Here is a 44,101-nt window from a genome sequence, read left to right as displayed (position 1 = left end):
ATGGTTAATCAACAGGCGTGTTAACACATATAACCTCTCATTTACTGATGTTGAAGAAATAGAGCATGAGAAAAACAAACTTATTGTAGGGAATATAACAAAGTCAAAACACGCGCCTCAAAAAGTTCGCATTGGTTCCACCACAGGTGTAGTGAGATCAGAATATGAACTGGCTCGTACATCATTCTTTGTTTACCATCCTCAAAATGAGATAATCGTTTATGAAGTGAATAGCTCCATAAAAGATACAGATTTTAGAGTTTTCTTTACGAAGTTCTTGAGCAAAGATCACTTGATTGGGGAAGTGAAAATAAAACCTGTGCCTGAGCCTTATCAGATTAGAACGGAACTTGAGTCAATTCAAACGATCACTTCAGTACACTTCCAACTTATACATCCAAATCCGGGGAAAAAAGACTTTAATTTATACAATCAGATTATTCATGAAAATAAGTTAAAAGAGCTTGATATTAAAATGGTTAATAATCAAGGTCTTCAACTCAAGGCTCTCCCTAAAGTAGAGCAATTAACTGAAAGGGACAACTTTGAGCCAATAATTTTATCGACTTATATCGAACTTGATGAGATTGAAGAGAGGAAGCAAGAAACCGTTTCCACTGAGGAGAGTAAGGATGAAGAGTATACACAATCCATTGAAAATGGGATACATTTGGTAGAATCAGGTTATGGCTCAGTGGAAATTAAGGGTTTTGATATCGTAACCCTCCCGGGTAAGGGGAAAAAGTCCAAGAAAAGAAAGAAGAAACGAACCTTTTCTTCTAATAGGTCTGTACGAAAAATTACTACGAATGAATACTCGCAGAACGGGTTAATAACAAGGATTTTAAATTTTATCATTGATGTTAGAGAAAAGGCTTCTGCGAAAGGGGAGGCAGATGACAACACAAGGACATTCAAACAATAATGGAATGCTGAGCTACGACGAAACAACTTTTAGAGGATTGCTTAAAATTGTAAAACTAGAACCATTAAAGAATTGGTCTTCTTTTTGGGCAGTGGTACTTACGCTATTAATGATAGCTTATGTTTTGTTTGAGAAGGATTTTGAGAAGCTTAGTGTTGTTGCTGATAAGACAGCAACAACTTTGCTCAGTGCATCTGCTGCGATATTTGGAATTGTTATCGCATCTTTAACACTAACGATAACCTTATTTCATCAAAAATTACTTCCAGTGATGCTTAAGCATAACCTTCTTCATAGATATTTGTTTCCTTTTTGGTTTGTAGTATTGCTCTGGTCTATTAATATTGTAATGTGTTTATTTATTGTATTTATCCAAGTTTTTGGATCGCCTTTTGGGATAGCTGCAGTATTCTCTTTAGAAATATTCTTATTTCTTTTTGCGACTTTTTATACAGTGAATTTAACCGGATTAGTTATACAACTTGCATTGCAAAGAGCCCAAATAGAAACGTGAAATATTATTTTAAATCGACCTAACTTTCTGTTTTCAAAGGGGGATTGTGGATTTACCGTAGATAACACACTTTTCCCCTTGACATCAAATGTAGGCCAAATAAATGATGTTAATGCATTTTTTTAGTGAGATATGCCATGCTGGAAAACGGAAGGGTTGCCCATATGATTACTCCGCAGTTAGTTATTTAAACTCCTTGTTCATTTATCTATGCGCTGTACGAGCTTCATCTACTGAAGCTCTTTATATTAGTTGCCCTAAAACGAAAAGAAAAGTGCGTAGTAAGTAGTGATGTCTTAATAATGAGGTGTTGAGAGATGCATTCAAAAAATTATTTGGAGAAAATAATTTTCCAGATCAATCAGGCAAGTCCTTTTTTCTTGACATCCAAGATTTGGTCATTGCCAATTCAGGGGTTTTCCTATAATCAATCTAGAAGTATTAAATTCATGGAAGCGCTTATGAAAAAGTCCTTGATTCAAGAACGGCGCTCTGATGTAATTTGTATATTAGGCGATTGGGGAAATGTAGCGGAGGGTATCTTTTTTTCGGACAAGGCACTCTATGTGAATTCCCCGAAAAACAAAAGCAAGACATTTAGGGTTAGCTATAACGAAATTAGGGAGTTGAATTACAATACTTACTCTGTTGAATTAAAAATTACTACTCACAATAACAGTGTATATTACATTGATACACCTATCTGGAGTAAAAGAAACATCAAGATATTCTTAGAGATTGCGACCGGGCTGATGGATTTTGATGATAAAGACTTGAGTCGGATAAAAGGTGTAGAATTACCAGAAAAAGCAAATAAATCTACCGCTGACCTAACTGCTGGAATGGTTTATGGGAACGTAAGTAATGCCAGTACACTCTATGGACAGGACAAATTTAGAACGCCAAGAGGCCACGGTTTCGCCGCAGAACGAGCCAATCATTTGTACGATAAGCTTTCTGGTAATGATGCGAAAATCATTGGAGATAGCAATGTCAAGAACGGGGCTGATCGAGTTGTAAATGGTCTAAATATACAATCTAAATATTGTAATAGTGGTTCAAAATGTATTCAGGAATGTTTTGAGAACGGAAGGCTGAAGTATATCAATTCTGACGGCTCACCGATGCAAATCGAAGTTCCATTGGATAAATACGATGCTGCCGTTCAAGCAATGGAAAACCGCATTAAAAACGGGGAAGTGCCAGGAGTAACCGATCTGAGGGAAGCTAAAAATATTATTAGAAAAGGTCACTTTACTTATGAACAAGCAAAGAACATCACGAGATTTGGAACAGTAGAGTCCATAGTTTATGATGCTCTTAACGGCGCCATTGTATCTGCTTCTGCATTTGGTATTAGCACGGTGCTTTCCTTTGCAGTTTGTGTATGGAATGGTGAGGATTTTAAAAGTGCAATTAAAAAGGCATCGTATTCAGGTTTGAATGTAGGCGGCATGACTTTTGTCACTGCAGTGATATCGAGTCAGTTGTCAAAATCCGGGCTAAACAGTTTGTTAGTTGGTGGTTCAGAAGTAATTGTCAATGCAATTGGGCCGAAAGCATCTGCTATGCTCGTAAATGCTTTTAGAAGTGGTACGAATATTTACGGCGCTGCAGCAATGAAGAGTGCGGCTAAGCTCCTGCGATCGAATGCTATCACTGCTGGTGTGTCGATTGTCGTATTATCCTCTGTTGATGTGGTAAACATTTTTAGAGGACGTATATCAGGAACACAGTTGTTCAAAAATATTACGAATACGGCAGTTTCTGTAGGTGGCGGCACTGCAGGATGGATTGGAGGTGCGGCTGCTGGAGCTGCGATCGGTTCGGCAGTTCCAATCATAGGAACAGCAATAGGTGGCTTCGTGGGCGGTTTAGCTGGAGCTTTTGCTGGTGGGAGTCTCGCTGGCAAAGCCTCTGATTCATTGATGGGTATGTTTATTGAAGATGATGCGAATCAGATGGTCCAAATCATTGAAGATGTATTCAAGAATTTGGCTAATGATTATTTACTAAATAAAATTGAAGCTGAAAAAGTTATCGAAGCCCTTAAAAAAGTGCTAACGGGAGCTACGCTTAAAGATATGTTTGCAAGTACCGATAGAACCGAGTTCGCGCATAACTTAATAGTGCCAGACATCGAGAATGAAGTTCGCAAACGTCAACAGATTCGCTTGCCAAGCGAAGAACATATGATACAAGGTCTTCGCGACGCTTTAGAAGAGATGGCAGATCTGGATAATGCATCAGAAGCAGATAAATAACGGAATGTTTGAAAGTAGCTTTATAAGAGCACTTAAGACCGGCTGCCAGTGGAACCCTTCAGAAATTAAGGCTTGGTCGTTTGTCGTTTATGCAACAAGACCAAACATCCTGAACATCGCAACACGCCGAATTGTGGATTTACCGTGCCACGGTTCGCCTCCATCTAAAAAACCCGCTCACTGAGCGGGTTTTTGCTTTTTATGGAGTTAAAATGTAGACCAAATGTAAACATGAAATGATTAAGGGCCAAATTGTACTGGGACTTGTAGACATCAAGTCTACAAACTTGGATTATAAAAATGTTATGGACTGGACACAAATCATTGGTATGGACCTTTCATTTGTACAAGCTAAATTTGAAGGGGAATAGAGCAGGTAGAAAGAATGTTTGGCAAGCAGGTTGATATGGAATTTGCTCCATTTCTATAGAAAAATAGCGACGGTACCGACATTGGCGTAGAATGACGCTTTCGTCGGTACCGTCGTTGTTTGAGGTTCAAAGGGGGTGATGATTTGCCCTTAAAAAGAAAAGGAACATCATCCTCTTTTCCATATTAATTTCAGAAAAATACATTGAAAATAACACATGGGATGGTTCTTTCTGTAAACATAATCTCTATTCTGGCCGATACATACATAAGATGGGCTATTGTTAAATATCCCCTCCTACTTTCGTATTTTGAAGTGAATTCTCATCTTTTAAGAAGAAGGGACTACCTCTATGAATTATATGGACGAGCATATCCTAAGTCTCCAAAATAAGCTTAACCACGATGTAGCATCTAATAACGAAAATACGAATCGATCTCAACTTGCTGTATCCGATCAGGATAACTCTGTTGCTGAACAAAACAGGGCGCTGCGGATGGGTGATGAACTGATCCCGTTGGAATGGAAACCGATTTTGGATGGACAACTGGCGTTTAGCATCCCAAAATCTTTTAGCTTAATGCCACTGGAGCAAGCCCGATTTAAATATCCTTCGGATCATCGTCCACAGATCATTTATACCTCTTTGGACGGCGAGGTAAACATCACCTTTAATCTGACAGAATCGGTTTTGGAGGTGGACGAGCTTCCCGTGTTTGTAGAACAAATGGCGGATGTTTTGCGCTCTGTACAACCCGTTCGTAACTGGATCGGTACCGAAATGATTGTGAATCGTTCCGGGTTGTCCATCGGGCTGGTCCGTTTTGTGGCAGCAGGTGTGGATATGAATTTGTACAATGAAATACTGCTGTTTGTCCATGAGGGACAGGTGACGATGGGTACGTTTAACTGTATGGAATCGGACATGGAAGTGTGGTTGCCTGTGGCAGAAAATACAGTGCAGTCCCTCCATAGGCTGCCGATTCCCTCACATCCCACACATGAGAAAGGAGCGGATTCACTATGAGTCTGGGCTACGATAATATTCAAATTCACCCCTATGTGCTGGTTGATCTGGAGCAGCTTACCCTGATAAAAAAAATCAACGAGCATACCCGGCTTTATTTTACAGGCATCATCCCCGAGGATATGCAGGACAGCTATGTGGAAACGACGGAAAAGAACACCGTCATCGAGGTGAGCCAGCGTGATGAAACGGGCGAAAGCAAGCCGCTGTTCAGCGGGATTGCCCTGTCGGTCGAAGTGAAGGTCGTGCGGGACGTGTACTATCTGGAGGTGGAGGCGATTTCTCATACCTACCGGATGGATATCCAGCAGCGCACCCGTTCTTTTCAATATACGAAAATGACCATTCCCCAGATGCTGGAGCAGATCGGCAAGGACTACGAAGGGCTGGATATGATTGATGGAGCGACAGGTGGAGAGCAGATTGGAAGGCTTGCCATCCAGTATCAGGAGACCGACTGGGCGTTCTTGAGACGCATGGCCTCCCGGTATCATACGAGCCTGATGCCTGTGGCTCGTTTTGACAGTCCAAAATTTTATTTTGGCATTGAGGATAGCCCTGCACAGGTGGTGCTGGATCATACCCGTTATACCGTGCGCAAGCAAATGCTGCCTTTCCGTTATTTTCAAGAAAATGAGCAGGCGAAGGTGACGGAAAATGATTTTATTTTCTATGAGGTAGAAACGGACGAGGTACTGGATTTGGGAGCTCAGATGACCTTTCAGGGACACAGCTTGTACGTCATTGAGGCGTATACCGAAATGAGGCAAGGACTGCTGCGACATCAATATGTGCTTGCCTCGTACAAAGGCTTACGGCAAAAAAGCTACTACCAGGAAAAGCTGGCGGGAGCCTCGTTAAGCGGTGTGGTTGTGGACGTGCGTCAGGATCAGGTGCGCATCCATCTGGATTGTGATGAGAAGCAGGATAAAGATAAGGCGCATTGGTTCAACTATTCGACGGTGTATAGTGGCGGAGGGCATACAGGCTGGTACGTCATGCCAGAAAAAGGAGACTCCGTATCGCTGTATTTTCCAGGCAGTCGTGAAGAAGATGGGATTGCGGGGAGTGCGATTAGGCGTGCAGGCAGAGGGAGCGGACACAACAATTTCTCCAATCCGCAGATGAAAATATGGCGAACGCCTCATGGCAAGGAGATTCGTTTGGGGCCGGATGAGCTAGTCGTGACGGGCAAGGACGGCGCTATTTTTATCAAGCTGGATGACAAGGAAGGTATTCATATCGTAAGCAGCAAGCAGGTAAGTATCTCGGCGGGTGGCAATCTGAGCCTGTCGGCAGGGAAAACGATGAGTCTGTCCGCAGGAAGTGAGCTGCGCATGGATTGCAACGGTAGTCATATTCAATTGAGCGGATCAGCGGATATGAAGGGCAGTGAAGTGAAGTCGAATTAGGCTGTGGTGCGGCGGTTGAATGTCGGCAGCATGCTGATATGAAATAGGAGCTTTAGGTGGTGGATGAAAGCAAATGGAGAAGTCTATAGGTGAGCTAAACCCGCAGCAGCGGCAAGTCATTTTGAATCAGGCGTGGTTTCTGATTCGCAGAGACTGGGCGCTGAAGTTCAAGGCGATGCAAGAACAACGGATTCAAGATTGTGTCGAAGAGTTCCGAGGATACTGTCAGAAGGTTCGGCAGGAGCAGCTTCAAGGACAAAAAGGAAAGATCGGTTATATCACGTATTCCATGCTACGTACCTCATGGCTGGAGGAGCAGCCTGCTTATCTTGTGGAGGCTTCAGATGCTTTATGGATGCTTGATCCTGAACCGATCCGATTCGAATATGATGCAGAGTGGACGTTCTCTTACTGGAGCGATTTGCAGCGGCAATTGCGAACGGAGGTAGAAAAGCAGCAGGTTTCTCTATCGGAGCTTGAATGGGAGCAAATCATGCTGGAAGCAGCGATACATATTCATGAGCTAGTGGTGAATATGATGCGTCTGGCGATGAAACAGGGGGTACGCTTACCGGAGTTTCAAGAACTGGATCGGGAAGAGATGTTTGAGATACGCGTGGGGGAATATATGGACCACACTGTATCGGTGTATAAAGAAGATCGCAGAGCGATGGAGGCGAACGAAATCCGGTCGTGGCTGGAGGAAAAAGAAGAACAAGCCTACAGCTATCAGGCGTTGGAGGGCATCCAGCTATCGGAAGGCGATTATAGCCAGTTGGATTTTCGCTATACGGCCTTTCGTCAGATCGAGATGGGACATAGTCGCTTGCATAGCTGTGTCTTGGTTGGAACAATATGGGAAGAAAGTCAACTCGATGGGATCGACTTCACGTACAGCTTGCTTCATGGAGCCGATTTTAGCGGTTGTTCCATGAGAGGGGCGATATTGGATGCCGTTACAGGCAACGCCGGATACGGTTCGGATGCTTCTTTAGACTGGGAGCCATTGGGGTTTGCAGGTGTAGACTTCACAGGGACAAGCTTGCAAGGAGCTCGGTTTCAAGATGCACGGCTACGAGGAGCTGTATTTCAAGATGCCCTGCTGCAAAGAGCGTCCTTGAATGGAGCGGATCTAACAGATGCTTATTTTGTGGGAGCGAATGTGTCAGGTGCTTCCTTTGAGGGAGCTTGTTTGATCCGGGCCGATTTTACAGGCGCAAATGTGCAAGGAGTCATGTTTACCGATGAACAGCGCAGGGAGGCCATTGGATTGGAATGTGTATCCCCTGAGGTATTCCATTCGTGGGAAGAGCCTTCTACATCTTCACAGGCGAGGGATGGCGTTAGGAAAAGGGAGTGGTTGCATTGAGATATTTCCGACTGATGATGGATGAGCGGGTAAAACATCGGGTAGAACCTGCTGCGCTCTCTCCCTTGCAAGTAGAAGACATCCTGACAGGGACCCAGGGACAGAAACAGCAGGATGATCCTCTTTTTCTGGCTGTACATACTGATCAACGAACGATATACCCCGATTTTTTGGAATTTCCTATGCCACTGGTGTCGGATCGTCTGAAAGCAATATTGGAGAAATATATGCCAGGAATGGAATGGGAAGCGGCCATCCTTACCGATTTCCAGCAGGCCAGACAGGATGTGTATTGGGTGCTTCGACCGCCGATAGTGGATTGCCTGTCCGCACAAACGGAATGGTACCCTAATGATACATTGAAGCGTTTGGTACTGAGACAGGGGGTGATGGAGTCGCCTGTTTTTCGGATTGGGGGACTGATCGAACCCCATATCTATATCCATCTGGCTGTGGCGGAAAGTCTGCTGCGCCGATCTTTTACAGGCATTCGAGTACAACGAATCGAGATGGAGCAATAAGGAGGATGGAGCAAGTGGAAGAAGCGCAAGTGAAACCGGGAACCGGTGCGAAAAAGAGCTATGTCGTGGCAGGAGCGATTTTAAGCTGTAGTAATGGCACACAGCCTACCCGTTTGAAACGGCCTTTTAGCCATGGGGTCTACGTGAAAAACAAGGCACAAATGAACATTGGAGATTATGTACCGGGTGTGAACATTCAGTCTTTTGGGAATTGCTCCAGTCCTCTAAATCCAGCCGTGCAGGCCAGTGAGATGGTGGACATCTATGGCGTAAAAAAGGCTCCGTGTGTTCCAGTCCTGACCATGCCGTGGCTGAACGGAAAAAGCGACATGAGGATTGAGGGCCAACCTGCCTTGACACAGAACTGTACCCATCAGTGTCTGTATTGTGGTCATATCCGAATTGAAAATGATGGGCAGGAGCTGGATTAATCCAACAATTGGATGATCAGGGACAGTCGCTACAACGATGGTACGCAAGTACATGCACGGCGATGCGATTGATACAGTCACGAACTATGCTAAACTGGACACTTTTGTTTTACAACATGAGGAGAGACAAGAAGTGGATTACGGAAAACGGAGGGCAATCCTTGCTGGAGCGTCTAGGAGTGTGGGAGCAACTCACAGTTGTGCCTGTCAGTGATCCCTTGATGTTGGCAGTCAATCCTTCCATCGGATTTGACAGCAAGAACTTTATTATTTTGGTGATCTCGACTTTGGAGGGCATTACCGTGAAGTCTTCGGCATGTCATCTTAAACTTTTGATCTTTTATTGCCATGAAAAATGCACTGGTTAATGTCAAATCTTTATACGTAGGAATATTTATCAAATTAATTTAAAGTAAAAAAAATACAGGAAATATTTTGTATCACATGCTATAATTTAGAATATTAAAAGGAAGGGGATATTGACGAATTAGTTCGAAATTATTGATAGACTCTGTATTTGAATGTAAGTCTCATTCGTTTTACTCATCATAGTAATTTTTTTCTCATTATAAAATTTGTATAGATGTTTCATTGATTTGTATTACTTTGTTGCACGTACAGAATGGACGAATGCAATTTTGGGTTTGAGCTTCGATACATCATCAAATGTAGGAAAGAGCAGGTCTAGCATCATGCTTATGAATCGAAGCCATACCATGCACCATTAATATGATTACATAGGGGAGGTGAATCGAGAAACTTGACGGCATTTTGATAACGCTTCAATGGTGTATGCAACAAATCAAACTTGGGAGGATTAGAAATGAAAAAGAGGATTACAAATGTAATGGGCATTGTTTTATTGTTTTCACTTGCAATATCTTTAATAACAGGAGGATTGCAAAATACCACAGCTTATGCAGCCGGTCTTTCGATCATCGACGATGGAGGCTGGAATGAAACTGCGTATGTAGAATGGTCACCTGAAAGCAATGCAGAGGGGTATAATGTATATGTTAAACCTGTAAGTGCACCAGATTCTTACTACCAACAAATTGATAGCGAATTGATTCGAAAATACCCTTCCTATTGGAGAGCTGATGCCGTAGGTCTTGCAGCTGGAGATTATGAAATGAAAGTTGAAGCTAGGCTATCAGACGGTTCAACGGTAAGTGCCGTTTCAAATAAGCTATCCGTAGCGTCATATGATAGATCTGGATTTGCTTTCTCATCAAAATCGCTATATGGCACAGGCTCGGGTGCTTATAATGAAGACGGAACACTTAAGAATGGCGCCCAAGTTCTTTATGTAACATCCGAGACTGCCCAAACAGTGACCCTCGATGTGAAAATCAATAGCTCAGGTCGTGTTCAAACAGGTGTTGGTCTAGGCGAGATTTTGGCATTAAGACAAAAAGGCTATGATACAGCACCACTTGCAATCAGATTTATTGGAAAAGTTACAGCAGATGATATGAGAGGACAACTTAATAGCAGTGGATATCTTCAAGTAAAAGGCAAAAAAAATTATTCGGAAATGAATATGACGGTTGAAGGTATCGGAGATGATGCTTATGCTTACGGATGGGGAATACTTCTTAGATATGTCGGAAATATGGAAGTGAGAAACCTGGGTCTGATGTTGTTCCCCGATGACGGTATTTCAATGGATACAGGAAATGCAAATGTTTGGGTGCATAATAATGATATATTCTATGGATCTGCAGGAGGAGATGCTGACCAAGCAAAGGGCGATGGTTCCTCAGACGTTAAAAATGGATCGACGTATATTACAATCTCTTATAATCACTACTGGGATTCAGGAAAATCGGCTCTGGTCGGCTTAAGTGAATCGTCAGAATTCTTTGTCACCTTCCACCATAACTGGTTTGATCATTCAGACTCCCGTCATCCACGTATAAGAGTGGCATCTGTTCATGTATATAATAACTTCTTTGATGGAATCTCAAAATATGGTGTCGGTGCTACAATGGGAGCTTCAGCTTTTGTAGAATCTAATTATTTTAGACATGCTAAATATCCAATGTTGAGTTCCTTGCAAGGTACGGATGCTTTAGGGGAAGGTACATTTTCAGGCGAAAACGGAGGTGTGATTAAGGCCTACAACAATAGTATAGTTGATGCGGCCAGTCTGATTTATGCAAACTCCAATAGCGGCACAGTTCTGGCAAATGAAAACTCTTTTGATGCATATTTAGCTTCGTCGAGAAATGAAATCGTACCAAGCTCATACAAAGCATTAAAAGGAGGAACAGCTTATAACAACTTTGATACAAGCATCGATACTGGAGTAAATGGTGCTGACATTGATAACGTAAGCGATGTTGAACAAATTGTTACTGCAAAAGCTGGACGCCTGAATAACGGAGACTTTACATGGAAATTTGATAATTCCGTTGATGACACGTCGTATGCACTCAATTCGGCTCTAATGGCTAAAATAAAAAGCTACACAACTCAACTTGTATCTGTAGGGGGTAATTCAATCTCACCGGAGCCAACCCCAGAACCAACACCAGGGCCAACGCCGGAGCCAACCCCAGAACCAACACCAGGGCCAACCCCGGAACCAACCCCAGAACCAACACCGACTCCTGTTCCGGTACCAACACCCGGAGAACAAGTTCATAACTTTACCATAGCTGGAATCAACAGCGACTTCTTTGATATTAAAGGGAGTCTTTCGGCAAATAAGGGAACTGTGGAGTATAATGGTGTGACTCTAACTCAATGCTTAAAAATCGAGAATTCAACCAGTATTGGGTTTACTACTACGGAAGCTTCAACATTAACATTAGTGTTTGATTCAGCAGACGGAACAAAAATCAAGGTTGATGGAACCGATTATCCAATGACTGATGGTATTGTCAGCGTATCACTTGCTCCTGGCGCACATACCATTACAAAAGATAATCCTACAAATCTTTATTACATGGAATTGGAATAGATTATCTGATGAGTTTTGGCTTGTTATGATAAAAAAAGATAGCCAACTGTACTTCAGGACTACCCCTCATTGATGAGACAGGGATCAAAACACATTCAAGTTTAAGTGACCAGTTGCCGGAATTGAACCGGCAACTGGTTTATTTAGTTTTGTTTGAATGTGAATTGTATAATTCTATTTTGCATGCTCATCTGGCTGATGAATACCAAAAATATTCCCTTCTGTGTCCATGTAATACCCTTGCCATGCCATTCCAGGCAGTGCATGCTTTGGCAGTGCAAGTTTGCCTCCAAGATTAAGAATTTGTGCTTCAGTAGAATCGTAATCTTCCACTCCCATAGTACATGCATAACCATTCATAACCTGGCCGGGTTGGGGGGAAGCACCTAGACGTTGCATCAAAGCTCCGTTGATTCCGGGTTCATTTGCATCGCCTGTCACAGCTCCAAAATAAGGCGTTCCAGCATAATCACTCCAATCCTCAAATGTCCATCCAAATACCTCGCCATAAAACTTCTTAGCACGTTTCATGTCATCTACATGAATTTCGAAATGAACTAGTCGGCCCATGATTTCCTCCTATGTTTTGACTTCCTACATATTTCTATTACTATACTTTCCCATTTCTATAAATATATAAAAGTTAATTGAAAAGTTTTTTGTGACTCAGGTGAGATGAAAAGTGTGACTACTTGTAGCTTAAAGATGACTTCTACGATTTCCTTGTAGACGATCACCTTTTCTAGATAGCTGCCGATGAAATTCTTGATCTCATCAAAGATCTGTTCTTTGATCGTCACAATCATAACCTGCATGTACATGGTTACCGTGAGAACGGCGACATTACGACACCATTTGATATGCGTGTATTGAATCAAATGGATCGTTTTGACTTAGTGAAGGAAGCTGTTCTAAACTTACCTGACGCTGAGAAGTACACCAACATTGTGGATGAAATGGATGCTACGGTTAAGAAACATCATCAATTCATTCGTGAAGAAGGCATCGACTTACCAGAGGTAGAAAACTGGGTATGGAAAAGCTTGAAATAAAAAACAAAGTCCACTTCAACATTGTATAGAACAAGCAAGCATGAATTGGAATATATGATTGGTTACTGCGGTACAAGTGCCTGCCCCCGTGTCTTAACGTATGATTTCCACGGGGATCAGGCACTTTTTTTGATTTGGAAAGGAAATGAACCCTTTTTTCCAGATTTGATGTATTATATGGTGGAATGTAATCTTTTCGAAGGGAGACCATGATGGGGATTCTATCGAGATTTAGGGATATTATGAAAATGAATGTTAACGCCTTATTAGACAAGGTGGAAGATCCGGAGAAGACAATTGACGATTACATGCAGAACCTGAACATCGACCTGGGCAGAGTTAAAGCGGAAACCGCTTCGGTGTTGGCGGATGAGAAGAGAACGAAGAGAGCTTTGGATGAATGCAGAGCAGAGATCAAAAAGCTTCAGCATTACGCTATGAAGGCAGTGGAGGCTGGCAATGATGAGGAAGCTCGAAAGTTTCTGGAGAGAAAAGTAAAGCAGGCGGAGAAGCTGGAACAATTACAAGCCTTCTATGACGTGGCTTCTTCAAACGCCGAAAATATGCAACAAATGCAGGATAAACTGGCGTCCGATATGGACCAATTGGAAGTACGTCGCATCAAGCTAAAAGGGAAAATAGCGGCTGCCAAGGTACAGCAATCCTTGAATGCTATGGGCGGCCAGGATTCCATGTTCGAAGCTATGGAAGAGAAGGTTAACAGGGCTTATGATGAAGCAATGGCTATAGCCGAGCTTCGGGCAGGGACGAAGGACGATCTGGATGATTTATTCGCACAGGTTGAGAAAGAGCACGAATACAGAAGATGAATTGGCTAGGATCAAAGAAAAACTGAAAGATCAGAAATAACAGTTCTTTATGATAGAGGTGAGCAGATGCCGGTTATCGAATACAAATGCCCAAACTGCGGCAGTGGCATGGTCTTTGACAGTGAAACAGGAATGTTTTCTTGTCATAGTTGCGGAAGAAAGGACAATATTGAGTATTTTCCAGATCCTCTGACGAATCATGTTTTTATAGAAGACGAGGCTCAGGAGTACCATTGTACCAGCTGCGGAGCAGTCATTATGACTGAAGTAGAGACAAGTGCGACGGTTTGCAGCTTTTGCGGTTCAGCCGTGGTTCTTGGCGATCGACTGACTGGGGAACTGGCTCCCGCTCAGGTCATTCCTTTTTCGATCAGTAAGGAAGAAGCCATGCAAGCCTTCCGAAAATGGTGCAAGAATGGTCGTCTGACGCCGAGCCGGTTCATGACAGCAGATCGAATCAAGGGAATCACCGGGATGTATGTGCCTTTTTGGTTATATGAATTACATAATAAAATTGAGGTTCAGGGTCAGGGCAAAAAAGTGAGAACCTATACGAGCGGGGACTACGAGTATACGGAAACGCAGCATTTTGATGTATACCGGAAAATCCGTCTGAATTATGTGAAGGTTCCCATTGATGCCGCGGAGAAAATGAACGACGAGCTGATGGATAAATTAGAGCCTTTTCCTTACGATCAGCTAAAAAGCTTTAAAACCCCGTATCTTGCCGGCTACATTGCGGAGAAATACAGTTATAACGACGAGGAGCTTTTCCCGCGAGTGAAAGAAAAAGTGAAGGAATATATTGATGCTTATATTCAGTCTGCGGTGTCAGAGTACACGGCCGTGAACTACACGGAAAAGCAAATTGATACTACATTAAAACAAGCGGATATAAATTTGTTTAATACTGAATAAGTGGTTAGTCCCAAGGAGTGAATATTGACTAAATCTTTGGGGCAAAAAAATTGTTTCCAATAGAGAATTAAAGCAGTTCATCAATGGAGTGAACAATTTACCCTAACAAGGATGGCCCCTCTGAAAAACCGCTCATTGAGCGGTTTTTTTGTCACTATAAAGGATTGAAAAATGTGCGTAGGATAAGGTACTATAGTTATATAGTATATATTTATATTAATATTAATAATTAGTTATTACATTAACAAAATATATGTATAGGAGCAACGAAGATGACCAAATTCCAAGATCAAATCATTGCGCAGTACAAGTTTGAGGATGCGGGGAACGTCGGCAAAGATAGCTCAGGGCAAGGTAATGACGGGGTTGCTTCTGGCACAGTAGCACCCACAATCTCCAATGTCAGCGGCAGAACGGCTTTGACGCTTGCGGGAGGTCCTAACGGTACATCATATATACAGCTTCCTTCCAATCTGCTTAAAGATGTAAGCGATAACACGGGTGTCACAGTGACTGCTTGGGTCAACTTCGGTAGATTCACGGATATGTGGGAACGTGTTTTTGACTTTGGCAAAGCCCATACAGGACCCTATATGTTCATGACACGGAATCTGCGCGGGACTCTTTTCGCCGAGGCAGATCTGGCTGTAGATCCGGGGAGAGGTTTTGTCCGGGATGAGTGGATGCACATAGCCATGTCCGTGATTGGCACAAAAGGCGGCACATTAAGTAGTGCGGGTCCGATTGTGTATGTGAACGGCGAAGTCGTAGCGGACGGCTCCATCAGCCAAACCTCCAGCGGCAGCTATGCCAAGCTGCGCAAATGGTTTGAAACGTTTACAGACTCGTCCAACTACAGCAACAATTTTATTGGTCGTTCCCAGCATGCAGCGGATGTGGATTTTTCCGGTTTACTATCCGACTTTTGTGTATACAAAGCGGGTTTGTCAGCAAACGAAGTCATTGAAGTCATGTGCGATTCGTTGACAGACGAAGAGGTTGTGAAGCTCGCTCGCGATAAGTATTTGTCCTTCCCAACGACGATTGTAACCAAGGACTTGTCCCTGCCAACGGTCCTTATGGGCGGTAGAGTAGAAGTGACCTGGAAATCCAGCCACCCTGAGATACTCTCTGACAACGGTCAGGTTCAGACAATTACCTCCTCACAGGGGGTAACCGTGACAGCCTTTTTGACGAAGGGCCAAAGCTGTATTGAAAAAAGTTTTGAAGTATCCGTCCTTCCAGAACAGCTACCTCCTTACACTTTGACCATTCATGGAAACAGGGAAGTCATGGATATTAGCGAAGTGATGTACGGCTTGTTCTACGAAGATATCAATAACGCAGCGGATGGCGGAATTTATGCGGAGCTTGTTCAGAATCGTTCCTTCGAGTCCTTCGTGTTCGATACTTATTCCCATGCTTCCGGCGAATGCGGCTGCTCTACGGGGCGTAACCGTAACCCTTTGTTTGCCTGGTCCGGTGATACGGACAAGATGACTCCGCAAAATAGCGGCGGATTAAATGAATTTTTAGGTGCTAAAGACAAAGATGTGAACTCTTATTATGTGACGGTAGCGGATGGTGCGACTATTCGAAATAAGGGCTTTTCGGATTCTAACCAGAATTGCGCCATGTCTATCCAAGCGGGTGACAAGTATGATTTCACCATCTGGGTGAAGGCTGAGTCGGCGGGCACAATCACGCTACAACTGCAAGATGCGAATGAGAAGGGGATTAGTGAGTCAGTAACCGTACAGGTGGAAGGCAGCAACACGTGGAAAAAGTACGGTATAGATTCCAAACTGGTGCTGACAGGATCGGCTACGGTTCTGGGGCAACTGGCGCTGACGTTTGACGGTGAGATTTCAATAGATATGGTTTCCTTGTTCCCACAGGATGTGTGGGGTGCAGGGGAGGAGACGCGATCCCCATCGGCACACGCCAACTTCCAAGGGAATCCCAACTATAGACTGAGAAAAGATCTGGTGAACGCGCTGGTCGATATGCATCCAAAGTTCCTGCGTTTTCCGGGCGGTTGTATCTCTGAAGGTTCGTTTATTTGGGAAAACGTATACGACTGGAAGGAATCTATTGGTGATATCGAGCTGCGCAAGGAAAACTTTAATGTATGGGGCTATATGATGTCCATGGGCCTTGGTTATATGGAGTATTTCCAGTTGGCCGAAGATCTGAATGCAGCTCCGCTTCCGGTTATGGCCTGCGGCGTTCTCTGCCAAGCTCGTTCCGATTATGCTCATCCGGCTGGAGGCGCATTAAGAGAGTACTATATCAAGAACTTCACAGACCTGATCGACTTTGCGATTAATGTGGATTTCGAGAACAATGAATGGGCCGCCATGCGTAAAAAAATGGGCCATGCAGCTCCGTTCGATCTGCACTATCTGGGTGTAGGGAACGAAAATTGGGGCGTCGAGTTCTTTGCCAACTTTGAAGTGTTCAAAACGTCTATTGATGCGTATATGGAGGAAAACTATCCAGGCTATGAGCTGCATATCATCTCCACGGTTGGCGCTCAAGCAGATGACGATGCATATCAGCAGGGCTGGAAGTTCCTGAGTGGTAATATAACCGGTTCGGCTAAGGTCGCTTTTGCAGATGGTGCCCAAGTAACCGAGGAAACCGTGACATGGTATGAGAAGCAAAAAAATTACATGGACACCATTGCAGATGAGCACTACTACCGTTCCAACGAGTACCTGCTTCATAACGCGGACCGATATAATTATTACTATAGAGCGTATAACGCAGACGGCAGCGTAGACTGGAAGGAAACATCCAAGGTGTTCGTGGGCGAGTATGCGTCTACGGATAAAAATACATTGGCAGGCGCAGTAGCAGAGGCAGCGGTGATGACAGGCTTTGAAAATAACGCCGATGTCGTTCTGTTGGCTGCCTATGCGCCGCTGTTCAACAAGGTGCTGACGGACGGAACCTACAGATGGACGCCGGATTGCATCTGGTTCGATGACGAAACCGTGTGGTTCACACCGAACTACTATGTACAGCAGATGTATGCCAAATATTTGGGCAATAAAGTACTGGCGACCTCTTTTTCCACTTACAAAAACGGCAAGCCAATAGACCTCATTCCGCAGGGTGGAATCGAAATTGCGACAGGCAACGCCGAGGTGATCGTTAAGCGTGTGACAGTCACGTCCAACAAGGATGGCTGCGTGCTGCTGGATCAGGACTTTTCCCAAGAGTTGAATCCAGCTTGGCAGGTCATTCCGGGCTCCGTGGGATCTACGGTGGAGGCAGGCAAGGGGCTTGTCCTCCAAGTTCAAGCCAGCGGTCTGAACGGCCTGTACATTTTGGACGACCAATGGACGGATTATAAGGTGGAGGTTGTGGCTTCCCGCATTTCTGGCACGGACGGTTTTTATGTGGGTGCGGGTCTTACGGATATTTCCGCAGAGAAAAAGGACGTGGTCGAATATGCCGTTGGCTATGGCGGCAAGGCAACGGGCGTGAAGGTGTACAAGCAAGGGGTGGAAGGCTATACCTTAGGTGACTACTCTTCTAGCACTGCGGCAGGCAACCTGAGAGCGGCCAGCTATGAAGAGCTTGCTGACAACACGGATTACACCATCACGGTGAATTACGGCGGTGAAACGGGCAACAGCCTGATCTGCTCTTACACCGACGGAGTGACAAGCAGCAAAGTGCTGGACTACAAGCTGGAGGCTTACAACAGAGATGTGTTCAACTCGGTGACCAAAGATGCGAAGCATGTATATGTGAAGCTTGTGAATGCCGATAACGTGGATAAGGCAATGCAGTTGAACCTTCAGAAATTGAGTGTGGAGTCCAGCGCCAAGCTGGTTACATTAACTGGCGATGCTTCTCTGGTTCATGTACCTAATGTGAATAAAAAGAATGATGAGAAGGTAGTGCCTACCGAGCAGCAGGTTTCGCTCAGTAATAACGCGATCCTTCTGCAATTACCCGCTAATTCGGTGAATGTACTGATGCTGGATCTTAAAGCATAGGTAAACTGGGGCACGTAATCATGTGTGTAAAATTTGAAAAACCCGCTCACTGAGCGGGTTTTCTTTGGATGAAACCAGTGTTGAAAAAGTCCTAGACTCCCGTAGTTTTAACGATGTAATCGAACGAGTTCATTATTCTAACAGACGCTATATCCAAATATCATTGGCTGCTGTTAATTCGGACTCAGTCCCGTCAGTGTTAACTAAACCTCTAGGCTCACCAATGATCGTTGAACTTAGATAATTTCTCATACAGATAGGATGTTGAACACAACTCTTTCTGACGGGTATTACTGCGTGCTTCTGTTCACCAATTCACGTGGGTTGATGCCATCGTCTATCGTTAGCGGGATGCGTGCGCCCTTGGCGATCTGCTCCCAAGGTACCATTTTAAAATTCTGATTCAGCTTTTTGCCATTTTGAAGATTTTCATCATCTTGTACAACGAAGATACCGTGCGGGAAGTTCTTGCCTAATCCATAGCCAAGAACATCAATACCGTCTGTAACAGAGGTGCCGTCGACTGTAGGGCTGGCGCTGATCGTAAAGTTGCTTATATAAGCATTGTCGCCTTGTCGTTCATAGATCGCATAGCTGCTGTTTCCTTGGCTGGAGGCGATGAGATACCCCTTGCCGTCTTTGCCGTAATACAATGTAAGTCCCTCTATATCATCCTGAAGTCTGCGCCCGTCTGCAACATCCACACGTCGTAGCGGCTCGGAGGAACCGTCTGGCTCGGCATCATATTTCCAAATGGCGTGATCCTCTTCGGCAATGTAAACCGTGCCATATTCATCATCAGCCACCATGCCCTCGGATTGCGTATCGAGCTTGAACTGGCGGACCAGCTTACCAGCTATTTTGCCATTTCCGTTGTCCTTCAGCTCATATTGTTCAAATTCACCCTCTTTGCCCAAAACGAGTGCGTAAAACTTGTCTGTCTTGAGGCTATGGTACAGGCTGAATCCATACACTTCCTTCATAGATGATTTAATAGGCTGGTCAACTACGTTTGTTAACGTTCCTGATACTCCGTCAATGGCAAAGATATCAACGGTGTTGTTGGTGCGATTGGTTGCTCCTGCAATATCAATCTTTTTGCCGCCCAGTGTAAAACCGTACCGGATATCCACATTGTTCATTTTGCCGACTTTATAGTTTTGTAATTGCTTGCCTTGCAGATCATAAACCAAAATTCCGCCGCCTTTATTGGTCGCTACAAGTCTGCTTTTCTCCGGGTCGGTCGGATTGAGCCAGATCGCAGGGTCGTCGGCCGCGTCATCTCCATCCTCCACTGCTTCTGTCTCAGCAGTAGGAACAACTTTGTAGGTAGGAACTGCGTCTTTGGGATCAGCATATTTGCTGTTTTCTGCTTCAAGCGTGACAAGCAGCTTTGTAGGAAGATAAATATTTCCACCGACCATCTTAATTTCACGATCCGCTTCCCCCGTTTGGCCAGCTAGGCGATATTGCTTCTCACCGACGGTAAAGGTTCCGACGATGCCATTTTTTAGCTTGACCAAAGCAGATTTGTCGTCACTGTCCCAGGTAATGACCGCTCCCATTTTGTCTGCCTGTGTTCGTAGCGGTGCATACCCGGATGGCTGCATGTCTGCCGCCTTGGTTATTTCAGCAGGTGATACCAAAGCCCCGGCCAAGACTGTCAACAGGGCTAGTTTAGTTGTCTTCATATGTATACCCCTTTTCACGATGTAAAATCTGTAGCAGACTCAGTATAAAGGAACAATATAACGGGAGTATGTTAAAAATGTAAAGGAGATGTAATGCCTATATATTTTACGATTCAATTAGCCGGCTTCCAGTATTGTTGTCTATAGTTTTTCGGGGACATCCCGAATTTTTGTTTAAAGCATTTGGAGAAATAGCTGGCTTGGGAGAACCCTGTTTCTTCTGTGATTTGTTGGACGGACCAGTCGGTTTGCAGCAAAAGACTGCGCCCCTGATCCAGACGATAATCCATTAAATATTCAAGCGGCGTACGGTGGAAAGCGGTCTTCATGCATCTGGCGAGATAGTTTTGATGTACGTGAAAATGAGCCTCCAGGTCTTTGTTGGTGATCGCATTTTTGTAATTCTGTTTTAAGTAGATTTCGATTTGTTCTGCTAACTTGGAGGAACTGCTTTTATGATTATCATCATATTCCAAACTATGAAAAATATTCACAAATATCTGTTGGGCCTCCCATAGGGCCAGCTTTCTAGGTTTTAAGGTAGAGGCTAGTAAGTAGTCTAATTTAGAAAACAGTTCATGGGGATTGATTAGTTTTTGAAATTTGGGTAAATGGATTGTTGTGTGCTCGGAATGAAAATGCAACTCGGGTATGGGTGAGCTTGGTGTGATCAGATTGGGTGAAGCTTGGGCGCACCACATACTACTGGCTTGAAAATGAAACCAGTAAAAGGAGGTTAGTTCTGTACATGCCTCAATGGGAAAATGGTGTTTATCCGGTTCAAGAATCAGTGCGTAATTTCCAGCCACCTTCCATACTTCATCTTCCTCTCCTATGTGCAGCAGTCCTTCTTTGATGATAATAACGTCAAAATAGCCCAAGTTATAACGATTCGGGTGCCAATCCCCTTTTTGGTATGTAGTAACATTCCCCTCAATGAAATAAGGCAATGGAGGGACAAGGAAGGATAGAAAGTTTGTTTTGCTCATGGAAGTCAGCTCCTTTATGTGTGTGAAATCGTATAACTTTTAGTTAAAGATTGCGATTTTTTTTATAAGTTCAGGTTGATAAAATAAGGACTGTAGCAAGGGAAACCCAGGTTTGTTAGGTCGGGCATGTATCATTACTTTATCCTTATTTTTTCAAAAATGAAAGCGTTCTATTTCCAGGAAGGGATGTGTATCCAATGAAAACAGCTAAGCCAGTAAAACATGTCGCCGTTGAGGATTCATTTTGGAAAAAGTATAAGCAGGTTGTGGCAGAAGAGGTCATTCCTTATCAGTGGAAAGCATTAAATGATGAGTTACCAGATACAGAACCCAGTCATGCGATTGAAAACTTTAAAATTGCGGCTGGTGAGTCCAGCGGGGAGTATTATGGAACCGTTTTCCAAGATAGTGATATTGCAAAATGGCTGGAAACGGTGGCCTTTAGTTTAAGGGATCATCCGAACCCTGCGCTTGAAGAACGGGCGGATGAAGTGATTGCTTTGCTGGGAAGAGCTCAAGCTGAAGATGGATATTTGAATACGTATTATTTGCTGAAAGAGCCCAACAATCGTTGGACCAACTTACGTGATAACCATGAGCTATATTGTGCGGGACATTTTATAGAAGCGGCGGTTGCTTATTACGAAACGACAGGCAAAACGGAATTTCTCCACATTATGGAGAAATACGTGGACCTGATTCAGCAGGTTTTTGGTACGGAAGCGGGGAAACGAAAAGGCTACCCTGGGCATGAAGAAATCGAGCTGGCTTTGATCAAATTATATGATGTGACTGAAAAGGATCAATATCTCAAATTAGCACAATATTTTATTGAACAGCGGGGGCAGCACCCGATTTACTTTGAAGAGGAACGGGAAAATAGAAAACAAATTCAAACAGAGCCTACCTGGAATGATGATAACAACATTAATTTTGGCTTAGGCTTCGAATATCAGCAGGCACACCAACCTGTCCGGGAACAAACGGAGGCTGTGGGTCATGCCGTAAGAGCGGTGTATCTGTATATTGCAATGGCAGACTTGGCTGCGAAGACAGGAGATGCCTCCCTTTTAAAAGCCTGTGAAGCCCTGTGGGATGATGTGACGAACCGAAAAATGTATATTACCGCTGGCATCGGATCTTCTGTAAACGCGGAAGCGTTCACTTGCAGTCATGATCTTCCGAATGACAGCATGTACTGTGAAACCTGTGCTTCTGTAGGGCTGGCCTTTTGGGCCAATCGTATGCTGCGCTTAGCACCAGACCGCAAATATGCCGATGTGCTGGAGCGTGCGCTGTACAATGGAAGCATTAGTGGGATGGATCTGGATGGAAAACGATTTTTTTACGTCAATCCACTGGAAGTGAATGCTTTTCAAAAATCCAGAAAAGATCAGAAGCACGTAAAAATAGAACGGCAAAAATGGTTCTTCTGTGCGTGCTGTCCGCCCAATTTGGCCCGCATGATCGCATCGGTCGAAGATAATATGTACACCCAGACCGAGGATACGTTGTATACACATCTGTATATTGCAAGCAGGGTAAACATGGTTCTGTCTGGTCAAGAGGTGGAAATTACACAGACTCATCATTATCCATGGGATGCGGATCTGACCTTTTCCATTCATGCAGCAGAGCCGACTTCGTTTACATGGGTTTTGCGGATTCCGGGGTGGTGCAAGCAGGCAGAGGTGAAGGTGAATGGCGAAACCATTTCATTACACCATCTGAAAAAAGGCTATGTAGAGATTCAGCGCACCTGGAATGATGGTGATGTGGTAACCCTGCATTTGGCTATGCCGGTGGAACGGATTCGGAGCAACGCTCTTGTTTCCATGAATCAGCAGCAGGTCGCTCTCCAACGTGGTCCAATCGTGTTTTGTCTGGAAGAAGTGGATAACGGGGAGAACCTGGCGGGATTAAGATTGCCCAAGGACAGTCTCATTACGGAAGAGTTTAGCGAAAACCTGCTTGGTGGCATTGTAAAGCTGACAACAGAGGGTTATCGGGTGAAAAGCTCCACTGCATTATATAGCTCGGAGCCCCCTGAATTGGTTTCTCAACAAATCACTGCAATTCCTTACTACGCCTGGTGCAACCGGGATAAAGGAGAAATGCGTGTGTGGGTTTATGAATCATAATTCATTCTTATGGGGAGAGAAGAGATCATGAGCACGAGAATTGTGAGTACGGAACCACCCGAGAAAGCAGACAGTACCGTTCCTTTTCATCGTAAAATCAGCTATTCATTAACGGATACAGCGGGCAATCTTTTATACTGTGTCATTTCCAGCTATTTATTGTATTTTTATACGGATGTATTTGGTCTTTCTATTGGAATTGCCGGGACGCTGCTTTTTATCACCCGCTTTATTGATGCCATTGATGCCCCGATCTGGGGCATCCTGATTGACCGGACCAAGTCAAAATACGGGCAGAGTAGACCTTATTTTCTATGGTTATGTATCCCGTTTGCGGTGTTCATGGTTCTTACGTTCACAACACCCAACTGGAGTGAGTCTGGAAAAATTGCATACGCGGCGGTCACTTATATCATAGCCGGTATCCTGTATACAGGAATCAGTACGCCCATTACGTCCATTCTGCCTAACCTGAGTACGAACTCTAACGAGCGCGTCGTGCTGAACTCCTTCCGTATGGTCGGGGGGAATGTGGGCTTCTTCATAGCTACGACGTTTACATTGCCTCTGGTGGCCTTCTTTGGACAGGGGAATGATCAAAAAGGTTTTTCGTTAACGCTCGTTTTATTTGGAATCATGGCCATTATCATGTTTTTGATAGCGTTTGCCGATTTGCGTGAAAATGCAGCGGTTAAAACGAAATCCGTTCCGATTGCTAAAAGTTTTACAGCCATCAAACGAAATTGGCCCTGGATGCTCGTCGTAGCTGCTAATTTGTGCTACTGGATTGGCTTGAATATCCGTTCAGCGACGCTTATCTTTTATCTGCAATACAATCTGGATAGCAAGGACTTGGTACCTTTAATCAACGGACTGACCTCTTTACAATTGATCTCGATGGTTCTGATTCCGTTGTTCGCCAGAAAATTAAGTAAAAACAGCATCATGATTATTGGATTGATTTTGGCTGCATTGGGTCAGGTTGTAATTTTAATGGGAAGTACGGACTTAACCCTCATTATTATCGGTTGGATTATTGGTGCGTTAGGATCAGGCTTTGCATGTTCTATGCCGTTTGCGATGTTATCAGATACAGTCGATTACGGGGAATGGAAAAATGGTATTCGGGCAAGTGGATTCCTGACCTCCATTGGAAGCGCATTCTGTATTAAAGCGGGTAGCGGAATCGGCGGATTATTGCCGGCATGGATCATGGGCAGCACCGGTTATATCGCCGGGAAGGTCCAAACGCCTACTGCGTTGTCCGGAATTCAGTTCAGCTTTATCTGGCTACCGTTTATCGTCTTCCTGATCGGCATCATTCCTATGTTCTTGTATAAAAAATTCGAAAAGAACGAAGCTTCCATTCAACAGGATTTAATTGCGAGAAGATAATATAAATGCATGTAACAAGGTTTTAATAACCTTATAAAAGGGATTTAATTTCACTTCAAAACCTGTTCACTGAGCTGAGCAGGTTTTTGTGTTTTTTCTATTTTAAATGTGAGTAAAACTATTGACAGGATTTTCTTTTGGAGTGATACTTCTATGAAAGCTCTTCTGTTGAAGGGTTTTTTTTAATTTGATAAAAAGAATGTGATGATATGAGTCAACTGAGTGTAAGAATGAGAACCCATGGCTTTCTGAATCGGCATTTTTCGGGAGCGTCTATTGATTATCGACAGATTATTGCTCTCTTTATTCCACTGCTGATTGATCAGGCTTTTATTGTGGGTCTTAATTTGGTAAATACGGCAATGATCAGCTCATCGGGTATGGCGGCGGTCAGCGCGGTGAATATGATTGATTCCCTGAATATTTTTCTGATAAATGTGTTTGTTGCTGTGTCCACGGGGGGGACGGTTGTGGTTGCGCAGTATAAGGGGAGCGGTAACGACCTCATGGTCTCTAAGGCTGCATCCGGCACTATTTCCTCCGTTTCCTTGCTGGCGCTGGCTATCAGTCTGTTTATGATCGTGTTGTACAATCCGATTTTAAGTATTCTGTTTGGCTCCGCCTCGCCGGATGTATTAGCTAACGGCAAGGTGTATCTGCTGGGAAGCTGTATGTCCTTCGTGGGGATTGCGATCGTTGAGGCGGTGTGTGGAGCGCTGAGGGGGATCGGGAAGACAAGGGCATCGCTGGCTCTTTCTCTCATCATGCACCTCTCGTACGTGTTTCTAAATGTAGTATTCATTAATGTATTGGATATGGGTGTGCTGGGCATGACGATTGCCGTAAACGTGTCCAGATACGCAGGGGCAGTCTGCGCGTTGATCTATTTGGTCAGGGTAGATGACGACTTGCGTGTTCAGCTTAGAGATATGCTTTATTTTAATCTAGCTATGCTTAAAAAGATTCTGTTCATCGGGCTTCCATTTGCAGCAGAGCAGATGTTTTTTAATGGGGGTAAAATTTTAACCCAAATCTTCATTGTGAGCCTGGGAACCAATGCGTTGGCGACGAATGCCATTTGCTCATCCCTGGCTAACGTGTTCCAAATTCCTGCGAATGCCCTGGCTCTGACGATTGTGACTGTAGTCGGTCAATGTATCGGTCGTCGAAATGTCGAGGATGCCAGAAAGTTTACCAAATCCTTTATCTGGCTGTCGTCTTTTTCTTTTATTGTTATGGGTCTCATTCTTATGCCCTTGTTCAAGCCGATGGTGGGTCTGTTTCATCCACCTGCTGAAATCGTAGATGACATTTTCATTGTGATACTGATTAATACGTTGGCCCAGATCCCGCTCTGGTCCATCGCCTTTATCGTACCCTCTGCGCTTAGAGCAGCAGGTGATTCGAAATTTACGTCCCTCACCTCGATGCTGTCCATGTGGTTGTGCCGGGTGGTGCTCGGGTATATTTTGGGCATCGTCTTCAATCTGGGGATTGTTGGGGTCTGGCTGGCTATGGATATTGAATGGGGCGTGCGGGGGATTGTTTTCCTTTGGCGCTTCCGCGGTAACAAATGGGTCCAGCATCGTTTGATCGACTGAATAGGTCCACTACCATAAAATTGACTTCTGGATGAAGGCATTTTATAGTAGTGGATTTTTTTATATAGTGAGTTGTGTCTTTTTTTAATGTTTTCCAGTAGTTATCGCACGTCATATTAGAATCTGTAAGATATAATGTTGTTAGAACCAAAGAATGAAGTATCCGAGGTTTTATTGATATCAAGTGAGAGATTACATTTTAAAAAGGAGGACTGTATGTCGATTTATGAGTGGTATAAATGGAGAAATTGGAAACTACAGTATAAGTTAATGATCATCTATATACCTCTTATTATCTTGCCCTCTGTGGTAGGTCTTACCATTTTAACAAACAGTTATAATCAAACTTCACAAGAAGTGATTAGTCATTATTCTAAAACAATAATCAGTTTAACCAGAGATAAAATTGATACACAAATAACCGATTATAATGACATAAGTTTAAAACTGTTTACAAAATATGAAATTATTAGATTATTTAAAGTTATACCCGAAAATCAATTTGAAATGCTGGGAATTCAAAGGAAATTGGAAGGGGATATTCGTCCTGCGATTGGGGAGATTGATATAAATAATATTATATCATGCGTTTTTGTAACGAAATCCGGACGTTTTGTGGTAGGTAATGATAGTACTGATTATTACAATGATAACGAACAGACATTTATTGATAATGTTGAAAAAAGTAATGGTGCGCCAGTATGGTCCAACCCTCGTGAATTTCATATTGGGAATCGAGAGGTGCAAGCTTTTCGCTTAGGCCGGGTCATAAAAGATGATAACTTTCAGCCGATTGGGATTGCTTATTTGGTTATAAATTCACGTTGGCTTCAGAATACTTTAACGTCATCCCAAGTTGGTTCAGGGGTAGAATTAGCTGTGAGAGATTCGAGGGATCAAGTAATCATTAAAAAAGAGATGCAGCTGGCCAAAACATCAGATAATACTCTCGATATCGTAGCTCAAATAAAGCAGAACGACTGGAGTGTTTTTGCTTCATTCTCGTTGGCTGAGCTTTATGGAACTGTACACCGTGTGAGCGGTTTTGCGGTAGGGCTTATTGCGCTCTGTACTGTGATAGGGTTAGTAGCAACCTATATTGTTGTAACTGATTTAGTTATACCTATAAAACGACTTAGAGGAAATATGTACCAAGGCATAAAGGGAGTCCGACCTCAATTGATGATAAAATTCAAGGGCGCAAGGGAAATTTGCGAGTTGAACGATTTGTTTATCTCATTCTTATACGAAATTTATAATTTGGTTGATGATGTGAAAAAAAATGAGGAGAAAAAACGAAAAGCAGAGCTAAAGCTGCTCCAGAATCAGCTCTCTCCACATTTCCTCTATAACACATTGAACTCCATACGATGGATGGCCCTTATTCGGAAACAGGATCATATCCGTGAAATGGTTGATGCTTTAACTCATTTATTGACCTATTCACTGCATAATGCTGAAGAACTGGTATTGCTAAAGGATGAATTGTCTGTTATGCAAGACTATGTGAAAATTCAAAAGGTCCGTTATCAAAATTTTCAATTTATAACTCATATAGAAGCCAAGCTGGAAAATGTAAAAATTCTAAAGTTTTTATTACAGCCGTTAATTGAGAATGCCTTGATTCATGGTTTATCTAGTATTGACAGACCTGGTGAAATTAAATTGTCCATCAAGGAGAATAATAATCAACTCATCATGCAGGTCATTGATAATGGAACGGGTATATCGAATGAACGTTTATCATCTATTCATGAAATATTGGCCGGAAAGAACGAGAATAATCACATCGGATTAAGAAGCGTGCAAGAGCGTATTCAGATGTATTATGGTTCTCAATACGGTTTGCAGATATTGAGTATGGAAGGCAGCGGAACTACCATGGAAATAACTATGCCGTTAATAACAGATGTGGGGGTAGACTCATGAGGAAAGTGATGATTGTTGATGATGAATCACTTGTTCGTATAGGATTTCAAACCGTCATCGACTGGGAGAATCACGGCTACCATGTATCCGGTGTTTACCGAAATGGTCTGGAGGCTTGGGAGGCGATAGAGCGAGAAGGTCCGCCTGATGTATTGTTGACAGATATTCGGATGCCTGAAATGGACGGACTGGAACTTATACGTCGAATTCGAGAGAACAACATTGTTATGAACATTTTAATCCTTAGTAGTCATGAGGAATTCCAATACTTAAGAACCTCTATACAACTAGGAGTCCAAGATTATATCCTGAAGCATTTGTTTGATCCTGATGAGTTAATTCAGACCCTCGACCAGTTGAATTATTCCAATGTGACAGAAGCATCTATAGAAGAACAAATCGTTGTTGCTGATTTGGATTTAGAAAGACAATTGCTGCTGCGCGAAACGAGAACTTTATCGGGAATTACAATGAAGGGAACGGGTATAGAAGTTGCTCGTTATCCGAATTTGCTGAAAAAATGGAATAGTAACGGGATTCACGGGTGTTGGGTTGCTATTAGAACACTGCCTAGTCCAAACGGTTATTTAGATTCAGAATGTAAAGCCCTGGGTTATTTATTGCAGGAATTGATTGAACGGTTTTGTAAGAACGTTTACATCGGAATGGATCAAGATCTGTTCCATGTCCAATGTTTCCTTGAATCAGAAGCTGATATTTTGGACGATAAAATTTTTTCAGAAGTTTCAGATACGGTTCAACAAAACTTAAATATCCCTATTGTAATAGGTATGAGTGAAAGAGGAGCATTTTTAACAGAAATGATAAAGATGCGCAAGCAGGCTGAAGACGCTGTGTGTAAGTCCTTTTATTGGGGTGCGGGAATATATCAATACGATTCTACACGTCCGATGATGAATATAGTGGCTTCAGAATGGGTGGATTTGAAAAAGAGGGCTTTGGAACTCTTGAAGGATAAACAACGGGATAGCATTTATACGTGGATGAGTGAAGTGGGAAAGCTGTTTGCAGAGAGGTATACACCAGAGGAGGCAGTCAGATTTCTTCAGATGGTGTATAGACAGTTTATTAAAATTAGAACGGAAACATTTTTAGTAGATCAGGATACTTTAAATCAGGAAATGAATCCTCTTGTACTTACTTTTGAAATATCCGAATCTGTTTCTTCCTGGTCTGAGTTGTTTCGGATTACACGCACTATGATGGAAGAGCGGGATCGCGTTTTTCTTCTTATCAAAAAGAGAAGTCCCTGGCTAGAAGCAGTGATAACCTTTATTAACGAGCAATATGCTGAATCGATTCGATTGGAAGATGCAGCGCAGATTACCAATTTCAATGCCAATTACTTTGGCCAGTTGTTTCGTAATGAGACGGGCTTTACTTTCCTGGAATATGTTACTAAGGTTCGTATTGAGAAGGCAATGGAGTTGCTGGAGAATCCGAATCTTTCAACAGAGGAAATAGCGTCCCGAATCGGGTATCCTAATGCGAACTATTTTGTCAAAGTATTTAAGAAAATCACGGGGACTACCATATCAGAATATCGGACTTTTCAAAAAAACTGAAGAATTGGCATTTTAAACTGAAGAATTGGAATCAATCCAGCCTTTCTCCCATGGAAAGGCTGGATTTTTGTTTAACAAATAAAAAAAGTGCTGGAGAAATGGAAGCGCAATCAAAATTTTGACCATGTGATTTAGAACTCATAAAGACTAACATAATAACAAGAACAACATGTCAATAATCCAAAAGGGGATTTATTATGAAAAGAAAAATTGGAAGCGCATTCTTAAGTTTAGTTATTGCTTCAGCTGTGGGGCTCGCCGGATGTTCAGACACAAGCTCAAAAAGTGAGGGAGCCAATGAATCCAATGCAGTGACTTTACAAGTATGGGGCGATCAAGTCAACCAACCCGTAACTGAACAGGGATTCAAAAAAATCAATGAAATTTTTATGAAGAATAACCCGGGTATTCAGATAGATTTCCAATATACAGGCACGTTAGAGACTATAGATACTGCTGTAAAAGCTAACTCTTTGCCAGATGTCTTCTATGTACAGGGAAACAAAACGCCCAAAATGGATTTGTATGTAAAAAGCGGTGCTCTTCTTCCCTTGAACGATTATAAGTTGGATACAAGCCGTTATCCAAAAGAAGCTGTTGAATATGGAACAGTGGACGGAAAACTTTATACTTCGCCTCCTTCCTTTATGGATTCGCAATTAATGTATTACAACAAAGATATTTTTAGCAAATATAACCTGGAGGCTCCTAAGACTTTTGATGAATTTGTGAAAGTTGCCGAAACGTTAAAATCGAAAGGAATTACCCCTGTTGCTATGCCAGGCAAAGATGCTTGGTCCAGGTTGTGGATCGCATTTAGTCTACTTCCTGCGTTAGGTAATGATGCGCTTCAAGCTGTTAATCATGGAAAAGGAGATTTCTCCGATCCTGGCATTGTTAAAGCGTTCCAAACGATTCGTGATTTTGCCGATCGAGGTTATTTTTCAAACAACCTGGGTTCCGTAGATGCTGCTGGAGCTCAGCTGGCTTTTACGAACGGAAAAGCAGCTATGATTGCAGATGGAACATGGAATAATTCAACTTACGAAAGTTCGATGAGCAACCTTGGACGTTTTTATATTCCAGGGACGGATGGTAAGAAAACGGCACCTCAAAGTTTGAGTAATTTAATGACCTACGCAGCTTCGGCAAATACAAAGCATCCGAAAGAAGCTGCGGAGTATATCAAATATCTGGCAAGCCAGGAAGCGCAGCAAATTTTTGCAACGGAAACGGGCGCAGTACCTATTATTGATGATATCAAGCCAAAAGATGAAGGTGTAAAGGAAATGGCTGCCTATGATGGCCTTGGAGATAATATTTATACGGTTTTGACAAATGTTTCGACTGACGAAGTCAAGCTCACTGATATCTTTTTGGAAGAAGTAATGCCTAAGCTGCTGACAAGCAAAATTACAGGGCAGGAAGCAGTAGAAATATTGAATGCTGCATTAGCAAAAACGAAATAAACTTTATGTAGAGGGGCTCGGTTCAGGCCGAGTCCTTCTATCTTAGGGAGTGACGAAGCATATGCAATCCATAAAGAATGCACCCGATTCACAATTTGGTGTTCAAACTGGAAAAGTATCATCCATCATTGAATGGCTTAAGAGACATCCATACATGTGGTTTATCGCACCGGGCTTCATCCTGTATTCCATGTTTGTCATTTATCCCATTGTTTCAGCAGCCATCATGAGTCTGTACTATTCAAACGGATTTGGAGATTCCAAATTTGTTGGCTTTCAAAATTACATTGAATTATTTACTACTAAAGAGCTATATAGTCAATTTTTAAATGCCTTTAAGAATAATGTGTTCTTGTTTGTATTAAATACGGTTCTTGTTTTACCTGCACAGCTGTATCTGGCCTATTTGATTCATACAAAGATACGTGGGTATCGTTTTTTTCAAACAATGATATTTGCGCCACAATTTATTACCTCGACGGTTGTTATTTTTATGGGGACATTAATTTTTGATCAAAATATCGGGATGTTTAACCATATATTAACATTGGTGGGACTAGAGAGTTGGGTACAAAATTGGTTGGGTATTCCAGGGAAAGAGATGTATGTCATATTTTTGATTAGTACCTGGAGTGGTATTGGTTTTAGCATGATTTATTTTATCGGAGCCATGAAAATGCTGCCTGAAGAAATTTTTGAAGCTGCATTTTTAGATGGAGCCGGGTATTGGGGAAGATTTTTCCACATTGTAATCCCGTTGCTTCGAACGAGCATCATTAATGTGGTGATTATTAGCTACATCTTTTCAATGACAGTGTTTGATTATAACTATATGCTAGGTGGCGTATCTGGAGGTACTGACCACTCAATGGACGTTATGACCCTCTTCTTCTATAGAGTTGCTTTTGGTTCTAACGGAGCTATGGGAGGAACCGTCAGTGCCAACTCCATAGGAATGGGAACTACAATTGCCTGTGTAATGTTTGTAGTAATCCTTATTGTGGCTCTGGTTCAACTTAAACTTTTGTCTGGTAAGGAGGAGAACTAATATGTTCCGAAGCGAACGGCAATATGTAAGCCAAGTGATCCTGTTTTTGTACTGTTCATTTACTGTATTTGTTCTAGGGTATTTAGTGTGGAACTCGTTTCGGACAAAGAAAGATGTTTTAACGAATACCATAGGATGGCCTAAGGAATGGAGCCTTCAAGCTTATATTGATATTTTCAAAGAGGACCATTTTCAATACAACATCTTTAGTAGCGTTATCATTTTGGTCGGTGCCATTGTGCTTATCATTCTGCTTTCTTCCATGGTGGCATATGGACTAGGGATATACAAGTTTCGTTTTAGACAAGGAATCATGCTTTATTTTCTACTTGGATTAATGTTTCCGATGCAGTTGGGCATTGTACCTATTTTTTTGATTATTAAAAACATGGGACTGATGAATAGTGTGTGGGGAGTTATGTTGGTTATGGCAGCGGGAATTTCTACGCCTGTTCTTATGCTGACTCATTTTTTTGCAAAATCGCCCCGTGCCTTGTATGAATCGGCAAAGATAGACGGAGCTGGAGAATGGAAAATCTTTTGGAGAATTATGTTCCCGTTAGCATCCCCAATTATTGTAAGTTTGTGTATTATCATTTCCGTAGGTATTTGGAATAACTTCTTTGTTCCGCTCGTCCTGTTGCAAAATGACAATGTAAAAACAATCCCTCTTGCTATCATGAAGTATACAAGTAATCTTATGATGAATATGGACAGCGCTTTAGCCTCTTCTGTTCTTGCCACGATCCCTATCTTAATTGCGTTTTTCTTTTTGTCGGATCGAATTATTGAAGGTGTAGCTACTGGCGGTGTAAAGGAATAACCATCTAAGGATTTTATGTAGAAGGAGCGGTTAAAGAGATGCTAGTAAACTGGGAAGAAGAAGCTAAATGGATTTGGACTCCTGATTGGACAATAGATGATGAAAACGAGGTAGGAAGCTTCGTTTATTTTCGTAAGACGTTTAATTTGGAAAACGGACCCCATCAAGCCAAAATCAAGGTGTCAGCGGATAGTCGATATCGCCTCTTTGTTAACGGAGTCTCTGTTAGCTTCGGTCCATGTAAAGGAGATCGTTTCACCTGGTATTATGAAACAGTTGATATTAGCTCATTTTTGAGGGCAGGAGAAAATGTAATAGCGGCTCAAGTCTTACGTTATTCGCCTATGCAGGATGGTAACGAGTCCGTGTGGAGAACACGTTTGGCTGGGTTATATGTACATGGCATCATCAGAGACTCTGCTGGTCATATGGTCAATCAACTCCATACGGATGAGTCTTGGCGCTGCATGAAGGATACAGCTATTTCCCTTTCTCAGGGTATATATACCGTTTTTTTGGGTATTACGGAGGAAGTAGATGGATTAAATCTTCCCTTTGAATGGAATGTAAGCGGATACGATGATGGTGATTGGCTTTCTGCCTCCGCTTACCAGTTTGATACGTTACATGGTGTTCTGAAGCCTTGGGTGTTAACAGAAAGGGCAATTCCTTTGATGAAGGAGGAAAACCGGCGATTTTCAAACGTTCAGAGAGTCATGGATTCGGAGGTTTCAAGTGAGGCGTGGCTCGATCTGTTGTATCGTGATGTTCCATTGACGATTCCTGCTCACAGTAAGGTCATTGCTGAGTTGGATGCCGGGGAACTGACAACCGGATTTTTGCAGCTTGCCATGAGTCAGGGGGCAGAGACAAAAATCTCTTTGTTGTGTGCTGAATGCTATGAACAAGAGCCTAAACTGGTACCTTGGATGCGCGATAAGGGAGACCGGACAGATAGCGAAACGGGCTCCTTATGCGGAGATTACGACATATATTGTGTAGCGGGAATGAGAGATAAATTTGAAACCTATGAACCGTTTTGGTTTCGGACATTTCGTTATGTACGTATTGAAATTGAAACCAAGGGACAACCGCTCACGCTGCATCAGCTAGATTATCGTGAAACGGGTTATCCCCTTGAAGTCATGGGTCATTTTAATAGCTCAGATGGCTCATACTCGAAGCTATGGGATATTAGTTTACGGACGCTTCAGCTGTGTATGCATGAGAGCTATGAAGATTGCCCTTATTACGAACAGTTACAATATGCTATGGATACGCGCTCCCAGATTTTATTCACGTTCAATGTATCGGGAGATGACCGTCTGGCACGGAAGACATTTTATGATTTCCATAGCTCATTGCTTCCTCAAGGGTTAACACAATCTCGCTATCCATCTCATGCACCACAGGTTATCCCCGGCTTTTCGTTATACTGGATTCATATGCTTCACGACCATATGATGTACTACGGAGATGTTCAATTAATGAAGAGATACGGGTCTTCGGTGGATGCCGTATTAGATTACTATGACCGAATGCTTGACGAGCGTGGACTAGTTGGCGTAATGCCAAGCCAATATTGGTCGTTCATTGATTGGACAGATGAGTGGAAAGAATCATTTGGTGTTCCTACCGCCTCTCATCATGGACTACTTACCATTCATAGTCTTATGTACGCGGCGGCCCTTCGGAAAGCTGCGGAGATGGCAGCCTTTGTAGGCAGGGAGGGAGTTGCTTCCGAATATAGAGAAAGAGCAGAACGTATCTGTACAGCTGTAGTTGCAAATTGTCGTTCCATAGGTAATTCAGGTATGTTTACCGATGGGCCCGGTGTAGAACTATTTAGTCAGCAAACACAAATATGGGCTGTCTTGTCTGAAACGGTAAAAGGGGAAGAAGCGAAGCAGCTTATGGAAATCACGCTAGCAAACGATTCCATTCCTAAAAGCTCCTTTGCCATGTCATTTTACTTATTCCGCGCATTGGCAGCGACTAATCTGTATGATCGTGTACACTCACTATGGGAGCCGTGGAGAAAGATGGTTGATCAAAACCTGACTACATGGATGGAAGACACCGTGAGTCAACGAAGCGACTGCCATGGGTGGGGAGCTGTACCTCTTTATGAGTTCACCTCGGAAATTCTAGGCGTGCAGCCCGAGACACCCGGATATGGTAGCATTCGGGTTCGCCCAAGAGTAGATCATCTGACATGGGCAAAAGGACAGGTTGCTACTCCGAAAGGACTGGTAAAAGTAGAGTGGCACCGAAGTGAAGGGGAGTTTATAATCTGGATGGATGGACCGGAACAAACGCCATTGACGCTCATTTTACCTGACGGAAATATTCAACATTTTAAGAGTGCAGCATCTGTTCAATATATCTTGAAGCTATAGACGAGGATAACGAATTCAACTTTCATAAGTGGAGGAGTGGACAGCTAAGAATATAAAACCGATTACGACTGATGGCTTTGGTGTATCGATTACCGAGGCAGCAGGCCACACTTTTATTCTTCTTTTAAAAGAGGAGCAGCTAACAGCCGGTAAATCATTAATCTTAATGCTGTCACCTTGTTCACCGCCTGAAAGGAACCTGGGGCTATAATCTTAGGTTCCTATTTTGTGGAAAATATTTTGAAGAATATTTATTGGACTACAAGCCTGAATGTCTGATCACTCGCAATCCTGCGACTTTCGCCACCTTGCCTTGTGGATGGGCTGTGAACTGGATCGTAACTTCATCCTTTTGAGCCGTCACAGACAGTGGAAGCTCATAGGCGAACGTTTCAAATTTATTCATTTCCTCGGATTCCAGCTTGCCTTCTCCTAAAATCTGACCATCTACGGTGATATAAAAGTCACGATGAGAGCGATCCGAATCTTTCAGATAAGTCACTGCTAATTGGACAGGCTCATCCGGAAGCACCTTCATGACAAAAGAGAACCAGCCCCCAGGCCATGTATCGCGATATTTACGGTTATAGATGGACCCTAAACTCACATGTTCGCCCGTAAAGGCATGATCCCGTTCTGGCTGCATTTCGGCAGGCTGCACAGCATCCACCGTACGTCGTTCCAACTCCAACTGGTACGCTAACGCGGTGCGGTATTCGGCCTCTGTTGAGGCCCATTCTCCCTTGGAAAAGAGGTCCCAATAAACGGTATAGGAACGATCATACATCTGATAAAACGGCCGAAGCTCCAAATCTCTGACATAGCCTACATCGTTCATATGGAATACATTAGGCTTGTTCCCGTCAGGGACCAGCTTCGAGGTCAGCGAATCGGTCTCCCCGACTAGAACAGACGCCAGCAGACGTTCCTCGTTGGGCTCCTGTCCTACAGGCCCAAGGTCCCCAGCCAGCACAAGCGGCCCATACATAAAAGCAATCCGGCGCGGATTATCCGGCATTTCCTCGACTCTCACCGTCATGGGAAGGTCATACTCGACCGTATCTCCATCGTTCCATTCCCGTTCAATTACAACATAGCTGGTAGGGCAAGCCTCCGCAGCCAACGCTTCCCCGTTGATTTTGATGATCATACCTTGTTCCGCCCAATGCGGGTATCTTAGCTTGATCGTGAACCATTTGGGCTCCTTGCTGATGACGCGCAGCGTTCCCCGACCATTTTGCGGAAAGAGAGTCTCTTGTTTTAACTGTACGCCCATCTCGTCCCATGTTACGGTCGAAGGGACATATTGATTGACATAGATTGTTTTTGGCGTGTGAAAATAGATCGCAGCGCCGTACATGGAATGGCTTTCCATCCCGGACCCGACACAGCAGGTAAAATCGTCATATTGAGAATTGAAGGACTTGTGCCCGCCCATTTCCAGCGATACAAAATAGCATACTCGTCCATCGACAGGCTGCTGTGAAGCCAGAATATGATTGAACATTGCCCGTTCATAGTAGTCCGCATACGCTGCATATGCGTCCCATTCGAACATATGCCTCGTTAATTTCAGCATGTTGTAGGTGTTGCAGGTTTCACAGGTGCCTTCGCCCAGACGGTCATTCAGCTTCCCCGGCTCCCCAAAATGCTCGTTATAGCTATTGCCGCCGATCACGTAGGAATGCTTGTGAACAACCCGATCCCAGAAAAAGCGGGAGAGATCCGCATATTGCGGTTTTCCGGTCATTTCATATTGCCGTGCAGCGCCAATGATTTTGGGGATTTGCGTATTGGCATGTCGTCCTGCCAGCGTATCGTGGTTTACTGCAAGATCGTTCAGCACTTCCCCATGATAAAAGCGTTCCGCCAGCTTCAAGAAGCGCTCTTCCCCGGAATGCTCCGCCAGATCCGTCAGTACCTCGTTCATGCCGCCAAATTCGCAATGCAGCACCTGCTGTACCTGATCATCGTTCAGCCCTTGAAATACATCCTCCAGCCATTCGCCGAGTTGGATTTCCATCGCCAGAGCCTTGGGATGATGCGCGAGCAGATAGGCATCCCGCAAGCCTGCGAAGAGCTTATGTATGGTGTATAGCGGCACCCAGCCTCCGTTCAGATCAAAGCCCTGCGAGCGTATATCGCCAGCCCTCACTTCCTCGAAAAGCTCTTTCCCACGCGGAATACCGGAAATGTATCCGTTTCCATGATTGTTTTGGCATATTTCCAGCTCGTCGATGACATAATGTACTCGTTCAAGCAGCTTTTTGTCACCTGTTGAGGCAAACATCAGCGAGCAGCCGGACAGATAGTGACCGAGGGTATGCCCGCTGATGCCACGGGATTCCCAGCCCTCATAGTGAGCCGCTTTGGGCTCCAGTCCTGCATATGCACGAAAGCGTGATAATAGACGGTCGGGTTCCAAACTCAGCAGATAGGCCGCATTCAGCTCCATAGCATGGTAAAGCGGGCCAGAATCAATGCTTACGTTATGCAAGTCAAAAGCTTTTGCTTTCAAAATTATCGCTCCTTAGCTAAGATGAAAGTGTATATTTCTCCACTAGATTAGCATTGACATCGCGGTATGTCAGTAGCTTAACCATACAATAGGTGGACAAATCCGAACATGACCCTAAAGAGGCGATAACATGACCTATCTGAAAGTAAACGTGGATGCACCCGTTCAGCTTATCTCGGCAGGTGAGTTTATTTCCGAGGTGCCCTGGAAGCATATGAGTCGTTCTATAGAGAACTTCGAGCTGATCCTTGGTGTGCGGGAGACGGTATATATACGGGAGGAACAGGAGCATTTTGAGATCGGGGAGGGAGATATGGTGTTGCTTTATCCCGGTCGTACACATGGAGGGTATGAGGAATCGTTGCCGGGAGTTACATTTTACTGGTTTCACTTCGATGTTTCCACGCCCCCCAATGTATTATCTAATGAAGAAATGAAGCAGGAGACCCGTGTTATGGATGCTCATTTGCAGCGCCATGGCTTTGTACGGGATATCTATCTACCGCAATGCGTGCGTGCGGGCAACGGAGACCGCATTCATATTATCGTTAATCAGATTTTGCACGTAGCCAATGCGCATTATCTTACGCATCACAGTGTAAATTATCTATTCACCTCGCTGCTGATTGAGATATCCGAGCTGGCTCTCAGTCTCTTGATCTCCAGCCCCGCCAGCCCGCAGGGGAATGTGGGCTTCAACAAGATTATCGAGTGGACCCGTATTCACGCCGAAGAACCGATAACCGTGACGGATTTAGCCCGAAAATTCAATTACAACAAGGATTATATATCCCGTTTGTTCAAGCAAAATACAGGTATGCGGCCCTTGGAGTTCATTCATAGCATCCGTATCAATAAAGCCAAGGAGCTGATTTCCCGTACCGATATGAGCATTAGGCAGGTCGCAGAAGAAGCGGGATATGCGGATGAGAAGTATTTTATGCGTATGTTTAAAAAAATAGTAAATATGACCCCTTCGCAGTACCGGAATGCCTATCATAAAACATTTATGAACAAAGTCTAATGAGAAGCTAAAGCGCCGGGTGCGCTTTTTTTTTTTTCATTCCCAAAAATTAACTCTAAACCATTTCCGCTTGGTTAGGGAAATTTTATAGGTAAAACATTAGAGGAGAGTCGGCTAGAATGAATTTGTAAGCGTTTCACTTATAGATAGAAGGGAGGAGAGACATCCACCATGATTACTAGAGAACAGATTTATCTGGATGAGAAGCTGGAGACAAAATCGGCTGTATTTGAATTTATTGCCCAAGAGGCTGAGAAACTGGGTGTCACCGTCCATAGAGAGCAGCTGGTGCAGGATTTGTGGGAAAGGGAGAAGGTATATTCGACGGGCCTTCAGGATCAGTTTGCGATACCTCATACGCAGAGCGAAGCAGTCACAAGACCAGCAGTTCTGGTCATTCGATTACAAGATAGTATTGATTGGGCATCTCATGACGGTAAGCCTGTCCAGTATATTTTCAGTATTTTGGTGCCCAAAGGCTCTGTGGATGTATCCCATTTGCAAATTATTTCCTCACTCGCAACCTTGCTATTGGAGGATTCCTTCAAAGAAGCGGTGGCGGGCGCCAAGAGCGGCGACGATGTGTATCATTTGCTCGAACAATATACAGAAGGGTTGGTGTCATAAAATGAAAATTGTAGGCGTTACATCGTGTATAGCAGGTTTGGCTCATACCCCCATGGCGGCAAAAGCACTGGAAAAAGCAGCAGCACAGCTCGGTCACCACATTAAAGTAGAACAGCAGGGTGCGCTAGGCCAGGTAAACAAGCTTACGGAGGAAGAGATTGCAGCAGCGGACTTTGTACTGATTGCCTCGGACCAGACGGTAAAGGAAGCGGAGCGTTTTGAGGATAAACGAATCGTTCGTGTCAAAATCGGTCATGCGGTCAACAATGCGGAAGCGGTTCTCACCAAAGCGGTGGAAGCCATCTCGGCTCAATAACAACCGATTAGCCTTTGGACAACAGTAGTATTCAAGATAGGAGAGAATATGATGAAAAAATGGCTGAGTGAAGCTAGAAAGCATCTAATGACAGGCATTTCCTACCTCTTGCCGGTTATTATTGCAGGTTCCCTGATTGTTGCGGTGTGTAAGATTATTGGACTGACGATGGGGGTCACGGACTTCGGCCCCTATGCCGATAAAAGCGGATTTCTTCATATTTTATACTTGATGGAAAATGTCGGCTGGCGCGGAATCGGGCTGCTGAACATGGTGCTGGCCGGATATATCGCCTACTCGATTGCCGATAAGCCTGCGCTTGCTGCGGGGCTGATTGGTGGCGTACTGGCACAGGAAACGAACGCTGGTTTTCTGGGCGCGCTCGTTGCCGGGTTCTTTGCCGGATACCTCACCCTGTGGGTGAAAAATAAAGTGAAAATCACAGGCCCGGCCGCGGGTTCTGTTCCACTGATTATTCTGCCGCTTATTACGGTGGGCTTAACGGGGATTCTCATGTCCGTCATCCTGGGTGGACCGCTCAGTGCCATTAACGAAGGACTGGTTAACTGGATCAAGCATATGAGTGAAAGCGGAACCAGCACCCTCGTGCTTGCCCTGATTTTGGGAGCCATGATCGGGTTCGACCTTGGCGGTCCTGTCAATAAAGCAGCCTGGATGGCGGGAAATGCGTTATTCCTGTCAGGTGTGTATTTGCCTAATATTTTCGTAAACATTGCTATCTGTATTCCACCATTGGGCTATGGACTTGCGACTCTGATTCTGAAACGTCGTTTTTCCAAAACGTATCGGGAAGCTGGAAAAGGCTCGGTCATCATGGGCGTTATTGGAATTACCGAAGGGGCTATTCCCTTTACGTTGCGCAACCCTGCCAAGCTGATTCCACTGAACATGATTGCCTGTGCGGCAGGTGCGGCATTGACAGCTTTGTTGGGCGCACATGTCATCATGCCTCCAATCGGCGGTCTGTATGGCGCGATATCTGTAGGTACTCCGTTTGCTTATCTCGCAGGAGGGATTACGGGAGCTTTAATCATTGTAGCGGGAACTCTACTCGTCAACTTCCGTGAGGAAGAAAAGCAACAGGCAGATACAAAAGAAGCGTCCGTCAAGAAAAATGGAGAAGACATCGAACTGGTATTTGACTAAATTATTCCTGAACTTCACTAGATAGAAGATAGACAACACGGAGGGAGATAGAGATATGAACCGTACGAAAGTGCATGTCATTCCACATACTCACTGGGATCGGGAGTGGTACTTTACCACTTCCAGATCCAAAGTTTACTTGGTAAAGCATGTGAAAGAAGTGCTGGATGCGTTAGAAAATAGGGATGGTTTTAAATATTATCTGTTGGATGCCCAAGGGTCCCTGTTGGATGATTACATCAAATGGTGCCCCGAAGACGAGGAACGCATTCGCCGTCTTGTGACGGACAAGCGCCTGATGACTGGGCCTTGGTATACGCAGACGGATCAGCTAGTCATTTCCGGTGAATCCATGGTCCGCAATCTGTATTATGGCATGGAGACAGCGCAGAAATATGGTCACGCGATGAAGGTCGGCTATGTGCCGGATGCTTTCGGTCAGTCGGCACAGATGCCGCAGATTTATCAGGAGTTTGGCATTCGCCATTTTCTGTTCTGGCGCGGGGTGGCAGACAATACGAACCCGAAAACCGAATTTTTGTGGAAGGGCTCGGATGGAAGCCAGGTGTTTGCGGTCCAAATACCGTTCGGGTACTACTATGGCGGCAATATTCCAGAGGAGCCGGGAGAACTTGAAGCATATCTGGACAGCCAAATCGGTGCGCTGGAGGAAAAGGCGTCTACTCGCCATGTTTATTTTCCGAACGGCTTCGACCAAGCGCCTGTCCGCTTGAACCTGCCAGAGCTGATCCGCAAGTTCAACGAGCTTGACCCGGAACGGGAATATGTGATGAATGAGCCGGAGCGTTTCCTTGAAGAAATTGAAAAGGACAGCAGCGATCTTCCTGTGCTGGAAGGAGAGCTTATGGAAGCGAAGCATATGCGTATCCATAAGTCGATCTTTTCTACGCGGGCCGATCTCAAGCAGCAAAATAACTATATTGAAAATTTCATCGTCAATACGCTGGAGCCTGTCCTGTCAATCAGTTATGCGCTAGGACATGATTATCCGCATCACATCGTGAAGGATATTTGGAAGCTGATGTTTGAAAATGCGGCTCACGACAGCATCGGTGGCTGCAACAGTGACACGACGAACCGGGATGTCGCTTTTCGTTACAAGCAGGCGCGCGATATCGCGGAAAATCTGTTGGAGCTGCATAAGCGCATGATTGCTTCAAAGATTAAACAGGAGGAGACCTTTGCCTTCACCATCTTTAACACATTGCCCTATCCGCGTAAGGGCGTTACAGAGATTGATGCTTATTTACCGGAGGGAAGCTTTGTCATTCGGGATACGAACGGACAGCAGCTTCCGTATACAATTACCGAAAAAGTGGAACAGACAGACTATGTGCTGGGCCAGCATATTTACCTGAATCCGAGCAAAAAGGTGTATCTGCCTGAACGTGTATTCCGTGCGAAGCTGCTGGTAGAGCTTCAGGAAGTACCTGCTATGGGATATACGCAAATTGTATTTGATTTCAGTTCGACCGGGGATGCCACGGCAGAGCGCAGCAACGGGAACCGTATTGAAAACGAATTTTATAGCGTAGCTGTACAAGAGAACGGGGCATTGAGCATTACGGATAAAATCTCGGGACGTGTGTACGCGGATCAGATGGTGTTTGAGGAAAATGGGGATGACGGAGATTCCTATAACTATTCTCCGCCGGAACGTGACCTTACCATTTCTTCGCTCGGTGCTGATGTGGAGACGGTGACAACCAAAGGTCCGGTAGCCGAGGATTTGTCCCTTCGATTGAAGCTAAAGGTTCCTTATGACTTAAACGAACGCGCCGCTACCATAACCTCTGCGGAACTGCCATTACAGGCAACGGTCTCCTTGCGTAAAGGAGAGCGCCTGATACGCTTCTCGGTGGATGTGGACAATCAGGTGCTGAGTCACCGTCTGCGGGTGCTATTTGACACCGGGATTGCCTCCAGGCTTTCTATTGCGGATCAACCGTTCGGAGTCATTGCCCGTCCGACAACGCTGGAAGAAGTAGAGGTGTGGGAACGTGAGCAGTGGACGGAAAAACCGATCACGATTGAGGCTCTGCAAAGCTATGCTGCGCTGAACGATGGTTCTCGTGGAGTAGCGGTGCTGACCGGAGGAGTACGAGAATATGAGGTCATTGGCAAAGAACATGATACAATAGCGCTGACGTTATTCCGTACTTTCGGGTTTATGGGCAAGGAAAATCTGTTGTACCGCCCGGGACGCGCATCGGGAGAAAAGATCGTAGAAACGCCGGATGCACAGCTCATTGGCGAGCTTTCATTTACGTTTGCCCTGCATGTGCATGAGTCCGGTTTTGATGAAGCCAATATAGCTAAAGCGGCCAAGGAATATTTAACGCCCTTGACCAGCTATCAGCTGTCTGACTTCCTGAATGGTCGTTTAATTTTCGCCTTCCGTGACGAAGAAAGAATATTCGAGCAAAGCTACAGCCTGCTATCCTTTAGCGAGGATTCGAATGTGATCCTGAGTGCCTTCAAGAAAGCAGAGCATAATGATGGATATATTGTGCGTGTATTTAATCCTTATTTGGATAAAAATGCAATTGGACGCATCGCATTCGGTGTATCGGCTCACTACGAGCTGGCTTCACTGGATGAGCGCTCCAAGGGAGAAGCATTGGCCTCATCGGATGCCGAAGGCGCACCATTGCCGGAGTTGGGGCATTGCAAGCTGTTAACGGTACTGGTTACGCCTGAATCGAAGTAACACAGAAACAAAACATGCTTTATCGGAAAGGAG

The 44,101-nt window shown here is 44.1% G+C and carries 29 protein-coding genes and 3 pseudogenes; 28 read left to right on the top strand and 4 right to left on the bottom strand.

Going from position 1 to position 44,101, the window contains the following annotated elements; all coding sequences use genetic code 11:
• The 10 genes from ACIFO6_RS15235 to ACIFO6_RS15190 all read left to right on the top strand — a co-directional run.
• A partial coding sequence (locus tag ACIFO6_RS15235; RefSeq protein ID WP_430041579.1) for a hypothetical protein occupies positions 1-925 on the top strand: 925 nt, incomplete at its 5' end.
• Positions 897-1,439: a hypothetical protein gene (locus tag ACIFO6_RS15230; protein ID WP_430041576.1), complete on the top strand. Its 543-nt coding sequence runs from the start codon at positions 897-899 to the stop codon at positions 1,437-1,439. The genes ACIFO6_RS15235 and ACIFO6_RS15230, both read left to right, overlap by 29 nt.
• A 317-nt stretch (positions 1,440-1,756) precedes the next feature.
• On the top strand, positions 1,757-3,703 hold the full coding sequence (locus ACIFO6_RS15225) for a hypothetical protein (protein ID WP_430041575.1): 1,947 nt from the start codon (positions 1,757-1,759) through the stop codon (positions 3,701-3,703).
• 722 nt (positions 3,704-4,425) lie between these two features.
• Complete coding sequence (locus ACIFO6_RS15220; protein WP_430041573.1) at positions 4,426-5,100, top strand: hypothetical protein; 675 nt, start codon at positions 4,426-4,428, stop codon at positions 5,098-5,100.
• Positions 5,097-6,512 carry a phage baseplate assembly protein V gene (locus ACIFO6_RS15215; RefSeq protein ID WP_430041571.1) on the top strand — a complete coding sequence of 472 codons (1,416 nt, stop codon included), beginning with the start codon at positions 5,097-5,099 and terminating at the stop codon, positions 6,510-6,512. Before ACIFO6_RS15220 ends, ACIFO6_RS15215 begins: the two co-directional genes overlap by 4 nt.
• A gap of 73 nt (positions 6,513-6,585) precedes the next feature.
• Positions 6,586-7,881 (top strand): pentapeptide repeat-containing protein, encoded by a 1,296-nt coding sequence (locus tag ACIFO6_RS15210; protein WP_430041569.1) that lies wholly within the window; start codon positions 6,586-6,588, stop codon positions 7,879-7,881.
• Between the two features lie 14 nt (positions 7,882-7,895).
• A complete protein-coding gene (locus ACIFO6_RS15205) occupies positions 7,896-8,402 on the top strand; it encodes a hypothetical protein (protein WP_430041581.1) in 507 nt (168 codons plus the stop codon).
• Between the two features lie 14 nt (positions 8,403-8,416).
• Positions 8,417-8,833: a DUF4280 domain-containing protein gene (locus ACIFO6_RS15200; protein WP_430041567.1), complete on the top strand. Its 417-nt coding sequence runs from the start codon at positions 8,417-8,419 to the stop codon at positions 8,831-8,833.
• A gap of 116 nt (positions 8,834-8,949) precedes the next feature.
• Positions 8,950-9,201, top strand: a complete 252-nt coding sequence (locus tag ACIFO6_RS15195; RefSeq protein ID WP_430041565.1) for a hypothetical protein — start codon at positions 8,950-8,952, stop codon at positions 9,199-9,201.
• 455 nt (positions 9,202-9,656) lie between these two features.
• Entirely contained in the window at positions 9,657-11,801 is a 2,145-nt protein-coding gene (locus ACIFO6_RS15190; RefSeq protein ID WP_430041563.1) for a pectate lyase, read from the top strand.
• A gap of 174 nt (positions 11,802-11,975) precedes the next feature.
• On the opposite strand, the gene ACIFO6_RS15185 is transcribed toward ACIFO6_RS15190, so the two are convergent.
• Complete coding sequence (locus ACIFO6_RS15185; protein WP_430041561.1) at positions 11,976-12,371, bottom strand: VOC family protein; 396 nt, start codon at positions 12,369-12,371, stop codon at positions 11,976-11,978.
• Positions 12,372-12,571: 200 nt separating this feature from the next.
• Here ACIFO6_RS15185 and ACIFO6_RS15180 point away from each other — a divergent pair.
• The 4 genes and pseudogenes from ACIFO6_RS15180 to ACIFO6_RS15165 form a co-directional block, all read left to right on the top strand.
• A pseudogene (locus ACIFO6_RS15180) lies at positions 12,572-12,853 on the top strand (phosphoketolase); the annotation flags it as partial.
• Positions 12,854-13,065: 212 nt separating this feature from the next.
• A pseudogene (locus tag ACIFO6_RS15175) lies at positions 13,066-13,723 on the top strand (PspA/IM30 family protein).
• Between the two features lie 26 nt (positions 13,724-13,749).
• A pseudogene (locus ACIFO6_RS15170) lies at positions 13,750-14,577 on the top strand (TFIIB-type zinc ribbon-containing protein); the annotation flags it as partial.
• A 296-nt stretch (positions 14,578-14,873) separates the two neighbouring features.
• Positions 14,874-18,614 carry an alpha-L-arabinofuranosidase C-terminal domain-containing protein gene (locus tag ACIFO6_RS15165; RefSeq protein ID WP_430041560.1) on the top strand — a complete coding sequence of 1,247 codons (3,741 nt, stop codon included), beginning with the start codon at positions 14,874-14,876 and terminating at the stop codon, positions 18,612-18,614.
• 290 nt (positions 18,615-18,904) lie between these two features.
• Here ACIFO6_RS15165 and ACIFO6_RS15160 read toward each other — a convergent pair whose 3' ends face one another.
• Together ACIFO6_RS15160 and ACIFO6_RS15155 are read right to left on the bottom strand one after the other, a co-directional pair.
• Positions 18,905-20,305, bottom strand: coding sequence for a phytase (locus tag ACIFO6_RS15160; protein WP_430041558.1), 1,401 nt, complete (start codon positions 20,303-20,305; stop codon positions 18,905-18,907).
• 113 nt (positions 20,306-20,418) lie between these two features.
• On the bottom strand, positions 20,419-21,294 hold the full coding sequence (locus ACIFO6_RS15155; RefSeq protein ID WP_430041556.1) for a helix-turn-helix transcriptional regulator: 876 nt from the start codon (positions 21,292-21,294) through the stop codon (positions 20,419-20,421).
• A 197-nt stretch (positions 21,295-21,491) separates the two neighbouring features.
• On the opposite strand from ACIFO6_RS15155, the gene ACIFO6_RS15150 reads away from it, so the two are divergent.
• From ACIFO6_RS15150 to ACIFO6_RS15110, 9 genes are all read left to right on the top strand, one after another.
• Entirely contained in the window at positions 21,492-23,435 is a 1,944-nt protein-coding gene (locus ACIFO6_RS15150) for a glycoside hydrolase family 127 protein (RefSeq protein ID WP_430041554.1), read from the top strand.
• Positions 23,436-23,462: 27 nt separating this feature from the next.
• Positions 23,463-24,830 (top strand): glycoside-pentoside-hexuronide (GPH):cation symporter, encoded by a 1,368-nt coding sequence (locus ACIFO6_RS15145; RefSeq protein WP_430041552.1) that lies wholly within the window; start codon positions 23,463-23,465, stop codon positions 24,828-24,830.
• 209 nt (positions 24,831-25,039) lie between these two features.
• Entirely contained in the window at positions 25,040-26,431 is a 1,392-nt protein-coding gene (locus ACIFO6_RS15140) for an MATE family efflux transporter (RefSeq protein WP_430041551.1), read from the top strand.
• Positions 26,432-26,647: 216 nt separating this feature from the next.
• Complete coding sequence (locus ACIFO6_RS15135; RefSeq protein ID WP_430041549.1) at positions 26,648-28,360, top strand: histidine kinase; 1,713 nt, start codon at positions 26,648-26,650, stop codon at positions 28,358-28,360.
• Positions 28,357-29,946: a response regulator transcription factor gene (locus ACIFO6_RS15130; RefSeq protein ID WP_430041547.1), complete on the top strand. Its 1,590-nt coding sequence runs from the start codon at positions 28,357-28,359 to the stop codon at positions 29,944-29,946. Before ACIFO6_RS15135 ends, ACIFO6_RS15130 begins: the two co-directional genes overlap by 4 nt.
• A 197-nt stretch (positions 29,947-30,143) precedes the next feature.
• Positions 30,144-31,415, top strand: coding sequence for an ABC transporter substrate-binding protein (locus ACIFO6_RS15125; RefSeq protein WP_430041545.1), 1,272 nt, complete (start codon positions 30,144-30,146; stop codon positions 31,413-31,415).
• Positions 31,416-31,476: 61 nt separating this feature from the next.
• Positions 31,477-32,463 carry a carbohydrate ABC transporter permease gene (locus tag ACIFO6_RS15120; protein ID WP_430041543.1) on the top strand — a complete coding sequence of 329 codons (987 nt, stop codon included), beginning with the start codon at positions 31,477-31,479 and terminating at the stop codon, positions 32,461-32,463.
• A 1-nt stretch (position 32,464) separates the two neighbouring features.
• Positions 32,465-33,286: a carbohydrate ABC transporter permease gene (locus ACIFO6_RS15115; protein WP_430041541.1), complete on the top strand. Its 822-nt coding sequence runs from the start codon at positions 32,465-32,467 to the stop codon at positions 33,284-33,286.
• 38 nt (positions 33,287-33,324) lie between these two features.
• Entirely contained in the window at positions 33,325-35,685 is a 2,361-nt protein-coding gene (locus ACIFO6_RS15110) for an alpha-L-rhamnosidase C-terminal domain-containing protein (RefSeq protein WP_430041540.1), read from the top strand.
• Positions 35,686-35,944: 259 nt separating this feature from the next.
• Here ACIFO6_RS15110 and ACIFO6_RS15105 read toward each other — a convergent pair whose 3' ends face one another.
• Positions 35,945-38,203, bottom strand: coding sequence for a beta-L-arabinofuranosidase domain-containing protein (locus ACIFO6_RS15105; protein ID WP_430041538.1), 2,259 nt, complete (start codon positions 38,201-38,203; stop codon positions 35,945-35,947).
• A gap of 130 nt (positions 38,204-38,333) precedes the next feature.
• Between ACIFO6_RS15105 and ACIFO6_RS15100 the strand changes: the two genes are divergently transcribed.
• The 5 genes from ACIFO6_RS15100 to mngB all read left to right on the top strand — a co-directional run bounded on the left by ACIFO6_RS15100 (position 38,334) and on the right by mngB (position 44,068).
• Positions 38,334-39,227: an AraC family transcriptional regulator gene (locus ACIFO6_RS15100; RefSeq protein WP_430041536.1), complete on the top strand. Its 894-nt coding sequence runs from the start codon at positions 38,334-38,336 to the stop codon at positions 39,225-39,227.
• A gap of 171 nt (positions 39,228-39,398) precedes the next feature.
• Positions 39,399-39,854 carry a PTS sugar transporter subunit IIA gene (locus ACIFO6_RS15095; protein WP_014279234.1) on the top strand — a complete coding sequence of 152 codons (456 nt, stop codon included), beginning with the start codon at positions 39,399-39,401 and terminating at the stop codon, positions 39,852-39,854.
• A 1-nt stretch (position 39,855) separates the two neighbouring features.
• A complete protein-coding gene (locus ACIFO6_RS15090; protein ID WP_430041534.1) occupies positions 39,856-40,170 on the top strand; it encodes a PTS fructose transporter subunit IIB in 315 nt (104 codons plus the stop codon).
• Between the two features lie 51 nt (positions 40,171-40,221).
• Positions 40,222-41,337, top strand: a complete 1,116-nt coding sequence (locus tag ACIFO6_RS15085) for a PTS fructose transporter subunit IIC (protein WP_404520912.1) — start codon at positions 40,222-40,224, stop codon at positions 41,335-41,337.
• 55 nt (positions 41,338-41,392) lie between these two features.
• On the top strand, positions 41,393-44,068 hold the full coding sequence (gene mngB / locus ACIFO6_RS15080; RefSeq protein WP_430041531.1) for a mannosylglycerate hydrolase: 2,676 nt from the start codon (positions 41,393-41,395) through the stop codon (positions 44,066-44,068).
• The last annotated feature ends 33 nt before the right edge of the window (positions 44,069-44,101 follow it).

The sequence above is a fragment of the Paenibacillus sp. NRS-1781 genome (assembly GCF_050467745.1).
In the GTDB taxonomy this organism is placed as follows: Bacteria; Bacillota; Bacilli; order Paenibacillales; family Paenibacillaceae; genus Paenibacillus; species Paenibacillus terrae_A.
The sequence above is the reverse complement of the archived record's forward strand: the minus strand, read 5'-3'. Positions and strand labels throughout refer to the sequence as shown.

What these genes read in the sequence shown, in the direction of transcription:
- ACIFO6_RS15230 (WP_430041576.1), top strand. Translation starts at nt 897, where the DNA reads ATGACAACACAAGGACATTCAAACAATAATGGAATGCTGAGCTACGAC.
- ACIFO6_RS15225 (WP_430041575.1), top strand. Translation starts at nt 1,757, where the DNA reads ATGCATTCAAAAAATTATTTGGAGAAAATAATTTTCCAGATCAATCAG.
- ACIFO6_RS15220 (WP_430041573.1), top strand. Translation starts at nt 4,426, where the DNA reads ATGAATTATATGGACGAGCATATCCTAAGTCTCCAAAATAAGCTTAAC.
- ACIFO6_RS15215 (WP_430041571.1), top strand. Translation starts at nt 5,097, where the DNA reads ATGAGTCTGGGCTACGATAATATTCAAATTCACCCCTATGTGCTGGTT.
- ACIFO6_RS15210 (WP_430041569.1), top strand. Translation starts at nt 6,586, where the DNA reads ATGGAGAAGTCTATAGGTGAGCTAAACCCGCAGCAGCGGCAAGTCATT.
- ACIFO6_RS15205 (WP_430041581.1), top strand. Translation starts at nt 7,896, where the DNA reads ATGATGGATGAGCGGGTAAAACATCGGGTAGAACCTGCTGCGCTCTCT.
- ACIFO6_RS15195 (WP_430041565.1), top strand. Translation starts at nt 8,950, where the DNA reads ATGAGGAGAGACAAGAAGTGGATTACGGAAAACGGAGGGCAATCCTTG.
- ACIFO6_RS15190 (WP_430041563.1), top strand. Translation starts at nt 9,657, where the DNA reads ATGAAAAAGAGGATTACAAATGTAATGGGCATTGTTTTATTGTTTTCA.
- ACIFO6_RS15185 (WP_430041561.1), bottom strand. Translation starts at nt 12,371, where the DNA reads ATGGGCCGACTAGTTCATTTCGAAATTCATGTAGATGACATGAAACGT.
- ACIFO6_RS15165 (WP_430041560.1), top strand. Translation starts at nt 14,874, where the DNA reads ATGACCAAATTCCAAGATCAAATCATTGCGCAGTACAAGTTTGAGGAT.
- ACIFO6_RS15160 (WP_430041558.1), bottom strand. Translation starts at nt 20,305, where the DNA reads ATGAAGACAACTAAACTAGCCCTGTTGACAGTCTTGGCCGGGGCTTTG.
- ACIFO6_RS15155 (WP_430041556.1), bottom strand. Translation starts at nt 21,294, where the DNA reads ATGAGCAAAACAAACTTTCTATCCTTCCTTGTCCCTCCATTGCCTTAT.
- ACIFO6_RS15150 (WP_430041554.1), top strand. Translation starts at nt 21,492, where the DNA reads ATGAAAACAGCTAAGCCAGTAAAACATGTCGCCGTTGAGGATTCATTT.
- ACIFO6_RS15145 (WP_430041552.1), top strand. Translation starts at nt 23,463, where the DNA reads ATGAGCACGAGAATTGTGAGTACGGAACCACCCGAGAAAGCAGACAGT.
- ACIFO6_RS15140 (WP_430041551.1), top strand. Translation starts at nt 25,040, where the DNA reads ATGAGTCAACTGAGTGTAAGAATGAGAACCCATGGCTTTCTGAATCGG.
- ACIFO6_RS15135 (WP_430041549.1), top strand. Translation starts at nt 26,648, where the DNA reads ATGTCGATTTATGAGTGGTATAAATGGAGAAATTGGAAACTACAGTAT.
- ACIFO6_RS15130 (WP_430041547.1), top strand. Translation starts at nt 28,357, where the DNA reads ATGAGGAAAGTGATGATTGTTGATGATGAATCACTTGTTCGTATAGGA.
- ACIFO6_RS15125 (WP_430041545.1), top strand. Translation starts at nt 30,144, where the DNA reads ATGAAAAGAAAAATTGGAAGCGCATTCTTAAGTTTAGTTATTGCTTCA.
- ACIFO6_RS15120 (WP_430041543.1), top strand. Translation starts at nt 31,477, where the DNA reads ATGCAATCCATAAAGAATGCACCCGATTCACAATTTGGTGTTCAAACT.
- ACIFO6_RS15115 (WP_430041541.1), top strand. Translation starts at nt 32,465, where the DNA reads ATGTTCCGAAGCGAACGGCAATATGTAAGCCAAGTGATCCTGTTTTTG.
- ACIFO6_RS15110 (WP_430041540.1), top strand. Translation starts at nt 33,325, where the DNA reads ATGCTAGTAAACTGGGAAGAAGAAGCTAAATGGATTTGGACTCCTGAT.
- ACIFO6_RS15100 (WP_430041536.1), top strand. Translation starts at nt 38,334, where the DNA reads ATGACCTATCTGAAAGTAAACGTGGATGCACCCGTTCAGCTTATCTCG.
- ACIFO6_RS15095 (WP_014279234.1), top strand. Translation starts at nt 39,399, where the DNA reads ATGATTACTAGAGAACAGATTTATCTGGATGAGAAGCTGGAGACAAAA.
- ACIFO6_RS15090 (WP_430041534.1), top strand. Translation starts at nt 39,856, where the DNA reads ATGAAAATTGTAGGCGTTACATCGTGTATAGCAGGTTTGGCTCATACC.
- ACIFO6_RS15085 (WP_404520912.1), top strand. Translation starts at nt 40,222, where the DNA reads ATGAAAAAATGGCTGAGTGAAGCTAGAAAGCATCTAATGACAGGCATT.
- mngB (WP_430041531.1), top strand. Translation starts at nt 41,393, where the DNA reads ATGAACCGTACGAAAGTGCATGTCATTCCACATACTCACTGGGATCGG.